The organism is Achromobacter deleyi (assembly GCF_016127315.1).
Taxonomy (GTDB): domain Bacteria; phylum Pseudomonadota; class Gammaproteobacteria; order Burkholderiales; family Burkholderiaceae_B; genus Achromobacter; species Achromobacter insuavis_A.
Map to the genome: position 1 here is coordinate 5,357,987 of NZ_CP065997.1, position 57,051 is coordinate 5,415,037.

General features: G+C 70.3%; 47 protein-coding genes (2 of these 47 only partly in view). 18 read left to right on the plus strand and 29 right to left on the minus strand.

Going from position 1 to position 57,051, the window contains the following annotated elements; all coding sequences use genetic code 11:
• Window positions 1–69, minus strand: partial view of a hypothetical protein gene (locus I6I07_RS24110; protein ID WP_198484029.1) — the start only. It extends 81 nt beyond the left edge of the window; only the first 69 of its 150 coding nucleotides appear in the window; it begins with the start codon at window positions 67–69; the stop codon falls past the left edge of the window.
• Window positions 70–241: 172 nt separating this feature from the next.
• The gene (locus tag I6I07_RS24115; RefSeq protein ID WP_198484030.1) at window positions 242–559 is read right to left on the minus strand and encodes a hypothetical protein; all 318 of its coding nucleotides are present in this window, start codon (window positions 557–559) and stop codon (window positions 242–244) included.
• Here I6I07_RS24115 and I6I07_RS24120 point away from each other — a divergent pair.
• Together I6I07_RS24120 and I6I07_RS24125 are read left to right on the plus strand one after the other, a co-directional pair.
• Window positions 558–1,136 carry a TetR/AcrR family transcriptional regulator gene (locus I6I07_RS24120; protein WP_198484031.1) on the plus strand — a complete coding sequence of 193 codons (579 nt, stop codon included), beginning with the start codon at window positions 558–560 and terminating at the stop codon, window positions 1,134–1,136. The two genes, I6I07_RS24115 and I6I07_RS24120, sit on opposite strands and share 2 nt — an antisense overlap.
• Before the next feature lie 81 nt (window positions 1,137–1,217).
• Window positions 1,218–1,697 (plus strand): DUF1348 family protein, encoded by a 480-nt coding sequence (locus I6I07_RS24125; RefSeq protein ID WP_198484032.1) that lies wholly within the window; start codon window positions 1,218–1,220, stop codon window positions 1,695–1,697.
• Window positions 1,698–1,706: 9 nt separating this feature from the next.
• Here the strand turns inward: I6I07_RS24125 and I6I07_RS24130 are convergent, their stop codons facing one another.
• From I6I07_RS24130 to gspG, 19 genes are all read right to left on the minus strand, one after another.
• On the minus strand, window positions 1,707–2,159 hold the full coding sequence (locus I6I07_RS24130) for a type II secretion system protein N (protein WP_198484033.1): 453 nt from the start codon (window positions 2,157–2,159) through the stop codon (window positions 1,707–1,709).
• A 23-nt stretch (window positions 2,160–2,182) separates the two neighbouring features.
• Window positions 2,183–2,836: a PulJ/GspJ family protein gene (locus I6I07_RS24135; RefSeq protein WP_198484034.1), complete on the minus strand. Its 654-nt coding sequence runs from the start codon at window positions 2,834–2,836 to the stop codon at window positions 2,183–2,185.
• On the minus strand, window positions 2,833–3,243 hold the full coding sequence (gene gspI, locus I6I07_RS24140) for a type II secretion system minor pseudopilin GspI (RefSeq protein WP_198484035.1): 411 nt from the start codon (window positions 3,241–3,243) through the stop codon (window positions 2,833–2,835). The genes I6I07_RS24135 and gspI overlap by 4 nt, the downstream gene beginning before the upstream one ends.
• A gap of 1 nt (window position 3,244) precedes the next feature.
• Complete coding sequence (gene gspH, locus I6I07_RS24145) at window positions 3,245–3,778, minus strand: type II secretion system minor pseudopilin GspH (protein ID WP_198484036.1); 534 nt, start codon at window positions 3,776–3,778, stop codon at window positions 3,245–3,247.
• Window positions 3,775–4,359, minus strand: coding sequence for an RNA polymerase sigma factor (locus I6I07_RS24150; protein WP_198484037.1), 585 nt, complete (start codon window positions 4,357–4,359; stop codon window positions 3,775–3,777). Before I6I07_RS24150 ends, gspH begins: the two co-directional genes overlap by 4 nt.
• Entirely contained in the window at window positions 4,343–4,966 is a 624-nt protein-coding gene (locus tag I6I07_RS24155) for a hypothetical protein (protein WP_198484038.1), read from the minus strand. Before I6I07_RS24155 ends, I6I07_RS24150 begins: the two co-directional genes overlap by 17 nt.
• A 106-nt stretch (window positions 4,967–5,072) precedes the next feature.
• Window positions 5,073–5,660: a transposase gene (locus tag I6I07_RS24160; RefSeq protein ID WP_198484039.1), complete on the minus strand. Its 588-nt coding sequence runs from the start codon at window positions 5,658–5,660 to the stop codon at window positions 5,073–5,075.
• Between the two features lie 103 nt (window positions 5,661–5,763).
• Complete coding sequence (locus I6I07_RS24165) at window positions 5,764–6,750, minus strand: FecR family protein (protein WP_198484040.1); 987 nt, start codon at window positions 6,748–6,750, stop codon at window positions 5,764–5,766.
• A gap of 99 nt (window positions 6,751–6,849) precedes the next feature.
• Window positions 6,850–7,365, minus strand: coding sequence for an RNA polymerase sigma factor (locus I6I07_RS24170; protein ID WP_006394934.1), 516 nt, complete (start codon window positions 7,363–7,365; stop codon window positions 6,850–6,852).
• Between the two features lie 37 nt (window positions 7,366–7,402).
• Window positions 7,403–7,990, minus strand: coding sequence for a secretin and TonB N-terminal domain-containing protein (locus I6I07_RS24175; RefSeq protein ID WP_116522369.1), 588 nt, complete (start codon window positions 7,988–7,990; stop codon window positions 7,403–7,405).
• Window positions 7,991–8,361: 371 nt separating this feature from the next.
• On the minus strand, window positions 8,362–20,706 hold the full coding sequence (locus tag I6I07_RS24180) for a filamentous hemagglutinin family protein (protein WP_198484041.1): 12,345 nt from the start codon (window positions 20,704–20,706) through the stop codon (window positions 8,362–8,364).
• 200 nt (window positions 20,707–20,906) lie between these two features.
• On the minus strand, window positions 20,907–22,115 hold the full coding sequence (locus I6I07_RS24185) for a PstS family phosphate ABC transporter substrate-binding protein (RefSeq protein WP_232625720.1): 1,209 nt from the start codon (window positions 22,113–22,115) through the stop codon (window positions 20,907–20,909).
• A gap of 149 nt (window positions 22,116–22,264) precedes the next feature.
• Complete coding sequence (locus I6I07_RS24190) at window positions 22,265–23,506, minus strand: substrate-binding domain-containing protein (RefSeq protein WP_198484042.1); 1,242 nt, start codon at window positions 23,504–23,506, stop codon at window positions 22,265–22,267.
• A gap of 213 nt (window positions 23,507–23,719) precedes the next feature.
• Window positions 23,720–24,928: a type II secretion system inner membrane protein GspF gene (gspF, locus tag I6I07_RS24195; RefSeq protein ID WP_198484043.1), complete on the minus strand. Its 1,209-nt coding sequence runs from the start codon at window positions 24,926–24,928 to the stop codon at window positions 23,720–23,722.
• A gap of 9 nt (window positions 24,929–24,937) precedes the next feature.
• Entirely contained in the window at window positions 24,938–26,386 is a 1,449-nt protein-coding gene (gene gspE / locus I6I07_RS24200; protein WP_198484044.1) for a type II secretion system ATPase GspE, read from the minus strand.
• Between the two features lie 75 nt (window positions 26,387–26,461).
• Window positions 26,462–27,064, minus strand: coding sequence for a type II secretion system protein GspM (gene gspM / locus I6I07_RS24205; protein ID WP_198484045.1), 603 nt, complete (start codon window positions 27,062–27,064; stop codon window positions 26,462–26,464).
• Complete coding sequence (gene gspL, locus I6I07_RS24210; protein ID WP_198484046.1) at window positions 27,061–28,293, minus strand: type II secretion system protein GspL; 1,233 nt, start codon at window positions 28,291–28,293, stop codon at window positions 27,061–27,063. Before gspL ends, gspM begins: the two co-directional genes overlap by 4 nt.
• Window positions 28,293–29,207 (minus strand): type II secretion system minor pseudopilin GspK, encoded by a 915-nt coding sequence (gene gspK, locus I6I07_RS24215; RefSeq protein WP_198484047.1) that lies wholly within the window; start codon window positions 29,205–29,207, stop codon window positions 28,293–28,295. The genes gspL and gspK overlap by 1 nt, the downstream gene beginning before the upstream one ends.
• A gap of 13 nt (window positions 29,208–29,220) precedes the next feature.
• Window positions 29,221–29,682, minus strand: coding sequence for a type II secretion system major pseudopilin GspG (gspG, locus tag I6I07_RS24220; protein ID WP_104021496.1), 462 nt, complete (start codon window positions 29,680–29,682; stop codon window positions 29,221–29,223).
• 372 nt (window positions 29,683–30,054) lie between these two features.
• On the opposite strand from gspG, the gene I6I07_RS24225 reads away from it, so the two are divergent.
• Together I6I07_RS24225 and I6I07_RS24230 are read left to right on the plus strand one after the other, a co-directional pair.
• A complete protein-coding gene (locus I6I07_RS24225) occupies window positions 30,055–30,525 on the plus strand; it encodes a tripartite tricarboxylate transporter TctB family protein (protein WP_006394923.1) in 471 nt (156 codons plus the stop codon).
• Between the two features lie 3 nt (window positions 30,526–30,528).
• Window positions 30,529–32,058 carry a tripartite tricarboxylate transporter permease gene (locus I6I07_RS24230; RefSeq protein ID WP_198484048.1) on the plus strand — a complete coding sequence of 510 codons (1,530 nt, stop codon included), beginning with the start codon at window positions 30,529–30,531 and terminating at the stop codon, window positions 32,056–32,058.
• Between the two features lie 90 nt (window positions 32,059–32,148).
• Here the strand turns inward: I6I07_RS24230 and I6I07_RS24235 are convergent, their stop codons facing one another.
• Entirely contained in the window at window positions 32,149–32,481 is a 333-nt protein-coding gene (locus I6I07_RS24235; protein WP_198484049.1) for a SelT/SelW/SelH family protein, read from the minus strand.
• Window positions 32,482–32,582: 101 nt separating this feature from the next.
• Between I6I07_RS24235 and I6I07_RS24240 the strand changes: the two genes are divergently transcribed.
• Window positions 32,583–33,788: a multidrug effflux MFS transporter gene (locus I6I07_RS24240; RefSeq protein ID WP_198484050.1), complete on the plus strand. Its 1,206-nt coding sequence runs from the start codon at window positions 32,583–32,585 to the stop codon at window positions 33,786–33,788.
• A gap of 27 nt (window positions 33,789–33,815) precedes the next feature.
• Here the strand turns inward: I6I07_RS24240 and I6I07_RS24245 are convergent, their stop codons facing one another.
• A complete protein-coding gene (locus I6I07_RS24245) occupies window positions 33,816–34,289 on the minus strand; it encodes a DMT family transporter (protein WP_198484051.1) in 474 nt (157 codons plus the stop codon).
• 82 nt (window positions 34,290–34,371) lie between these two features.
• On the opposite strand from I6I07_RS24245, the gene I6I07_RS24250 reads away from it, so the two are divergent.
• Window positions 34,372–35,268: a LysR family transcriptional regulator gene (locus I6I07_RS24250; RefSeq protein ID WP_232625722.1), complete on the plus strand. Its 897-nt coding sequence runs from the start codon at window positions 34,372–34,374 to the stop codon at window positions 35,266–35,268.
• A 74-nt stretch (window positions 35,269–35,342) separates the two neighbouring features.
• Here I6I07_RS24250 and I6I07_RS24255 read toward each other — a convergent pair whose 3' ends face one another.
• A complete protein-coding gene (locus I6I07_RS24255) occupies window positions 35,343–36,329 on the minus strand; it encodes an aldo/keto reductase (protein WP_198484053.1) in 987 nt (328 codons plus the stop codon).
• Between the two features lie 88 nt (window positions 36,330–36,417).
• Here I6I07_RS24255 and I6I07_RS24260 point away from each other — a divergent pair, with 88 nt between their 5' ends.
• Window positions 36,418–37,341 (plus strand): LysR family transcriptional regulator, encoded by a 924-nt coding sequence (locus I6I07_RS24260; protein WP_198484054.1) that lies wholly within the window; start codon window positions 36,418–36,420, stop codon window positions 37,339–37,341.
• Between the two features lie 73 nt (window positions 37,342–37,414).
• Window positions 37,415–38,209: an enoyl-CoA hydratase gene (locus I6I07_RS24265; RefSeq protein ID WP_198484055.1), complete on the plus strand. Its 795-nt coding sequence runs from the start codon at window positions 37,415–37,417 to the stop codon at window positions 38,207–38,209.
• A 9-nt stretch (window positions 38,210–38,218) separates the two neighbouring features.
• Here I6I07_RS24265 and chrA read toward each other — a convergent pair whose 3' ends face one another.
• Complete coding sequence (gene chrA / locus I6I07_RS24270; protein ID WP_198484056.1) at window positions 38,219–39,478, minus strand: chromate efflux transporter; 1,260 nt, start codon at window positions 39,476–39,478, stop codon at window positions 38,219–38,221.
• A gap of 258 nt (window positions 39,479–39,736) precedes the next feature.
• Here chrA and I6I07_RS24275 point away from each other — a divergent pair, with 258 nt between their 5' ends.
• Window positions 39,737–41,050, plus strand: a complete 1,314-nt coding sequence (locus I6I07_RS24275; RefSeq protein ID WP_198484057.1) for an ATP-binding protein — start codon at window positions 39,737–39,739, stop codon at window positions 41,048–41,050.
• 57 nt (window positions 41,051–41,107) lie between these two features.
• On the opposite strand, the gene I6I07_RS24280 is transcribed toward I6I07_RS24275, so the two are convergent.
• Complete coding sequence (locus I6I07_RS24280) at window positions 41,108–42,673, minus strand: TerC family protein (protein ID WP_198484058.1); 1,566 nt, start codon at window positions 42,671–42,673, stop codon at window positions 41,108–41,110.
• 591 nt (window positions 42,674–43,264) lie between these two features.
• Here I6I07_RS24280 and I6I07_RS24285 point away from each other — a divergent pair.
• From I6I07_RS24285 to I6I07_RS24315, 7 genes are all read left to right on the plus strand, one after another.
• Window positions 43,265–44,002: a gluconate 2-dehydrogenase subunit 3 family protein gene (locus I6I07_RS24285; protein ID WP_198484059.1), complete on the plus strand. Its 738-nt coding sequence runs from the start codon at window positions 43,265–43,267 to the stop codon at window positions 44,000–44,002.
• The gene (locus I6I07_RS24290; protein ID WP_198484060.1) at window positions 43,995–45,767 is read left to right on the plus strand and encodes a GMC family oxidoreductase; all 1,773 of its coding nucleotides are present in this window, start codon (window positions 43,995–43,997) and stop codon (window positions 45,765–45,767) included. The genes I6I07_RS24285 and I6I07_RS24290 overlap by 8 nt, the downstream gene beginning before the upstream one ends.
• On the plus strand, window positions 45,764–46,666 hold the full coding sequence (locus I6I07_RS24295; protein WP_198484061.1) for a c-type cytochrome: 903 nt from the start codon (window positions 45,764–45,766) through the stop codon (window positions 46,664–46,666). Before I6I07_RS24290 ends, I6I07_RS24295 begins: the two co-directional genes overlap by 4 nt.
• A 464-nt stretch (window positions 46,667–47,130) precedes the next feature.
• Window positions 47,131–47,499, plus strand: a complete 369-nt coding sequence (locus tag I6I07_RS24300; protein WP_006394899.1) for a hypothetical protein — start codon at window positions 47,131–47,133, stop codon at window positions 47,497–47,499.
• A 212-nt stretch (window positions 47,500–47,711) separates the two neighbouring features.
• Window positions 47,712–48,425 carry an MgtC/SapB family protein gene (locus I6I07_RS24305; protein WP_198484062.1) on the plus strand — a complete coding sequence of 238 codons (714 nt, stop codon included), beginning with the start codon at window positions 47,712–47,714 and terminating at the stop codon, window positions 48,423–48,425.
• 99 nt (window positions 48,426–48,524) lie between these two features.
• Complete coding sequence (locus I6I07_RS24310; RefSeq protein ID WP_198484063.1) at window positions 48,525–48,929, plus strand: DUF2946 family protein; 405 nt, start codon at window positions 48,525–48,527, stop codon at window positions 48,927–48,929.
• A gap of 48 nt (window positions 48,930–48,977) precedes the next feature.
• Window positions 48,978–51,164 (plus strand): TonB-dependent receptor, encoded by a 2,187-nt coding sequence (locus I6I07_RS24315; RefSeq protein WP_198484064.1) that lies wholly within the window; start codon window positions 48,978–48,980, stop codon window positions 51,162–51,164.
• A 1-nt stretch (window position 51,165) separates the two neighbouring features.
• Here I6I07_RS24315 and I6I07_RS24320 read toward each other — a convergent pair whose 3' ends face one another.
• The 3 genes from I6I07_RS24320 to I6I07_RS24330 all read right to left on the minus strand — a co-directional run bounded on the left by I6I07_RS24320 (window position 51,166) and on the right by I6I07_RS24330 (window position 53,755).
• Window positions 51,166–52,266, minus strand: coding sequence for a DUF748 domain-containing protein (locus tag I6I07_RS24320; RefSeq protein ID WP_198484065.1), 1,101 nt, complete (start codon window positions 52,264–52,266; stop codon window positions 51,166–51,168).
• 245 nt (window positions 52,267–52,511) lie between these two features.
• Window positions 52,512–52,709, minus strand: a complete 198-nt coding sequence (locus tag I6I07_RS24325) for a hypothetical protein (protein WP_006394892.1) — start codon at window positions 52,707–52,709, stop codon at window positions 52,512–52,514.
• Between the two features lie 140 nt (window positions 52,710–52,849).
• Complete coding sequence (locus tag I6I07_RS24330) at window positions 52,850–53,755, minus strand: EAL domain-containing protein (RefSeq protein WP_054434965.1); 906 nt, start codon at window positions 53,753–53,755, stop codon at window positions 52,850–52,852.
• Window positions 53,756–54,123: 368 nt separating this feature from the next.
• Between I6I07_RS24330 and I6I07_RS24335 the strand changes: the two genes are divergently transcribed.
• Window positions 54,124–56,235 (plus strand): FUSC family protein, encoded by a 2,112-nt coding sequence (locus I6I07_RS24335; protein ID WP_198484066.1) that lies wholly within the window; start codon window positions 54,124–54,126, stop codon window positions 56,233–56,235.
• A 118-nt stretch (window positions 56,236–56,353) separates the two neighbouring features.
• Window positions 56,354–57,051, plus strand: partial view of a universal stress protein gene (locus I6I07_RS24340; protein ID WP_198484067.1) — the 5' portion only. It continues 139 nt past the right edge of the window; the window shows 698 of its 837 coding nt (coding positions 1–698); its start codon is at window positions 56,354–56,356; its stop codon lies beyond the right edge, outside the window.

The window sequence follows — 57,051 nt, forward strand, 5'->3', positions numbered from 1 at the left end:
CGAGCCTGGCGCCTTCCAGTTCAGCGGCGGAACTTCAAAGCGCGGTTTCTTGGCGATCAGTTGGGACATGTGCGTACTCTCCTGTGTGCGAGGTCGGCCTGCCCTGCGCAGGGAACGACTCGGATATCCAGCGCGCCCGGGATGCTCTGGTGGCAATGCGAGGGAGGCATCAGGAACGGGCGCCAGGGCATGGCCCTGGGGGTCGTCGACGAGGTAAAAGCCGGCGGCGAAGCGCGGCGCTTCAACGGACACCGCCTGGGGGAAGGCCAAAACCTGGATCGATTTTGGCTTGGCGGGTATCTGGAATAATTGCCGGATCTTTGTGCGACGATTCAATCATTTTAGTATTAATTAACAGATAAAGCAAGCATCTTGAGTTTTGCTTATGTATCTGAATGGTGCGGCGATCCTGCCTGCGGCGCCGGGGCGGGAGCCCGCAGGAATATGCGCCGACCGCGCGCGCCGTTTTCGTGGCAATCGCTTCACGAACCCGCTTGACCGCTGAGAACGATCGTTCTACGATGACTTCAACTTGAATAGAACGATCATTCTCAGCCATGCCCGACACGCCTGACCTCCATGCCGACGACGCCCGCCAACGCCTGCTGCAGGCGACCGAACGGCTGGTCTACGCCGGCGGCATCCACGCCACCGGCATGGATCTCATCGTCAAGACCTCCGGCGTGGCGCGCAAGCGCGTGTACCAGTACTACCCGAACAAGGACGCGCTGGTGGCTGCGGCGCTGCGGGCCCGCGACGAACGCTGGATGCGCTGGTTCATCGACGCCACGTCGCGGGCGGCCACGCCGCGGGCGCGGCTGCTGTCCATGTTCGACGCCTTGCGCGAATGGTTCGCCAGCGAGGACTTTCGCGGCTGCGCCTTCCTGAACGCCGCCGGCGAGATCGGCGACGAGGCCAGCCCGGTGCTGGCCGTGGCGCGCGAACACAAGGCGCGGCTGCTCGATCACATCCGCGCGCGGGTGCGGGATGCCGATCTGCCCGAGCCCGACGAGGCCGCCGCGCAGTTGCTGGTGCTGGTCGACGGCGCCATCGCCGTGGCGCTGGTCTCGCGCGATCCGTCCATCGCCAACAGCGCGCGCCGCGCCGCCGCCACGCTGCTGGGCCCCGGGGACTGAGGCCATGGCGCCACTTGCCCCCTGCGCCCGGCCACGCCCTCGGCTTTCCCGTTTTTCCCACCCGCCTGTGAGGCACGCGCGATGACATCGACCCCCACCCCCCGCCCTCCTCTTCCTCCCTTCACCCACGACAGCGCGGTGCAAAAGGTGCGCCTGGCCGAAGACGGCTGGAACAGCCGCGACCCCGACAAGGTGGCGCTGGCCTACAGCCTGGATACGCGCTGGCGCAATCGCGCCGAGTTCGTCAATAGCCGCGAGGAAGCGCGCGCCTTCCTGGCCCGCAAATGGGCCAAGGAACTGGACTACCGCCTCATCAAGGAACTGTGGGTCCACGACGGCAACCGCATCGCGGTGCGCTATGCCTATGAGTGGCACGACGATTCCGGCAACTGGTTCCGTTCGTACGGCAACGAGAACTGGGAGTTCGGCGAAGACGGCCTGATGACGCGCCGCTACGCCTGCATCAACGACCTGCCGATCCGCGAGGCCGACCGCAAGTTCCGCTGGCCGCTGGGCCGGCGCCCCGACGACCATCCGGGGCTGTCCGAGCTCGGCCTCTGACCGGCGGCGCTACGGCACCCGCTTGATGCCTTCGCCGTCATCGCCGGCCTGCGTCGGCAGCGGCAGCCGGACCTCGCGGCCGCCGTGCTCGACGATCAGCGCCTGCGCGTCGATGCCGACCAGGCGCGCCGAACGGGTCAGCTTGTCACCCAAGGCGTAGGCCTGCGGCGGGCCGCCGTTGACCGACAGCACGGCCGCGCCGCGGCCGCCGCCGGCCAGCACGCCCGCCACCCGCACATCGAGCCTGGCCGGGCCGGGCGCCAGCCACGCGGCGACCTCGGCCGCGCCGTTGTCGCCCGGGGCGGGCGCGGCCGCCGGCGCGGCGGGCGGGCGCGACAGCGATTCGGTCAGGCGCAGGCCCCACCAGGCCAGTCCCGCGATCAGGGCCGCGGCGCCCGCCAGGCTGGCCAGGCGCGGCCAGGACGTGGCGGCGGTCGAGTCGATGCGGAAATTCAGCGCCATGGCGGCAGGCTCCAGGTCATAGGTCAATGCAGCAGCAGCACGCGGCGGTAGCGCAGCGGCGTCTGCCCCAGCACGCCGCGCGAGATCACCAGTTCCAGCGCCGTGGCCGGCTGTTCGCCCCGCCCCGGCAGCGCCACCCAGCCGCGTCCGGGCGCCCAGGCCCGCACGCTGAAGTCCAGCAATTCGTCCAGCACCGGCGTGCCGGCGTCCACCGCGGGCATGGGCAGCGGCATGGCGTCCGTCGGCCGTCCCGCCGTGCGCAGCAGGCGGCCGCCCTTGCGTTCCCAGATCACCCGCTGGCGCGCCTCGGGCTGCCCGGGCGCGCCGCGCACGATGTCGATGCGCGGCGCCGGCGTCTTCATGCCGCTGACCTGGATCGCGTCGGGCAGCAGCTGCGGCACGATGGCCACCGGCTCCGCCTCCTCGGCCCCGGGCGCCGCCGGCGCCTCGGCCGCGGACGGCTCGGCCAGCACCACGCTGCGCGCGGCGACATCGCGCTCGAACTGGTCGAAGGCGCGCTGCAGCGCCAGCGCCTCGTCGGTGTGCTGGTCGAGCTTGCGGCTGGTCAGCGCCACGCTGTCGATGGCGCGCCAGGAGATCAGGCTGATGATGGCCATGATCATGATGGCGATGATCACCTCGATCAGCGTGAACCCGGCCTGGCGTCGCGGCGTCATGGAGAGCGGTTCTCGACGATGCCGGACAGCGTCGCCAGGCGCGGCGTCGGGCGCTGGTCGAGATAGACCTCGACGGTGACCGTGCGCGCGCCCTCGCGGGCGTCGGTGTAGCGGCTGTCGCACACCAGGGCCAGCGGCCCCTGCGGGCAGGCGGCCTTGTCGCCGCTGGCGGTCAGCGCGGGAGGCGCCAGCTGCAGCTCGATCAGCCGGTTCTGCGCCGACAGCAGCGCCAGCGCCCGCTCGCGCAGCACGCCGTTGTTGGTCGTCAGCATGCCGGTGGTGCGCATGACGGCAGCCAGCGCCACGCTGACGATGGCCAGCGCGATGAGGATCTCCAGCAACGTGAAGCCGGCCGCGCGCGCCGGGCGGCGCGGCGGCGGGCGGGTCGGTTTGCGCGTGAGCCGCACGTCAGCGCACCAGGAAGCGGCCGCTGGCATCGCGCTGCACGTCGATCTGGCCCGCCGCGTTGGACAGCGTCAGCCGCCAGGGCGCGCCGAACCACTCGGCCGTCAGCAGCACCGGGCCGGCCGGCGAGACCCGCACCGGTCCGGCCTGCCAGGGGCGCGGCCGCAACGCCGGATCCCGCGCGAAGTCCTCGACCCTCGTCGCGTCCAGCAGCGGCACCGCGCCATCCAGCGCCCAGGCGCCGCGCACGAAACGGTAGCCCTGCGCGTCGGCCTGCCAGGCGATGCTGCGGCCGTCGCCGCGCGCTTCGCCCTGCGCGGCGGCGAAACTCTCGGCCAGCCGCTTCGCGTCGTCGCGCAACTGGCGCGCCGGGTCGGTGCGGATGCTCAACCCCAGCGCGGCCGTGGCGATGCCCACGATCACCAGGACCACCATCAGTTCGATCAGCGTGAAGCCGCGTTCAAGGGCCGCGCAGCGGCCGGCCCGGGCATGCGGCGCCCGCGGCGATGACGCAACAGCTGCGGCGCGCCGTGTCATGCCTGCAGCCGCGCCGCCTGGGTCTCGACGTGGCGGCAGGCGTCGCGCAGCTGACGCCGGACGATGCGTCCGGACACGCCGTAGCGGGCCGCCGCCTCGCTCTGCAGCATGCCTTCGATGCGCACGCCGATGAAGATCTCGCGCTGCTGTCGCGGCAGCGCCTCGATGACGCGCAGCACGCCGCGCATCGAGGAGCGCGCCTGCGCGATCCGCTGCGGCCCCGGCGCCGTATCCTCGATGTCGTCCCAGATCACTTCCGCCGCGCCCGGCAGCCGTTCCGCGCGCAGCCGGTCGATGGCGATGTTGCAGGCCATGCGGAACACATAGGCGCCGGGATTGAGGACGGCGGGCGCCGGCGCCGCGCCGCCCTCGGCCACCCGCAGCCAGGCGTCGTGCAGGCTGTCCGCGGCCAGGTCGGGGCAACCGAGATGGCCGCGCAGCGCCTGCATCAGGCGCCCATAGTTCGCCGCGACGAATTCGCCCAGGCAGAGCGCACGCGGACGCGCCGCCTGCGCGCCGCCCGCGGCGAACTCGTCGCGCCGCCGTCGCGCCGGCGGCGCCGGTTCAAGACACAGGGACATGGCGGCTCTCCGTGGCGGCCCGGCCGCCGGGCGCAAGCGGGCGCCGTCCGGTGCCGGCCGGACGCTGGGCAACCCGCTTGCGCATTGCCCAATTGGCCGGCGTCAGCAGGCCGTCGTCCAGCGCCTGGCGCAACAGCTCGGCAACGCCGGCGTGGCCCGCGACCGCGTCGAGCTCGTCGTCGAAGGTCGGCGCGCACTCGCAGCCGTTGCCCTCCGACAGGCCGGCGAACCAGCGGAACAACAGGTTGTAGGCGATCTGTTCATGGAAGTACGTCTTGCTGCCGGCGGGATAAAGCAGCTGCAGGATGTGGGTGCGGCACAGGATCGCCGCATCCAGCGTCAGCCCGCATTCCAGGCTGGCCTGGCGCAGCAGCGCGGCGTGCGCCCGCAGCGTGTCGTCGATGTGCTCGCGCAAGGCCACCAGCGGATGGCGCGGCGGCACGTAGCGGGTCAGCTGGATCTGGCCGATCCAGGTTTCGTGCGACACGACCCAGACCCAGGGAGAACCGTAGCGAGATACCGATACGGGTTGCTGCCTGGCGCAATCGAGCACCTTCGACAGTTTGCGGTCCAGCTCGAGCATGCCTACGTTGACGGTCGCCGACATCACGCGCTCCTGGGGCCTGTTGGGCCCATGTCCGGTTTGGCCGCGCTGCGTATGGCGCGGCCTGTACCCCTAAGACGACTCGGCGCGGCGGAACCCGCCAGGTTTTTTATTCAGGACGGATCGCCCGCGCGCGCCACGCCTGCAGCAGCGGGCGGTTCAACGCGATGCCGGTGGCCTGCTCGATCGGCGTGACCGGCGCCCCGTCCAGCGACTGCGCCAGGATGTCGATCATGTCGGCGCTGGCCAGCACCCGTTCCAGCGCCTGGCCGAATTCCTGCGGGCTCCAGATTTCCTGGTCCAGCGACAGGCCAACGAACCAGCGGAACAGCAGGTTGCAGGAAATCTGTTCGTGCAGGCCGGCCTCGGTCTCGACGCCGTAGAGCAGCTGGATCGCCAGCGCCCGCAGCAGCGGCTGCGCCTCGATGCGCAGCATGGCGCGGATCGCGGCCGCATGCAGCCGCGGCTGGCTGGCGGCCACGGCCCGGTCCACATGATCGCGCAGCGCCGCCAGCGGATGGCCGGCCGGATTGAACTCGACCCGGCGGGTGTTGCGGGACCAGACCTCGTGCGACACGATCCAGACCCAGGGCGAGCCGTAGCGATGCACCGACACGGGATGCTCCCACGCCGAATCCACCACGGCCGACAGATTCTCCTTCAACTCTCGAATACCGATATTCGGTTTACGCGACACGACTGCTCCCCATCGCGCGGACGCGGCATGCGCCGTCGATGGCGGTCATGCGCGGCCTGCCCTTATAGGACGAGATGGGCAGGCCAAACCCGCCACGCGGCGCTCAGCCCAGCAGCACCACGTTGCCCGGCAGGCGCGTGGCGGTCAGGCCGAAGGCCTTCTCGATCTGCACCAGCACCTTGTCGGTATCGCGGATCTCGAAGCGGCCACTGAGGGCGCTGGCGCCGCGCGCGCTGTCCAGCAGCACCACGCGGCCGCGGCGGTAGCGGTTGATCTCGGCCACCACCTCGGCCAGCGGCGTCTGCCGGAACACCAGCGAGCCCTGGCGCCAGGCCGAAGTCTCGGCCGGGTCGATGCGCTGCACCTGGCCCAGTCCCTGCCCATCGTAGAACAGGCGCTCGTTGGGCCCGAGCAAGGTGGCGCCGCCGCCCAGCGCCACGCGCACCGAGCCGGCGATGCAGGTGACGCAGACCGTGCCGCCCAGGTTGCGCAATTCGAAGCGCGCGCCGCGGGCCTCGGCGCGGCCCTGCCCGGCCACCACCGTGACCGCGGTCGGCGAGGCCTGGCCGTCGAACGCGGCTTCGCCGGCGATCAGCTCGACCCGCACCGCGCCCGGCTGCTCCGAACGCAGCGCGATGCTGGTCTGGGTGTTCATGTCCACCTGCACGCGCTCGCCCAGCCCGAACTGGCGCCGGTCGCCGGTGTCGGTGCGGTAGTCGGCCGACCATTCGTCCCAGGCCGGCCACAGGCGGAACGGCGGCGCCACCACGGCGGCCACCGCCGCCGCGGCCGCGCCGCTCAGGCCGGCGCCCAGGAACGCGCGCCGGCCCCAGCCGGCTCCGCGCGACGCCGCCGCCGCCGACCGGCCACGCTGGCGCAGCACGGCCTGGCCGGCCGGCCCCATCTGCTGCCACAGCTGCCGCTGGGCGGCGAACGCCTGGGCGTGGCGGTCGCTGGCGGCGCACCACTGCTTGAGCGCATCGGCTTCGCGCAACGTCGCCTGCCCGGACGCGATCAGGCGGATCCAGGCGCGGGCCTGGCGTTCGATGTCCGCCTGTCTGCGATCGGCGGGCTGGGTTGCGGTATTCATTGCATGCTCTCTCGATGCCGCCGCGCCGCCACTGCGGGCGTTGGCGCGCGGTTTTTCCCCTTGACATCCATAGGACGACTCTCGCAGCCGGAACCCGCCTTATGGTGACAATAATTTACGTGTGCGCCGGGCACAGTACTCGTGGGCGTTGCGCAGCTCGCGCTCGACGGTGCGCAGCGAGACGCCCATGCGCTCGGCGATGTCGTTCTGGGGCAGGCCTTCGAGCCGCACCGCCAGCAGGATGTCGCGCTGGCGCGCGGGCAGCTCGCCCATGGCGCGGGTCAGCGCGTCGAGCTCCGCGCGTCCGGCGGCGATCTGCTCCGGGCCCGGCGCCGGGTCGGCGATGGCGAGCAGCACCTCGGCCTCGGCGACGGTCAGGCGCCGGTTCTCGACCCGCTGCTGGTCCACCGCCACGTTCACGGCCATGCGCATCAGGTAGGAACCCGGGCTGTCGACCGGACCGAGTTCTTCCTTGGCCTCCAGCCGCAGCCAGGTGTCCTGCAAGGCGTCGCTGGCCAGGTCCGGACACCCCAGGCGCCGCGTCAGGCGCGCCTTCAGGTCGTCGTAGCGTTGCAGCATGAAGTCGCGCAGGACCGACAGGCTGGTGGGCATCATGGATCCGTGTCAGTGCGGAAAGGACCGGCGCACGGCGTCAGTACGCCGGGCAACCCTGATCGTGTTGCGCCGATTCCGGCACGATCAGCATTACGAAGGGTTGCTCCAGGTCGGCCGGCGGCGCCTTGTCGAGCACGGTCTGGTCCAGCGCCAGCACGATCTCGCCGTCCTTGTCCGTGTCGCCGGTCGAATCCAGCACCCGCGCATGTTCCACCCGGCCCATCGGCGAGACCTCGAAACTGACCGCGGCGCGGTAGCCGCCGGCGCGGGTAGCCGGATTGCGGCACAGCGCGTCGCGCACGCCGGCCTGGACCACGCCGTAATAGCTCCGGTAGAACGCGCCGCGGTTGGCGCCGGCGCGGCGGCCGGACGAGGCGCCGGCTTCCCTGCGCGGGGCGGGCCGCAGGATGACGGCGTTGGCGGCCGTGTATTCCACCTCCAGCCCCGAACCTTCGATCAGCATGCGCAAAGCCGCCTCCGGCGTATAGATTCCCTTGACCGCGGCCGAACGCCGCCCCACCGCCAACGCGGCGCGATACACCACCGAACTGCCGGTGACGTTGCTGTACTGCTCGAGTGCCGATTGCAGCGGCTGCGCCGGCAGGTCGAAGTCGAAGACGCGCATGACCGGTTCCTGCGCGCCGGCCTGGCGCCAGCACAGGACCGCGCACAACCCCCACACGATCCACCAGCCTGTCCAACCCCGCCGGCGGCCTTGCGCCCGCGCCCCGCCCGCCCTGATTGGCTCCAGATGCATGCCCAGCCCTTGTCGCGCTCCCGCGGCTGAAGGGGAGCCGCAACACGTCGTGCTAATCGGTGAATGGGCAATGTAGGTCGCGCTTGTGACTGCCGCATGACAGCCAATCGTCAGGTTTTGGGGCCATTGCAGGCCCGTTGCCACGGGGCCGCGCCAGGCGCGCGCGACCCGGCCCGCGGCGCCGTCCTTCGACGGGCCGCGGGCCGGGGATGGGCGGCGGCAAGGGCCGCCGAAGGGCTCTAGCCGCCCGACAGGCCGCGCTGCTCCGGTTCGGTCAGGCGGGCCTTCTGGGTCGCGTCCAGCTCGCCATTGCCGAGCATCTGGAAGATGCTGCGCGGGTCGTAACCCTGCGGCTGCGGCGCGCCGCCGGGGCGCGGATTGCCGCCGGCCGGCGCGACGCCGGCTCCGGCGCCCGCCACCGGTTCGGTGCCGTAGCCCAGGATCTGCACGTTGATGATGGACGGCAGATTGCGGCGCGCGGCGTTCTGCTGCTGCCGCGTGGTGTCCTGCGCGCTCTGGGTCGCGCCGGCCGCCGCCGCGCTGGCGCTGGTCAGCGCCGCGACGTTCACCGCCGCCAGCACCGGCACCCCGGTGGCCTTGCCCTGCCCCACCACGTTGGCCGCGTTCACCACCTGCAGCGCCGCCAGGTTGACGTTGCCCGAGTAGCGGATGCCGGCCTCGCCCGCGTCGATGGTACCCAGCGGCGCCACCAGGTCGACGTCACCCGGCCGCACTTCCGGGATCGGGTCCAGGGTCGCGATGCCCGCGCCGGTGCTGGGCACGGTCGGCGACAGCGTCACGTTGCCGACATCGTCGTACAGGCGCCGCTGCGGCGTGTACACCACCGTGCTCTTGGAGCCGCGACCGCTGTTGATGTCGCCCTCGGCAGACCAGCCCAGGATGTTGCCGCCGAAGGTGGTCATGACCCGGCTCTGGCCCAGCAGGATGCTGCCCTTGGCGTACATCTGGATGTCGCCCGCGCCCTGGGTGATGATGCCGGCCGTGGACGGCGGCGGCAGGCCCTCGACGCCGAAGACCATCTTGCCGCCCGGCGCCAGCAGGTGGATCGCGCCGCCGAACAGGGTCTGGATGCCCGACCCGCCGAACAGGGTGATATCGCCCTGGTAGTGGATCGGCCGCCCCTGCGCATCGGTGGCCGGGTACAGCTCGGCGATGGCCTGGCGGCCGCGCGCATAGCTGCCGGCGCGCGGACCGGCGGTGTCGTTGTACTCGCGCCCGCCCGCGGTCAGCTCGGCGTAGTAGACCTGGCGCAGGAACACGCGCTGCTGCTCGGCCGGCAGCGCATCGAAGTAGGCGCGGGCCTGGTCCGCCGGCCCCGCGTAGCCATGCTGCTGGCGCAGCCAGTCGGCCAGTTCGCCTTCGTAGGTCTTGACCGCCTTGCCGGGCTGGCCGGCCAGCGGCTGGCCCGCGTCGGCGCGGTTGGCGGGGTCGAGATAGCGCCGGGCGAAGGCCGCATAGTCGCCCTCGCCGCCGGCGCTGGCGACGATGCCGGCGCCGCCCTTGCCGGTGGCCTGCCTGCCGTCGAGCATGCCCAGGCTGGTCAGGCGGCCCTTGTCTTCCTGCGTGAGGTTGCGGCCGGCGCTGACTTCCAGCCAGCCGGGACCGGCCACGTCGACGTTGGCGTAGAGGATGTCGCGGCCGGCGACGATGCGCGAGACGTCGTTGGGCTGCTGGTTCAGGATCAGGGCCTTGAGGTTGACGATGTCGCCGCCGGCCTGGATGCTGACGGGACGGGCGGCGTGGTATTCGGCGCCGGCGGTGGTCGTTATCGTGCTGCCGGTGAACAGGCCCACGATGTCGCCACCGGCGTAGAAGCGCGCGATACCCGCATTGGACTGGGCGGGACGTCCCGCCGCCGTATTGAAGCCAAAGGCGAACACGCCGCCTTCCGCGCCGATGGCGTTTCCTGTCGTGACCGCGCCACCGTCCCAGGTCGCAAAATAAGCGGGCCGCTGCGGCGTGGGGACCGAGGCAGGATCCGCGCCGGATATGCTGGTGCGATAGCCCCCGCCGTACAGGCCGCCCTTGGCAAGCAGCTCGACGCTGCCGCGGTTGCCTGGCGCAAATACCCATTCCGACGTGGCGCTGCCGGGGCTGGCGTGATAGTAGATACTGCCGGAAGCCGCCACCGCGCTGAACCGCGACGGATAGGCGAACATATTGGAGTAAGCGCTTGCCGTGTATTGGGTCGAATCCTTGCTCGCGCTGTCGTCGAAATGCGCCGCGGCAAAGGGCGTCACCGCCCCGCCGGCCGCGAACAGGTTCAGTGCCGTCCGTTCGGTCCACAGCGAGAACCAGTTATTGGCGCCGCCAGGCTGGGCAACGCCGTCCTTGATGAACGAGGTTGCGGAAAACTGGTACATCCTGCCGGCATCGCCCATCCCGCCCAATACCGCATCGCCCCGCGCGCCAAGCTGGACCGTGGCATCCCCCGCCACGACCACCAATCCGCCGGACGGGGCCGCCAATGTCGGGCGCAATGGATTCACGCCACGCGAGTCCGAGGGATCGGCCAGGCCATAGATCGGATCCACCCGCCCGATACTGCCCGCGTTGACGGAAATGGACCCGCGCAGATTGGTCAGGACGCCGTTCAGATCCGACGGCGCTCCCGTGATGGTCGGTACGCCTCCGCTTCCGCTGGCGGTCTTGAGCGGGTTCAGGGCACCGCCGACGTGCAGGCTCAAGTCGCCCCCGCCGGTGGAAACCAGCCGGCCATCGGGCGTGACGCGTCCCGTGCTGCCCACCGTCAGCGCCAGCCCCTGGCTGGTCGCATTCGACGTATTGCGTGTTTTCAGCGGATTGAGCACGCCGGCGTTGCCGCCCACGTTCACGGAAAGATTGCCGCCGCCCAGCGTGCCGAAGCCGGTGAATCCCTCGACCGAAATGCCGTCCACCGGCAACCCCAGATCCTGCAGTTCGGTGTAGAACGGCGTCGGCAGATAGGTACCGAAATTGATCCACCAGGCGGTTTGCAGGCCAATCTCCTTGCCGCCCTGCCGCCACAGCCAGTAGCCGGGATAGCTGCCAGGCGCCGCGGACGCCCCGCGCGCGTCCAGGCCATTGGTCGAGGCGGGGATGCCGCGGATCGCGCCGCGCATGTCGCCCTGCACGTTGACCAGCACGTTGCCGCCGCGCTCGGGATACCAGGCGGCATACTGGTCGCCCGTCACCAGCGGCTCATAGCTGGCCGCCCCCACGCCGAGCACGGAGCCTTGACCTTCGAGCTGGTTGCGCCTCTCGACCTCGGATCGCGGCAGGTTGTAGGCATCACGGCCCAGCGCATCCAGGACAGGATTGCCCTGCGCGTCGCGGACCGTGTCCGACGGCGTGCCCGCGGTGTAGATGCCATAGTAGGAACCCTGCTGGAAATTGCCGCCAGCCAGGATATCCAGGTCGCCTCGCCCGGTGCGGATGACGCTGAAAATCGGCGTTTCACCCAGCAGCATGCCGCCCAGGTCGATGATGCCCAGATCAATGCCGAGGTCCTTCAGGTAGTGCGGATCCGACAGCTTCAGGTTGCCGCGACCGCCCAGCCCGGAGGCCGGCAGTAGCGCCCGCGTGTCCGCCGAATCCAGGTCTGCCCCGCCGGCCAGGCGCAGGCTCCACGACGAGGCGCCTGCCTTGAGCATGGGCGCGACCGCCCAGATACGTCCCTGCACGCCATCGTCATTCAGGTCCCGCAGATCAACGGTGGTACTCCTGAAGCGCAGGTCGGTGCCGCCCGGCAGATACGCGCCGGCGGCCAGCGACAGATCCCCGGACAGGGTCAGCAGGGAACTGAAGATCGATAGCGGCGTCCCCTTCGGCACGGTGAAGGGCCGCACCGGAATCGCCTGGTTCAGGACCAGGCCTGCCCCCAACCGCGCGCCCGCAGTCAATGCCAGATCCGCCCGCAGCACGCTGCCCTTGGCATAGAGCGTGCCATCCGCGGCACGGACATCGGCTTCCAGCACCGTGCCAGCCGCCAGGGTCAGCGGCTGGGAAAGCTCGACCTGCGCGGGCAGGCGTGAATTCGCCTTGATCGTGTTGGCATTGATCGGCAAGTCGTAGTTCAGGGATTCGTTTTCCGTGATCGGGAACGTCGTGCCGCCAGACGTACCGCCACGCAACCTCACCGCGCGCGGCAGAATCAGGCTTTGTCCCGCCAGGTCCACGCCGTTGGCCTCGTCCGGGTTGCGGCGGCCGATCAGGCGCCACGCGCGGGCATCGTCATCGGTGGCCAGCGGCGGCGCGAAACCATCGGTGATGCTGCCGTAGATATTCAGGTCCCCCTTGGCCCGCACCAGCAGTACGCCCGCCTCGCCAAACCCGCGCCGGGCCGGGTCGTTGCGGTCGGCGTTGGGGCCATAGCGGTAATTCGACAGGTCCAGGTCACCTTCGATCCGCAGATCGCCGTCGGCGCCGCGGCTGACGATCTCCACGCCCGGACGCAACGCGTACCCCTGCAACCGCGCGCGCAGTCCGGCATTGGCCAGCGCCGCGTTCATGTAGGCCACGCTGTCGGCGTCCAGCTGATCCAGGTAGGCCTGGGTGATGACCTGGGGCGTGCGGCCGGTGACGTCCGGCGCCGACGCCAGGGGCGCGTCGTCATAGCGCCGGAAGGCGTTGACGGAGACCCGTTCGGCGCCCAGCACGCGCGGCGTGCCGAGAATATCCAGCCCCACGTCATTGCCGCCCACCCGCGGCGCATTCAGATCCAGGGTGCCGCGCGAACGGCCGTCGTTCATTCCTGGCACGCTCCCTGAGGCCACGCCGGTACCCGCGCGCAGATCCACCGCCGCATTGGAACCAAGCACCAGCCGGCCCTGGCCGGCCGTCAGCTCGACCACCGCGCGGTTGGGACTGTCGATGATGTCGCCGCGGCTGTCCACCCGCAGCAGGGCGCCATGCGCATCCAGCAAGCCGTTGACGATCAGGTCGCGCATGGCCGACAGGCGGATGCTGCCGACCTGCGCGCCGCTGGCGTCGATCAGGCCGTTCACCGTCAGGCTGCCGCCATCGACCGCGATGTCGATGCGCCGCGCCTTGACCTCGCTGCCGATCACCAGGTCGCCGCGCTTGAGCTGGAAGGCGCGCGATCCGGTGATGCCGCCCTCGTTGAGCCGCTGGTTCAATCCGGCGAAATCCGCGATGGCCTGGGCCCGCAGCGCGATGCCGCCCGCGTCGAAGGGCACGATGGTGCCGCCCGCATCGTAGTCGCCGCTGGCCTGGCCCTTGATGACGCCGCGCAGATCGATCAGGCCCGCGCCTGCATCCAGGGCGGTGGCCGTGAGCCTGCCGGCCTGGTTGTAGCGCGCGGACAGATCGATGACAGAGCCCGCGGCCTGCAGGATGTCCCCCTTGCGGCTCTCCAGCTCCACATCGCCGCCCCAGCCATAGCGGGTCTGGTCCATCAGGGTCACGGCACGGCCGGCCAGATCGAGGCGCGCGCCGCCAGCCAGCGTCAGGCCGTGCTCGGCCTGCACCGTCAGCTTGCCACTGGGCAGCACAATGGCGCTGTCGAGCTCTACCCGGCTACCCTGCAGCGTCAGCGTCGCACCCCAGGGCACCGTGGCATCGTCGGCCGCGGCGCCCGTGCCGGCAAGCCGCAGCAGATCGCCGGCCGTCAACCGCGTGACCGAGCCATCCTCGCCCGTCACCAGGGGCGTACGCAGCACGAGCGTGCCGCCCTGGTACTGGAATTTTCCATCGACGAAGTTGCCGCGCGCCTGATAGACCTCCAGGCTGCCTTCGCCGCCCGCGGTGATGCGCTCGGCCGCCTCCATGTTCACCGTGGCGAATCCCAGCGCCTGGCGTCGCATCTGCTGATGCGGGACCTGGAGCGTGCCATTGGCATCGCCCAGCACGATCCGGCGCGCGTTCAAGGTCAGGATGCCGGATCCGGTGCCGGCGCCGCCGGTCGCGATGGCGCCAGGCTCCGCATTGGCGACGCCATTCCATACCAGTGTGTCGGTGGACAGCGTCGCGACATCCGTGGCCGACCCATAGCCGTAGATCGCGGGGGTATTCAAGACCAATTGCGCCAGACTGGATTTGCCGGTGGCCGCATCCAGCGTGCTCAGGTTGACGCTGCCGTAGAAATTGATCGAATCGCGCAACGAGAAAATCACCCGTTCCAACGCCGGCGCGCCGTTGTCGGCATCGCCGTCCAACAGCCGCCGCAGCAAATCCTGCGACAAGCGCAGCCCCGTCGGCAGGACGCCGCGCGTCCGGGCGTCGGCCAGGGCCGCCTCCGACCCCGCGTTCAGGCTGTTGGCGGCCACCACCAGATTGCGTGTGCCATAGCGCAGCGCATCATGCAGCACCAGGTTGTTGCTGCCGAAAACGATGGTGCCCTCCGAATACAGTTGCGTCTCGCCGCTGCAGGCCCCCGCCGGGCAGGCGCCGAGTTCGATCCTGCCCGCCTGGGCGCCGACGCCATTGGAGAAATCGAGCCAACCGTTGGACACGGCCAGGATGTTGTTGCCGCCCACGCTGCCATACTGGTAACCCTGGCGCGCGTCGTACGGCGCGGCGCCTGCGCCCAACGTATTGATGGAAGCGCCTTGCTCGAGCAGGATCGACTTCGATGGCGACGCGATCAGCAGGACCTCCGGCGCCCGCAAGCGCGCGCCGCCCCGCAGGATGATGTCGCTGCCGCCGGCCACCGTGCCCAGCCGCCGGTCCGCGCCCGTCACCGGCTGGTATGACCAGCCTCCCAGGGACAGGCGGTCGGCGCCCACCGCGTTCAGGTCCGCGGCCCGTAGCGACAGGCCGGCATGGCCGGCCGTCGGCGCCGCGTTGACGATCTCGATGGCGGATCCATCAGAGCGCACCACCAATTGACCGCCGTAGCCGCCTTCGCCGCGGCCGAAGCGCGCCTGCCCCTCGAACAGCAAGGCCGGCTCGGCCCCGGGCGCGGGAACGCCGCGGTAGAACAGTTCCAACGCCGCGGCGTCGGCGGGAAGCATCGGCCGCGGCTGGCCGCTGCGCGCCGCCTCGGCCAGCACGAACGCCCGGTAGTCCATTTCGTTGTACTGCGCGTGCCGCCGCAGCACATCGCCCGGCGTGACCAGCGCCTGCCTGGGCATGGCATCCGTCGTACCGGTATTGGAAAGACCGCGCGTGGCCGCGACCGACCAGGACCCGCCCCGGGTCATCGTGGCGCCGCCCCCCTGGGCGCCCTGCCCCAGCTCGACGCGGAAGGCGCCGGGCAGCAGCGCATAGTAGGACGGCAGCAAGGTGTACGTGCCGGCCGCCAGCCCGGGAATGCCGGCGCCGATCGTGATGGTCTCGCCAATGCGCGGACGCGAGCCCGCGTAGTTCGCGGCATCGTCGCGCGGCGCCACCGGCGCATAGCCATCCGCCAGACCCGGCATGATCGCGTAGACCGGCCGGTCGGCCAACGCCGGCAGGTCGAATTTTCCGGTCGCCGCATCGAAACGCGGCAACGGATGGAACAGCGGATCGGTCGAGCCTCCCCGCCCGCTGACGAACGCCGCGCCGGCCAACGTGCCGCCGCCGGACAGATCGATGACGGCGCCCGCATCCACCGCGACCGCGCCCCCCAGCAAAGAGATGCCGCGCGCCAGCTTGAAGATGTCCATGCCGCCGACGCCCAGGGCTTCCACCGCCAGGCCCTGGTACAGGTAGCTCAGGCCATCCACGGTACCGCCATAGGGCACGGTCAGCCCCGCGGCGCTGACCGATGTCAGGCTGCCCGGCAGCAACCTGATCCGCCGGCTGGCGTCATCGATCCCGATGCCCATGACGATGCGGCCGAGCGGCGCATAGACATTGCCGCCCTGCTCGATGTTGGAAGCGGTCAGGGTCAAGGTGCCCAGGACGGATAGGGGAACAGCGCCCGCCTGCGGGCCGGCCACGCCCTCGATCCGGATGCCCCGGTTGACGTCATAGGGCAAGCGGACGCCCCGCCACCCTGCCGCCACCAACCCTTTGGCCCCCGTGGCGGGGTAGACGCGCTGCCCCGCCAGCACCACGTCGCCCGGGGAGAGAACGGCGCTGGAATCCGGCTGACCGCTCATGGGCATTTCGGAGCCCGGATGCGCCGGCAGGAACCGCACGTCGCCCTGGCTGCGCAAGGCCAGGCGGTCGTAGCCCCGGCGCTCGACGGCCTGCTGGACGCCGCCTCCCAGCTGCACGGCGCCGGACATGCCGATGCTGACCCGGTTGCGGATGTCGATATGCTGCGCCTCGACCTGCAGCAAGGCCGCCGCCGGCAACGCGGACGGCTGCCAGGCGTTGAGCGTGGCGTCGACCTGCTGCGCGATGCTGGCCGACAGGTTGGTCCGGCCGCTCAGCAACACATAAGGCGCGATCAGGCGGACGCTGGCGCCCGCCTGGGTGTTGCCCAGGGCGCCCTGGTACAGGCTGATCGATTGCCGCGCCTGCAGCGTCACGTCGCCGTCGAAAGTCAACAGGTCGCGGGCGTACAGCGACACGTCGCCGAAACCGCCGGCGACGATCTGGTCCGCGCCGATCCGGCCCAGGCCGTAGGTCAGCGCGGCCGTCGCCGCATTGGCATCGGCCGGCAGCAGGCTTGCGCCCGCCGTCTGCGAAATGAGCAGTTCGCGCGGGCGGATCAGCGCCGGCGCGGTGCCGGTGGCATAAAGCGGCGTTTCGAGCTTGAGCGACAGCGCGCCGCCGGCCGCGTTGGCGCTGCCGGCCGCGGCCCGCATCGCGCCGTCCAGGTAGAGCCCGGCCATCGCGCTCAGTGCGATTTCCCCGCCCCGGCCGCCGACCAGCCGCGCGCCGGCGCCGGCGCCGTCGTCCTGCGGGATGTCGACCGTCATGGCCGTTCCCGACGCGTCCAGCGTCGCGCCAGGGCGGATCACTACGAATTCGCCATCGACGGCAATGCGGCCGCCGTCGAGCTGCTTGCCGTAACGGCGGCCCCTGGCATCGACCGCGGTCGCGGCGATACCGACCACGTCCAGGCGCGCGCCCGACTCGATCCACACGGAATTGGGCAGGCCGCCCAACTGCGCGACATTGCCTTGGTCATCCGCCCCACGCGCCACCACGATCTGGCCGCCTGGCGCGCGCAGCGTGCCCTGGATGCGCATCAAGCCGCGCGACTGCAGGCGGATCGTTTGGCCCGGATCCACCTGCACCAGCGCGTCTTTGCCGATGTCGAGCGTGCCGGCCGGCAATGGCGTCGCGGGCACGAACGACGACAGCGACAGGCTGGCGCCCAGGCGTTGGGTCATGCGGCCCGTCGCCGCGTTTTCCTGGAACAACGGCGGCGTCCACAACGCCAGGACGTCGTCGAACGTGGCCGCCTGTGGGTCCGGCCTGTCGGAGGCCAGTCGATAGACCGGCATGGAGACGTCCAGCCGCATGCCGTCGGCCACCTTCAAGCCCTGGTCGCCATTGATGTCGTAGCGCGCGAAGCCGCGCCGGAACAGGTCACCGCGCAGGACCACGCCGCCGGGCCCGGCATCGGCGTCGGCGTGGTCGCTCAGCAGCGCCCGGCTGGCGGAAATACGCAGGCTGCCGCCGCCCGCCACGCCATAGCCGCGCACGTCGCCATCCAGGGTCACCCCGACCGGTCCCGGGCCGGCCACCCTGCCGTTCAGGCTGACCATTTCGAGCGCCACGTCGCCGCCCTTGCCGCCAATCAGCTTGCCCTTGACGTCCAGTACCGCGCCCGACCGCGCATCCAGCAGGCTGCCGGCCGCCAGCGCCACCGCGCCGGTGCCGCGCAGCGAAATCTGGCCGCCATTGCGCCACACCAGCGCATCGGCGTCCTCCGGCGTGCGCCGCAGGTTGGCCCACAGGCCGCTTACGTCGATCGTGACGCCCGGCGCGACTTCCACCCGCGCGGAGGTATTGGCGGCCGGCGCCAGGAAGGTCTCGCGCTCGACGCTGGTCAGTACATTGCCGGCAGCGACCCGGCCGCCACGCGCCGTCAGATTGCCCTGGATGGAAACGGTCGGCGCATAGAGCTCGATCGAACCACCGGCCGCCACCTGCAAATTCTGCCGAACCGTGACGTCGGACGCGGCGATGGCGGTGATCTGGCCGAGATCCAGCGCGCCCGCGTCCAGCCACACGGCGTCCCGGCGCGCGACCGGCAGAGGGTCGTCGAGCCCCAGCCTGGCCGCCAGCGGCGGCACATCATCGGCAAACAGGACCTGTTTGGCCGCCCCGGCCAGGTCATAGCCCCAGTTGGTGGCGCCGCCGTTGGTGATCTGCCGGGGCACGTAGCGACCGACGATCAATTGCCCGGCCTGCGCCCGCGCCAGCTGCGATTGCTGATAGCCGGTCTGCTGGCGCAAGCCCGCTTCCACCGCCTGGCGCGCCTGCGTCTGGCGCTCGCCCTCGAACGCGACGCCGACGATGGCGCCTTCCACCACCGCGGCTTTCGTGCCGACGACCAGCCGGCCGGCATCGCGGCCGGCGGTGTAGCCGTCCTCGTAGCGCTCTCGCGGCGCCAGCAGCGCGTTGTAGAAATAGCGCGTCGCGTTCTGGCCCCAACGTCCATGAGTGTCTTCGTAACCGCGGTACAGCCCCTTGTAGAGCAGATCGCCCGGCGCGCGGGAGACCTCGTACAGCCGGCCGTCGTCGCCCCGCACCCAGCTTTGTTTGATATACCCGCCCGCCACGTCGAGCGTGCCGCCGGAAATATTGATGAGCGACCCCTGGCGGGTCACCAGTTCGCCGCCCTCCACCGTCACCGTGCCGCCCACCGCGGCCCATTCGCCGATGCCATGCCGGCTCGTGCCCAGATAGCCGCCCACCTCCAGCAAGCCGCCAGCGGTGTACCAACGCTCGCGCTCATAGCCATTGACGCCCTTGGCCACCTGCACCAACGCGCGCCGATCCACCCAGATATCGCTGTTGTTCAGGAGCTTGCCTTCCCGATTGACCGGCGCGTCGCGCAGCTCGTTGCCTTGGACGTTGACCTTCAGGTTGTTGGACTCCATCGTCACCTTGACCCCGACCGCGCCCGCCACATCCAGCAGCGCGCCGTCGTTCAACAAGGTGCGGCGATTCGCCATGATGGAGATCTGGCCGCCGGTGGCCAGGGCCAACGCGCCATCCTGCGCTTCGATCGTGCCGCCGCTGGTCAGTTCGATACGCGACTGGTCGCGGCGATCGGGCAGGCTGGAAAGGTGATCGAACGCCTGGCCCGTTGCCCGGTACGCGTCCGCCTCGTCCAAGACCGGACGCACCAGGGCGTCGCGCTGGGTATCCAGCGCGGTCGCGCCGTCGTCCTGCAGCAGGATCGTGGTGGTGGAATCCTTGCCCAGCAGAATCGTGCCACTGGCGTCACTGGCGGAATTGAGCAAGTGCACCGTGCCGCGCGTGGTCACCGAGGTGCTGGACACCGCCACGCCCAGCTGGCGCACGTCGTGCCCGGTCAGCGTGATGTCACCCAGCGGCGACTGAATCAGGCCGGTGTTGGCCACCACGCCTGCCTGGCTCCCCGCATTGCGGCGCGCCGACACTTCGTTGCCGCGCGTGGTGGAAATGGTGTTGATGTCGGATCCCAGACCGCGCCGGATGATGAACGTGTCACCCGCCGCCAGCACGGTCTGGCCGTTCGGCGTCGATATCTGGCCCGCATTGTGAACGTCGCGCCCCAGCAGCAGGACATAGCCGCCGCCTTGCGTCACGCTGTCGGGCGCGGCGGTCTGGATGCGGGCGCCCGCTTCCACGCGCACGCCGGCGCTGGCATTGGTGGCTTGCGCCCCATTGCCCAGGCCGGTCAGGTCGTTGCCGAAACTGGGGGTATAGCGCTCGTTCGCGCCGTCGCCGGTCTTGGCGCTGTACAGGCCCTTGCGGAACTGGTCGTCGCTCATGCCCACCGCGGCGGCCACCAGGTTGCGCGTGTTGACCTGGCTGCTGCCGGAGAAGACGATACCGTTGCGATTGATCAGCATGACGGTACCCGGCGCCTCGATCTGCCCCTGTATCTGGCTGGGACGCGCGCGCGGATCGTTGACCCGGTTCAGCACCGACCACGACGCGCCCTGTTGCTGGAAGGACACCGTGGTGTTGCGTCCGACGTTGAACGTTTCCCAGTTCAGGATAGCCTTGTCCGCGGTCTGTTCGACGGTGACGACGGTGCGGCCACCACGCACCGACTGCGAATCGGCCGTCAAGGCACGCGCGTTGACCCAGCCGGCCGTCAGCGGATTGGCATCGACCTTCAGGCCGCCCTCACCCATCCCATCCGGTATGGTGATCCCCTGGTTCATCGCTGCCTGGCGTGCCGCGGCCTGCGCGGCCTGCTGCGCGGCGATGGCAGTGGCGCTGCGGTTCAGATTGGCCAGCGAACGCTGAAGCTGTTCATTGGCGCGCTGCTGGTCGCGCAGCGTCGACGGAATGCCCGCCAGCCCGCCGCCCGGCAGGCGTCCGGTGGCGGCGGTCTGCGCTTGCGTGGCCCGCTTGTCGGAGAACCAGCCTGGCCCGAAGGCCGGACCGGCGGCCAGCGCCGGAGTGGCTGACAAGGCCAGCACCAGGGCGTGCGTGGCTGGCGACAGCCGGAATGCGGGAATTCCCCGTTGTTTGCCCTTGCCGCCTCGGGATGCGCTGCCTGTGTGCTGGTTCATGCGGGTTCTCTGATCCTGGGTGTCTGCGCCGCTGCTGGCGGCTGTCGCTTTGGTTGCCGGCGCCGCGTCACCGCGCGTGATCGCGGCGTGTGCGAACGCGCGCGGCGAATCACCGCGGCTGTGGGCAATGATGTGTCCGCCAGATGACAGCGGCGGGAAAAAAGGTGTGGAGTGGCGTAACAGTGCCGTTCTCAGGCGGGTCAACCCCGTCCGGCGATGTCGCCGCAGACGGTGGCGTTGCCGATATTCAACCTGGCGGCGGTCCCCGCCGGCGCCACGAACGTCGCCAGCAACCTGGCCCGCAGCATGGCCGGCAATGGCACCAGCTGATGATTGGCGACGCGCGCGGTGTCGTTGTAGAGGCGCGTCAGGAACAGCCGCATGGCGGCTGCCGCCGCTGGATCGCTGTAGCACTGGCTCAAGACGATATTGGTCGAGCCCACGATCGGATAGCCCGTGCGCGGATCCGGCTGGATGCGCACCCAATTGGACGGATTGGCGGCATTGTTCGCGGACGCCCAGAAGGGGGACGCGGGGTTGCGCTCGATCACCTGGCCGCCAGGCCAGACCGGCGCACCGTCGGATTCCATTGCGGCCACGACATTGGCAGGCGTCGGCGAATAGGCCACGCCGTCGTTGCCATTGACCAGCCAGGCCTGTTTCAGGCCGCCGGAATACGTGGCATCCGGTCCAATGTAGGTGATGGCCGACACGTGGCCCGCCATGGCGACCGCGGCCCCGCTGTCGCCCTGCACCGCGACGAAATGGGCCGGCAGGTCGCCCGGGGCGAACTCATCCGGGAATACCTCCTTGCCGCTGAACGCCTTCGGCGCATTGACGCGGCAGGCCTCCCGCAGGTGCCGCGTCAGCAGTTGCGAAGTGCCGCTGCCATCGGCCCGGTACACCAGCTTGAAGGCGTCCAGCGACGCCGGAACCGTCACGCCCAACTGGCTCCAGCGATCGATCGCGCCGCCAAAGATGGCGCAGAGCTGGTCGCGGGTCAGGGTCACAGGCTGCGTCGGTCCCTTGTAGGCGATCGTGATCGGCACATAGGCGGCGGGTAACTGGATCAATGGGCCATGGCTGGCCGGAGATCCCTGCCTGCCCCACCCGTCGACCAGGTAAGCGGCGATCTGCGCCTGCGTCAATGGCAGTTCGCTGCCTGCCCAGTGAACCGCGCCGGTCCGATTGAAGGCACCCGGGTCATTCAGCAGGAAGGCGCGCAACCCGGCCGCGCTGCCGGCGCCCGCGTAGGGCTGCAGCCCGCCACCTGGCAGGTCGGCCATGGCGTCCTGGTACAGCGGCGCGGGCAAGGTGGCGCCGCCAGAGACGAGGTTCTGCGCCAGCGCGGTGCCGCACGGCAGGACGAAGGCCAACATCAGGAAAAGCCGAAGGCATGCGCGCATCATTGACTCCGGTGAGACCGATTGAACCGCTGGACACTCGTCAGCCGCGGCCAGCGTAGTTGCCGCGAACAAGAAAAAAGGGGGGCCACCGACAAACATCAGTCGCCCCCCTGTCCTGCGGTCACTATCTGTTCAACTGAACGACCTGGAAATCAACCACGGCCGGCGTAGCTGCCGCAGATGGTGGCGTTGTTGATGTTCAGGTTGGCGGTCGTGCCGTTGACGAACGCGGCCAGCACGCGAGCGCGGTTGGTGGTGGTCAACGGAACCAGCTTGTGCTGGTCGATCTTGCCGGGGGTGGCGCCACCGACCACCGAGTTCGCCGCCGAGTAGTGCGAGGTCAGGAAGCTCTTGATGGCGTTGGCCACGGCCGAGTCCGTGTAGCACTGGCTGATGACGAAGTTGGTGTAGCCGACGATCGGGTAGCCGGTGGACGGATCGACCGACGAACGCACCCAGTTGAACGGGTTGGCCTGGTTGTTCGTATTGGACCAGTTCGTGCCCGAGGGATTGCGTTCGATGACGCCGTTGGCCGGCGGCAGGGCCGCGGTGCTGCCCAGCGCGGTGCTGACGTTTTCCGAGTCCGGCGCGAAGCCGCCGGCGGCTTCGTCGTTGCGGTTGACCAGCGCAGCCTGCTTGAGCGCGACCGTGAAGGCGGGGTCCGGGCTCAGGTAGGTGATCGCCGAATCCTGGGCGTTGATGGCCGTGGCCACGCCGCCGCTGCCGGTGGCGGCGATGAAGTTGGCCGGCGGCGTGTTGCTCGGGAATTCCTGGGCGAACGTGCTCTTGCCCTGGAACGCGACGTTCGAGTCGGCGCCGCACACGGCTTGCAGGTGGCGGGTCAGCAGTTCGCTGGTGCCGCTGCTTTCCGAGCGGTAGATCACCTTGAAGGCGTCCGGGGCCGAACCCGACGACACGCCGACATCGCTCCACTTGGTGAACTTGCCCGACAGCACGCCGCACAGCTGCGCCTTGGTCAGGGTGATGTCGGCCGAGGGGCCCTTGTACGAGATCGTGACCGGCGTGCCCACCGACGGGATCTGGATCAGCGGACCGTGGCCGGTCGGCGTGCCCAGCTTGCCCAGGCCGGTCGTCAGGTAGTCGTTGATCTGCACTTGGGTCAGGATCGAATCGCTGCCGATCCAGTGGACCACGCCGGTGCTGTCGAAGCCGACGGCGCTGTTGGTCAGGAACGCGGTCTTGCCCGCGCCGCTGCCCTTGCCGACGTAGGCCTTGAAGGTCGACGCCGGGAAGCTGTTGATTTCGTCCTGGTACAGCGGCTGGGGCAGCGTCGCGCCGCCGGACACCACGACCTGTTGCGCCAGGGCAGCGCCCGACAGGGACAGCATGCCGACCGCCGACAGCGCGGCGACCAGGGAATTGCGATTGAACATGTCTTGCTCCTTGCACTCGTTTAGGAGAGAACTGCTTGTGGAGAAAAGAACGGATGAACCCGAGAACGCATCCGGCGGCACTCTGCAAAGACCTGCCTGACGCGTTGAAGACATGTTGATCAAGCGAGGTGACAGCGACGGGAAAAAAGGTGTGGAGTGAGGTAAGAATGTGCGGAGATGTGCGGAGTTCTCGGCGTTATCCGCACACCGCCCTCACCCCACCATCTGGTTGATTTCCATGATCGGCAGCATCACCGCCAGCACGATGGTCAGCACCACGCCGCCCATGATCAGGATCATCAACGGCTCCAGCATCGCGGTCATGGCCATGGCGCGCCGCTCGATGTCGGCCGACAGGGTCTGCGCGGCGCGGTCGAGCATGCGCGACAGCGTGCCGGTCTTCTCGCCGCTGGCCACCAGGTGGCACAGCAGCGGCGGGAAGACCTTCTGCTGGCGCAGCGCCGCGCCCAGTCCGGAGCCGCCCTCGATGCGCTCGGTGGCGTCCAGCACGGCGCGCCGCAGGCACTCGTTGGCCAGGGTCTGGCGCGCCGCATCCAGCGCGCGCAGCAGCGGCACGCCGGCGTCCGCCAGGATCGCCAGCGTGGCGGCGAAGCGCGCGGTGTTCACGCCCAGCGCGAAGCGGCCGATCATGGGCAGCCGCAGGATGCGCGCGTGCCAGGCCAGCCGCGCCGCCTCGGCGCGCTGCGACAGCCGCCACAGGCCGAACAGCAGCGCCGCCGCCAGCGCGTTCAGGCCGCCCCAGGTACGCACGTAGTCGCTCGCGGCCAGCATGGCGCGGGTGATCCACGGCAGTTCCTGGCGCGCCTGCGAGAACGCGCTGACCACCTGTGGCACCACGTAGGCCAGCAGGAAGACGACGATGCAGATCGACACCACGCCGACGATGGCGGGATAGATGAAGGCGGTCAGCACCTTGGCCCGCAAGGCATTGCGCTCCTCGATGTAGTCGGCCAGCCGTTCCATGATGCGCGCCAGGTCGCCGGAGTCTTCGCCGGCCTTGATGAGCGCGCGATAGATCGGAGGGAAGTCGCGTGGCCGCGCGTTCAGCGCATCGGAGAAGCGCTGGCCGCTGCGCACGTCGGCGCGCACGCCCGAGAAGGTGTCGGCGATGTGCTTCTTCTCGGCCTGTTCGACCGTGGCCGACAGCGCGCCTTCCAGGGGCAGGCCGGCGGCCAGCAGGCTGGCGAGCTGGCGCGTGGCCCAGGCCAGGTCGCTGTCGGACAGCTTGGCGGCGAACAGCTCGATCGAGCCGGCGCCGCGGCTGGCCGTCAGGCGCAGCGCCAGCGCGGTCAGGCCCTGGGCCCGCAGTTGCGCGCGCGCGGCGCGGGCGGTGTCGGCGTTCAGTACGCCGCGCTGGATCCTGCCGTGCGCGTCGGCCGCCTCGAAACGAAAATCCGGCATGGTCCGCCCCTACCCGTCCCGCGTGACGCGGATGATTTCCTCGCGCGAGGTCTGGCCGCCGAGCACCCAGCGCTCGCCGTCCTCGCGCATCAGTTTCATGCCGGCGCGCTGCGCGGCCACGCGCAGCTGCTGCTCGCCGGCGCCTTCGTGGATCAGGCCGCGCTGCGCGTCGTCGACGATGTACAGCTCGTGGATGCCGGTGCGGCCGCGGTAGCCGGTATGGTTGCAGGCCGGGCAGCCGACCGCCTCGAACAGGCCCGGCTCCTGCGACGACGGCCGGCGGCAGTCCGGACACAGCCGCCGCACCAGACGCTGCGCCAGCACCCCCAGCAGCGACGAGGCCAGCAGGAAGCGCTCCACGCCCATGTCGGTGAGCCGCGTCAGCGCCGACACCGCATCATTGGTGTGCAGCGTGGCCAGCACCAGGTGGCCGGTCAGCGAGGCCTGCACCGCGATCTGCGCGGTCTCCAGGTCGCGGATCTCGCCGATCATGATGACGTCCGGGTCCTGCCGCAGGATGGCGCGCAGCGCCACCGCGAAGCTCATGTCGATCTTGGCGTTGACCTGGATCTGGCTGATGCCCGGCAGGTCGTACTCCACCGGATCCTCGACCGTCAGCACGTTCGAGGTGGCGGCGTCGATCTGCCCCAGCGCGGCGTACAGCGTGGTGGTCTTGCCGCTGCCGGTGGGGCCGGTCACCAGCACGATGCCGTGCGGCTGGTGCACCAGCCGGTCCAGCTCGTGCAGCACGCCGGGCGCCATGCCCAGCTTTTCCAGCCGCAGGCGGCCGGCTTCCTTGTCCAGCAGGCGCAGCACGGCGCGTTCGCCGTGGCCGGTGGGAACCGTCGAGACGCGGATGTCGATTGGCCGGCCGCCGACCCGCAACGCGATGCGGCCGTCCTGCGGCAGGCGCTTCTCGGCGATGTCCAGATGCGCCATGATCTTGATGCGCGAGATCAGCGCGCCGTGCAGCGCCTTGCGCGGGCTGACCACGTCGCGCAATCCGCCGTCGACGCGGTAGCGCACCACCGAATGGGTTTCGTAGGGCTCGATGTGGATGTCGCTGGCGCCGTCGCGCGCGGCCTGGGTGAAGAGCGCATTGATCATGCGGATCACCGGCGCGTCGTCCTGCGCGTCCAGCAGGTCGGTGATCTCGGGCATTTCGTGCAGCAGCCGGTCCAGGTCGACCTCGTTCTCGGCCGCGCCCACCACCGAGGCCGCGTCGCCGGCATCGGCGTAGGCCGCGGCCAGCAGGCCGTCGAGTTCGGCGTCGGCGGCGCGGCGCAGCGGCAGCGGGCCATAGCGGCGTCGCGCCTCGGTCACGGCCCAGGCCGGGGTCTGGTCGGTGATGACCAGTTCGCCCACGCCGCCGCCATGCCAGTGCAGCAGCGCGCGGTGCTGGCGCGCCCAGGCATAGGGCAGCTTGTGCGGCGGGCGGCTGTCGTCGCGGGCGTTCATGGCGACAGCACCTGATCGACGCGGTGGGGGGGAATACGCTCGGGCATGCGGCGCAAGCGGGACGGCGTCACGGGCTTACCTCTCGTTGCGGGAAATGGGGCTCAACAGCACGACGCCCGCCAGGCCTTCGCCCGGCGCCACCGCGGGGTCGCCGGCCTCGGCCTGGTCCTGGCGCTGCAAGGCGACACGCGTCAACGCCAGCGGGAACGGCGCCGGCCCGGCCAGCAGCCACGCGGCCAGCGGCGCCGCCGGCGCCCGGTGGAACACGATGCGCCAGGCGCCGGCCGCGCGCTCGTCGGCGCCGAGTTCGTAGCGGCCCGCCAGTCCGGCCGCGTCCAGCCAGCGGCCCAGCGTCTCGGCGGAAACCACGGCCTGGCGCGCCGCCGGCGCCGGACCCGCCTGGCGCAGGATCGCTTCCAGGTCGCGCGCGCTCGCCTCCAGGCGCCGCAATTCCTCCGCGCCGCGATCCGCGCGCGCCAGGGACGGTTCGATCACCGCCAGCCAGCAGCCCGCCGCCGCGACCACCGCGGCGCACAGCGCCAGCAGCCGCCGTTCGTTAGCGGCCAACCCGGCCCAGGCGGCGCGGGCCCGCGCCTGCCAGGCCTGCTGGCGCGCGCGCCAGCGGCTACGCCAGAGCGCGGGCAGGCCGAGCGGCCGGGGCGGCGGCGCCAGCGTCATGAGCGCCCCGCCGGTTGGCCGCCGGCGGCCGGCGGCGCGCGCCGCAGGCGCCAGCCGGCTTCGGTCGCCTGCACCTCGACGCCCGCCTGGCGCGCCGCCTGCATCCAGGCCGGCGCGGCCGCTGCCTTGGCGCCCTCGCCCGCCTCGGCCACTTTGGGCCGGGCGGTGGCCGGCATGTCCAGCTCCAGCGTGCCGCCTTCGTAGCGCCAGGCCTGCATCTCGCCCGCGGCAAACGCCATGTGTTCGCGCGCGGCGCGCAGCAGGAAGCCGAGTTCGGCCCAATCGTCACCCCCGCCGGCCTGGCGCGCGGCGAGCAGCCGGCGCGCCTGTCCGACCGGATCGACCAGCGTGCCGACCGCCGGAAAGGCCTCGCGCACCCGCTGCGCCAACTGCTCGCGTGCCGCCTGCGCGGCATGCTCCAGCCGTCCGGCGTGCAGCGCCAGGCCCGCCATCCACACGGCCGCGGCGGCCGCGCCCAGCAGGGCCGCGCGGCGCCAGCCCGACTCGCCGCCCCGGCTGGCGGCGGCCGCCGCTGGAATCGACCAGGGAATCTCCGCCATCACGCCGCAGGCCGATTCGGGCAGCGCCACGTCCGCGGCCTCGCGTCGCCATCCGGCCGGCGCGGCGCCGATCCAGCGGCACGACCCGGCCGCGCAGGCGGCGGCGTCCGGCCCCAAGGTCTGCGCGAGGCTGGCCGTTGCGCCGTCCGCCTGCGTATCGAGCGCGTACAGGCTGCCCTGCCCGCCCGGCTGTCGCGCCACCACATAGCCGTCCAGGACGCACAGCGTCCAGCCATCCACCGTCTCGGGCAGCCACAGCGGCGTGGGCGCGAACCCCGCCGGCCGCAGGCCGCAGGCGACGATCAACGCCTGCACGCGGTCGGCGGCCTCGGCGTCGAACCAGGCCACGCCCACGCGGCCATCGGCGCCACGCGCCCCGTGGCCGATGCGCAGCGTGTCCGGATCGCCCAGCGCCAGCGGTTCGATCGCGCCTTCCACCGCCACGCGCAGGCGTGCGCGGGCCAGCGGCGGCAGCGGCACCGCCGTCAGCGTCAGGTCTTCGGGATGCGGAAACGCGGTGGCGCGGGCGCCCGGCCAGCGGCGCCCCAGTTCCGCCAGGCCCGCCGGCGGCAGGCGGCGCCAGGCGGCCTTCTCGGCGAGCGCCACGGGCAACGGCGTGTCGGCGGTCAGGGACCGCAGCGGCGGCAGCAGCACGCGGATCGCGGCCATCACGCGCCTTCCCGCGACCAGATGATCTGCGAAACGCCGTCGCCGCTGCGGGTCAGCAGCGCCTTCAAGGGCAGGATCACGCCGCCCAGGCGCGCGGCGCCGTCGAGACGGAACCAGCCGCTGGCGACCGCCACGCGCGGCGCCTCGGCCCGCGGCGCGGGCGTGGCGGAGGCGCCGCCGCCGTTGTCCGCGGCGCCCTCGGCCGTGCTCAGGCGGTTGGCGAAGTCGCCGTTGTTGACGAACCAGAGCCCGGCGTCGCGCTGCGCCACCATGGCCTTGGCCTGGTCCAGCGACATGCCGGGCACGTGCGCGGCGATCACCTCGGCGCTGGCGGTGTTGACGTTGACCAGCGTCACGCGTGGCAGCACCGTCACGTGGCGCCGCAGGCGCGCCAGCACCGCGCCGTCCACCCCGGGCACGCCGGCCAGTTCCTCCAGGCTGCGCGGCAGCGGCGCCAGCCGGCCATGCGGATCGGCACCCGGCTGCGCCGCCAGGATCCGCTCGGCGATCGCCTGGCCCACTTCCGGCGCCACGCCCACCAGCGCGCACAGGCGCAGCAGCTCGGCCACGCCGTCCTGGTACAGGCGGCCCTCGAACACCAGGTTGCGCAGGTTGAACTTGCCCTGCTCGTCCTCCAGCCGGCCGACGAAGGCGGCGTCGCGGCCGGGACGCTGCAGGCGCGTATCGACGATGGGCGCGGCCCAGGCGCCGTCGGGGCGCGTGGTCGCCTGCCGCTGGCCGTCCTCGCGCAGCCGCTGGCGCGCCACGCCGAGCCCGGCCTCAAGCAGGGCCTGGGCCTGGGCGCGGGTCTGGGCCGCCTGCACGGTGCGCAGGAACGTGTCCTGGCGCTGCAGCAGCGAGGCGACGATCATCGTCACCGCGGCCACCACCAGCAACGCGCTGATCACCGCCATGCCGCGCTGCCGCTCACAGCTGCCAGGAACCGATGTCGGCATTGCCGCCGTCCCCATCCGGCTTGCCGTCCGCGCCCAGCGAGAACACGTCGATCTCGCCGCGCGTGCCCGGATTCAGGTACTGGTACGGATGGCCCCAGGGATCGTTGGGCAGGCGGTCCAGGTAGGCGCGCCAGGCGTTCGAGGCGCCCGGCCCCGAGGCCGGCCGTTCCACCAGGGCGCGCAGGCCCTGCTCGGTGCTGGGATAGCTGCCGGTGTCGAGCCGGTACAGCTTGAGCGCCTGCATCAGCGCGCTGATGTCCTGGCGCGCCGCCACGGCGCGGGCCTGGTCGGGCCGGTCCAGCAGCCGCGGCACGATCAGCGCGGCCAGGATGCCCATGATCACGATCACCACCATGATCTCGATCAGCGTGAAGCCACGCTGCCGGCGCCCGGGCGGGTGCTGCCTATCCGTCGTTAACCGGCCTGCTTTCATCGCGCTTGGACTCCGAAGGCAATCACACAGGGGAGCCGAAGACGACGATGCCGGCGGCAGAGCGCCGGCATCGCCTTTCGGGTCCGCACAGTGTGGCCAGCCCGGATTGCACGCATTTGACCCGTTGTGTGGAGCTTTGAAAGCCTCGCTGGCCGCGTTCGCGCCGCCGCGAAGTTGTTTGCAGTGTTAACAGCTCCTAGGGATTTCCCGCGTTTTTTCCAAGCGCTCCGCCTTGCGTGGAATTTTTTTCCATTTCATGAAAGGTATTCGGAAGTTTGAATTCTTAGACTCCCGCATTCATTGGAATGTCAGCTTTCGTTCAGACGAAAGTCAGGACGATTGAAAGCCACAACAAAGGGAGGAATGAATCCAATGCAATCAAGACGCAGCGTCATCAAGCGCGAGGCGTGGGCCGCGGGCACGATGATCGTGCTCGGCCTGGGCGCCATCGCGCAGGCATCCACGTACACCCTGGGCAGCCTGGCCCGCATGGGCCCCGGCCTGTTTCCCGCCATTCTCGGCGTGCTGCTGGTCCTGCTGGGACTGATCATCGCGCGCATGGCCTACTCGCCCATGGTCACCGAAGAGGACGCCGAAGAGATCCCGCCGCCCGAGTGGCGCGGCTGGGGCTGCATCATCGGCGGCCTCATGACCTTCATCCTGCTGGGCAAGTACGGCGGCCTGGTGCCCGCCACCTTCGCGCTGGTCTTCATCTCGGCCATGGGCGACCGCCAGCACACGCCGCGCAGCGCCGCGCTGCTGGCCGTGGGCGTGACCATTCTCGGCGTGGCCGTTTTCTCGTGGGCGCTGCAATTGCAGTTTCCGCTGTTCCGCTGGGGCTGATCGATGGAAATCCTCAATAACCTGATGCACGGGTTCTCGGTCGCCTTCGCGCTCGACAACCTGCTGTGGGCCGTGTTCGGCGTGTTCATGGGCAACCTGATCGGCGTGCTGCCGGGCATGGGCGTGCTGGCCGCCATCTCGATCCTGCTGCCGCTGACCTACACCATGACCCCGACCGCGGCGCTGGTGATGCTGTCCGGCATCTACTACGGCTCGCAATACGGCGGCGGCATCACCTCGATCATGCTGAACCTGCCGGGCACCGCCTCGCACGCGGTGGCCTGCCTGGACGGCAATCCGCTGGCGCGCAACGGCAAGGCCGGCTCGGCGCTGTTCATGCTGATGTTCTCGTCGTTCTGCGGCGCGTCCGTCGGCATCCTGGCGATGATCCTGTTCTCGCCGCTGCTGGTCGACGTGGCCTTCAAGTTCGGCCCGGCCGAATACTTCTCGATGATGATGCTGGGCCTGCTGGCCGGCGCCACGCTGGCCAAGGGCTCGGCGATCAAGGGCGTGGCGATGGTGGTGGTCGGCCTGCTGCTGGGCGTGATCGGCACCGACGTCAACACCGGCACCATGCGCTTTCACTTCGGCATCCTCGAGCTGAGCGACGGCCTGCAGATCGTGGCGCTGGCGATGGGCCTGTTCGGCGTGGCCGACTTCCTCAAGAACATCAACCAGATCGGCGGCGACGCCAAGGTCACCAGCACCAAGGTCAGCATGAAGTCGATGCGGCCCGAGGCCGGCGACATCAAGCAGTCGCGCGGCGCCCTGGTGCGCGGCACCGCCATCGGCGCGGCCTTCGGCATCCTGCCGGGCACGGGTCCGACCATCGCCTCGTTCATCTCGTACGCGGTGGAAAAGAAAGTGGCGCGCGAACCGCGCCGCTTCGGCCGCGGCGCCATCGAGGGCATCGCCGGCCCCGAGGCCGCCACCAGCGCCTCGACCCAGACCAGCTTCATCCCCACCATGAGCCTGGGCATCCCGGGCGACCCGGTGATGGCGTTGATGCTGGGCGCGCTGATCATCCACGGCATCCAGCCCGGTCCGCAGATGATGGTCGAGCACGCCGACATGTTCTGGGGGCTGATCGCCAGCTTCTGGGTCGGCAACGTGCTGCTGTTGCTGCTGAACCTGCCGCTGATCGGCATGTGGGTGCGCCTGTTGACCGTGCCGTTCCGCTATCTGTTCCCGGCGGCGCTGTTCTTTGTCTGCGTCGGCGTCTACAGCACCAACAACAACCTGTTCGACGTGGGCATGGTGACGTTGTTCGGCGCCGCGGGCTACGCGCTGATCCGGTTGCGCTTCGAACCGGCGCCGCTGCTGCTGGGCTTCGTGCTCGGGCCGATGGTGGAAGAGAACTTCCGCCGCGCCCTGCTGCTGTCGCGCGGCGACCTGGCGATCTTCGTGACGCGCCCGATCAGCCTGGGCTTCGTGCTGGCGTGCGTGCTGCTGATCGCGCTGCTGCTGGTCTCGGCCGTGAGGCAGAAGCACAAGGCGCAGGCGGCCCTGGAGCAAGCCCGCACGGCGGCCTGACGGGCGTCGACGGCATAACGGACAGCCGCCCTCGGGCGGCTGTTTTTCATGGATCGGAAGACCCGCCGGACGCGGGCCGACAACGCGCCGCTAGGCCTCGGGCGGCGCGGCCGGCCCCACGACGTGGCCGTCGATATGGCCCAGCGGCCGGCCCGGATCGAGCCGGTCGCGCACCCGCTGCTTGAGCACCTTGGCTTCCGGAAAACCGCCGTCGCGCTTGCGGTCCCACACCAGCTCGCCGTCGCAGGTGATCTGGAAGATGCCGCCGGTGCCGGGCTGCAGCGCCACTTCGCCCAGGTCGGTGGAAAAGGTGGACAGCAGTTCCTGCGCCATCCAGCCGGCGCGCAGCAGCCATTGGCACTGCGTGCAGTAGAGAATGACGATGCGGGGACGATGGGCGGGGGGCTGGGCGGCGGTTTGCATGGCGCGAATCATTCTACGCCAGCCCGATGCCGGCGGCGCGGATCGCCAGTCGTGGATAATGTCAGGTTTTCCCGGGCGCGCGGTGCGCCCTGAGTCCGCCAATGAAGTCTGCATTACCCGCCCGAAGCCAACGCTGGCTGATCGGCCTCCTGATGGGCCTGGTCACGCTCACGCCGATGGGCATCGACATCTACCTGCCCTCCCTGCCCGCCATGGCCGTCGGCTTCGGCCAATCGATCAGCGCGCTGCAGGCCAGCATCACCCTCTTTATCTTCTCGGTCGGCGTCGGCCAGATCCTGATCGGCCCGCTGGCCGACCGCTATGGCCGCCGGCCGGTGGCGCTCGGCGGCGCGCTGGCCTACCTGCTGGGCTCGGCGCTGGGCGCGGCCGCGACCTCGCTGGAACTGTTCTACACCGCGCGCGTGATCCAGGGCCTGGGCGCCTGCTCGGCCTCGCTGGTGGCGTTCGCGGCGGTGCGCGACCGCTTCAGCCCGGCGGTCGGGGCGCGCGTCTACAGCTATCTGAACGGCGCGTTGTGCACGGTGCCGGCGCTGGCGCCGATGCTGGGCGGCGCGCTGGCGGTGCATGCCGGCTGGCGCAGCACCTTCGTCTTCATGGTGCTGTTCGCGCTGGCGCTGGCGGCATTGCTGGCGTGGCGTTTCGCCGAGACCCGCGAGGCGGCGCCGGCGCGCGGCACGCGCCTGTACAGCCTGCGCCGCTACGCGCCAATCGCCGCCAGCGGCCGGTTCCTGTATTTCGCCATCTTCGGCATGGCCGGCATGGCCATGATCCTGGTGTTCGTGTCGGCCGCGCCGGTGGTGCTGGTGCAGCAGCTGGGCTATTCGGAGCTGGGGTTTTCCGCCTGGTTCGGCGGCAACGCCGCCATCAACATCGCGGCGTTCTTCCTGGCGCCGGTGTTCATCGCGCGCTTCGGCCGCTACGCCATGCTGCGGGTCGGCATGATGGCCCTGCTGCTGGCCGCGCTGATGCACCTGGCCGCCTGGCGCTGGGCGCCCGCGGCCGCGTGGATCTTCATGCTGCCGGTGGCGGTGCTGACGGTCGGCTTTTCGCTGGCACTGGGCTCGGCGCTGAGCCTGGCGCTGGAACCCTTCGCCGACCGCGCCGGCACCGCCGCCGCGGTCTACGGGCTATTCCAGATGAGCGGCTCGGCCGTCATCGCCACCGCCCTGCTGGACCAGGGCGTGGCGCCGCAGGCCGCCATGGGCCTGATCGGCGTGGTGATCGTCGGGCCGTTGCTGTGCCTGTCGCGCGCCATGGCGCGGCGCGTCGCCGCATCCTCGCGCTAGGCCCCGGCCCGCGCCGCATTGCGGGGGTCAGGCCGCCGCGCGCGGCGTGTTCGACAAGTGCATCAGCAGCGCGCCGCCGGCGATCAACGCCGCGCCCGCCAGGCGGCCGGGGTTGAGCGCGCTGCCCACGAACCCCACCAGCGCATAGCGATCCAGCATCAGCGCCGCCAGCATCTGGCCGGCGATCACCGCCGCCAGGAAGGCGCCCGCGCCCAGGCGTGGCGCCAGGATCAGCGCCGCCGTGATGTAGAACACGCCGGCCAGGCCGCCGGTCCAGCCCCACCACGGCAATTGGCCGATCTCGGCGAAGCTCGGCGCCGGCACCCGCAGGAACGCCATCACCGCCATGGCCGCGACGGCGCTGATCGCCAGCGAGGCCATGGTGGCCCACAGCGGGTGTCCCAGGTGGCGGCCCAGGGCGGCGTTGGCGCCGGCCTGGATCGGCACCAGCGCGCCCGCCAGCACGGCGGCGGGAATGGCGTAGAAGGTCGTGTTGTTCAAGGCTTGCTCCGATTCAAGAGGGATTGGCGTTATTCTCTTATTCGCAAAACATTGAATCCAATTCGATATTTATCTATTGAATATGCAGCCAGTGAATAATCTACGGGCCATCGACCTGAACCTGCTGGTGGTGCTGGACGCCTTGCTGCACGAGCGCAACCTGACCCGCGCGGCCGCCCGCCTGCCGATGAGCCAGCCCGCCATGAGCCACGCGCTGGCCCGCCTGCGGGCGCTGCTGGGCGACCCGCTGTTCCATCGCACCCGCGGCGGCCTGCGGCCCACGCCGCACGCCCTGGCGCTGGAAGCGCCGCTGCGCGATGTGCTGGCGCAAGTGCGGCGACTGCTGGCCGGCGCGGTATTCGAGCCCGCGGCCAGCCGACGCGCGTTCCGCCTGGCCATGTCCGACTATGGCGCGAGCGTGCTGCTGCCGCCGCTGATGCGGCGCCTGCGGCGCGACGCGCCCGGCATCGACCTGGAAATCAGCTATGCCAGCCGCAGCGGCATGATCGCGGGCGTGGCCGACGGCCAGCTCGACCTGGCGCTGGCGGTGTTCGGCGAGACCCCCGCCGAGATCCAGCGCGCGGTGCTGTTCGAAGAAAGTTTCGTCTGCGTCGCCGACGCCACCGCGGGCCTGCCGTCGACATTGGAGGATTACCTGGCGCGGCCGCACGTGCTGGTGGCCGCCAGCCAGGACCAGCGCGCGGCGGAAGTGGACGCGGCGCTGGCCCGTATCGGCCAGTCGCGCCGCGTGGCGCTGCGGCTGCCGCATTGGACGGCGGCGCCGGCCGTGCTGGCCGGCACAGACCTGGTGCTGACGGTGGCGCGGCGCGCGGTGGAACCGCCGGCCGCCGGCCTGACGGTCGGGCCGGTGCCGTTTGCCATCGCGCCGCTGGCGTTCGAGATGATCTGGCACCAGCGTGCCGACGCGGACGCCGGCCTGGGCTGGCTGCGCGCGCTGCTCGGCCAACTGGCGGGCTGAGGCGCGCCGATTGCCCATCCGAGGGCTTGGGCTTCGGCGCCGCGGGTCGTTGCGGCGGGCGCCGGATGCGCCGTCTATTCCCGTGCGCGCGGCGCCATGAACTCGGGGCCGACCGGATCGAGGATGTTCTTTTGCAGCAGATCGTCGATGTCGGCCATGTCGGCATCGCTCAGGTGCCAGCCGCAGGCCTCGTCGACGCCGTCCAGCTGCTCCGGACGACGCGCGCCCCACAACGCGATGGTCGGGCCGCTGTCCAGCACCCAGCGGATGGCCAGGGCCAGCACCGGCTTGTCGTAGCGGATCCGCGCCATGGCCTCCAGTTCCTTGGTGGCGCGCACGTATTGGTCGAAACGCGGCCGGCCGAACTTCGGATCCGAGGCGCGCAGGTCGTCGGCGCCAAACGTGGTGTCCACCGTCATGCGCCCCGACAGCAGGCCGCGGCACAAGGCGCCGTAGGCCAGCACGGCCAGCCCATGCTCGCGGGCATACGGCAGCACGTCGTGCTCGATGGCGCGCTCGAACAGGTTGTACGGCGGCTGCACCGATGCCAGCGGCAGCACCGCGCGGAACGCGTCCATCTGCCCGGGCGAATAATTGCTCACGCCCACCGCCAGGATCTTGCCTTCGCGCTGCAGCGCTTCCAGGGTGCGCGCGGTATCCTCGATCGGCACCAGCGGATCGGGCCAGTGGATCTGGTACAGGTCGATGCGGTCGGTGCGCAGGCGGCGCAGCGAATCCTCCACCTCGCGCCGCAGCCGCTGCGGGCTGGAATTGCGCCGCACGCCCTCGCCGGCCCATTCCAGGCCGCCCTTGGTGGCGATGACCGCCCGGTCGCGCATGCCCGCCAGGGCCTGCCCCACCATTTCCTCGGAATGGCCGAAGCCATACACCGGCGCGGTGTCGATCAGGTTGATGCCGCGCTCGACCGCGCCGCGCAGCGTGGCGATCGAGGCCGAATCATCGGCGCCGCCCCACATCCAACCGCCGATCGCCCACGTGCCCAGGCCGATTCTCGACACAGGCGTGGGGATACCTTCAATACGCATGGTCTCGACCAGCATGACTTCTCCTACACAAAAATTTCGATGAGTGTAGGTCAGGTATTATTGAATTGGATTCAACGATTTATTCATCTTCGCCCCGCTTTTCATGCCCTCCTACAGCCGCCACGACCTGGCCGATCTCAGCGCCTTCGCGGCCATCTGCCGGCGCGGCAGCTTCCGCCTGGCGGCCACCGAACTGGGTGTGTCGACCTCGGCCCTGAGCCACGCGCTGCGCAACCTGGAAGACCGCCTGGGCGTCAAGCTGCTCAACCGCACCACCCGCTCGGTCGCGCCGACCGAGGCCGGCAGCCGCCTGGCGGCGCAGCTGGACCAGAGCTTCGGCGAGATCGGCGAGGCCCTGTCGGAGCTGGACCGCTACCGCAGCGCGCCGCTCGGCGGCCTGCGCATCAACGTGCCGCGCGATGCCTCGCGGCTGCTGCTCAGCCCGGTGCTGGCGCGCTACCTCGAAGACTGTCCCGGCGTGAAGATCGAGGTCGTGGTCGACAACAATATGGTCGACATCGTCAAGGCGGGCTTTGACGCCGGCATCCGCTTCGGCGACACCGTGCCGCAGGACATGGTCTGCACGCCGCTGACGCCGCCGCTGCGCTGGGTGGTGGTGGGCGCGCCCGCCTACCTCGGCCGCCATGGCACGCCGAAGACGCCCGAGGACCTGCTGCGCCACGCCTGCATCCGCCTGCGTCTGGGCGACCAGACCCTGTACCGCTGGGAACTCGGGCAACCGCCGCACGCGCACGCCATCGACGTGCCCGGCGCGCTGATCGTCAACGAAACCGACATGGCGCTGGATGCCGCGCTGGACGGCATCGGCCTGGCCTATTGCCTGGAGCGCTACGCCGAGCCGCACCTGCGCGCCGGGCGCCTGCGGCGCGTGCTGGACGACTGGGCGCCGGCGGGCGCGCCTCTGGTCATGTACTACCCCAGCCGGCGGCAACTGGCGCCCGCGCTCAGCCGCCTGATCGAGGCGATCCGCGGCGCCAACGGGCTGCCCGGCACGATCGACGGCTAAATCGCGGCCGCCGGCGGGCCGCATCGGACGCCAGCCTGCTATCGTGCAAGCTCCCTTGCCTACCGGAGACGCCATGCCCGCCGATGCCACGACCCAGGATCCGCTGCTGTTGCACACGATGCAGGATGGCATCGCGACGTTGCGCCTGAACCGGCCCGCGCAATTCAACGCCTTGTCCGAAGGCTTGCTGGACGCGCTGCGCACGCGCATCGACGCGCTGGCGCGCGAACCCGGCCTGCGCTGCGTGATCCTGGAATCGGCCGGCCGCGCGTTCTGCGCCGGCCACGACCTGCGCGAAATGCGCAGCCAGCCCGCGTTCGATTACTACCTGGCGCTGTTCCGCAAGTGCGGCGGCGTGATGCAGGGCCTGCAGGCGCTGCCGGTGCCGGTCATCGCCAAGGTCCGCGGCGTGGCCACCGCGGCGGGCTGCCAACTGGTGGCCAGCTGCGACCTGGCCGTGGCCGCGGACAGCGCGCGCTTCGCCGTCTCCGGCATCAATGCCGGCCTGTTCTGCTCCACGCCGGCGGTGGCGTTGAGCCGCAACGTGTCGACCAAGCGCGCCTTCGAAATGCTGGTGACCGCGCGCTTCATCGATGCGGCGCAGGCGTGCGACTGGGGGCTGCTGAACGATGTCGCGCCGGAGGCGGAGCTGGATGCGCGGGTACGGGCGCTGGCCGACGTGATCGTGTCCAAGAGCCCCACCGCGATCCGCTACGGCAAGCGCATGTTCTATGCGCAGCGCCAGATGGCGCAGGCCGAGGCCTACGAATACGCCGCCGAAGTCATGGCGCGCAACATGATGGAAGAGGACGCGGCCGAAGGCATCGACGCCTTCCTGCAAAAGCGCGCGCCGAGCTGGCGCCCCTGAACCGCGGCGCTACGCCAGCCAGCCCAGCGCCCAGCCGCCCGCGGCGGCGGCCAACACCACCCACAGCGGCGACCAGCGCGCATACACCAGCAGGCCGAACAGGCCCAGCGCCAACGCGAAATCCGCCTTGGTGAGGATCGCGCTGGTCCAGACCGGGTCGTACAGCGCCGCCAGCAGGATACCCACCACCGCCGCATTGACGCCCGCGACCATGTTGCGCACGCCGGGCCGGCGCCGCAGGCTTTCCCAGAACGGCAAGGCCGCGGCCACCAGCAGCGCGCCGGGCAGGAACACGGCCACCAGCATGGCCAGGCCACCGGCCCAGCCGGGCAACGGACCGGACGACGCCGCGCCCAGGAAAGCGGCAAACGTGAATAGCGGCCCCGGCAGCGCCTGCGCCACGCCATAGCCCGCCAGGAAATCCGCGTTCGACACCATGCCGCCGCCGACCGCGGCCGTCTCCAGCAACGGCAGCACCACGTGTCCGCCGCCGAACACCAGCGCGCCCGCCCGATAGAACCCGGCCAATTGCGTCGCCAGCGGCGCGCCCGACAGCGAGGCCCACAGCGGCAACGCCGCCAGCAATAGCGCGAACAGCGCCAGGCAGAGATAACCGGCGGCGCGCGACACGCTCTGCGACCGGTTGGCCAGCAGCGGCCGAGGTGGCACCTGCAGCAACGCGGCGCCGGCCACCGCGCCCAGCACGATGGCGCCGACCTGTCCCAGCGTGGTCGGCAGCGCCACCGTGATCAGCGCCGCGACGATGGCCAAGCCGGCACGCGGCGCGTCCGGACAGAGCGAGCGGCCCATGCCCCACACCGCCTGCGCGATCACGGCCACCGCCGCCACCTTCAACCCATGCACCAGCGGCAGGCTGGCCAGGCCGCCGAAACGCGCCAGCCCCAGGCCCAGCAGGATCATCACCAGCGCGGACGGCAGCGTGAACGCGAGCCAGGCCGCCAGCATGCCCGTCCACCCCGCCCGCTTCAGGCCCAGCGCCATGCCGACCTGGCTGCTGGCGGGGCCCGGCAGGAACTGGCACAAGGCCACCAGATCGGAAAACGCATAATCGTCGAGCCAGCGGCGGCGGTCGACGAATTCCTCGCGGAAATAGGCCAGGTGCGCCACCGGACCGCCGAACGCGGTCAGGCCCAGCCGCAGGAATGCCAGGAACACTTCCAGACAGGATCCGCGTCCAGCCGGCAGGGCCTCGCTGGCCACCGCTTTGCTGGCGACGCGTTCATCGTGGAAAGGAGGCTGCGGCGGCATTGGACTTGGCACTCTGAAACGGTTGGCGCCGGCCAGTCGCGCGGCGCCGTGATTCAAGCTTATAGCCGGGCGGCGTGGCAGTTTCAATCATTCAGGCGGCCGGGCGCCACCAGATTACTGCATGACTATTCACAATTTCCATACAAAATCCGTTGGATGACCGGAACGCGGTTATGTATGATTCAGCGGCCCGCCGCGATGGCCGGACATCATCCAGGGCGGCAGATGTGCGGCTCTCGCGCCCACAGGAATACCAGCATGCTCAAATTCACGATCCGCATTTTCGTGGTCGCCGCCATTGCCTATATCGCCGCGTCGCAACTGGTGAACCGCAGCCTGGGTTATCTGCTCGACTCGATCAGCGCCGACCTGTCCTACCAGGCCGTGCGCGGCCAGATGTACGCGCTGCACAAAGAGCTCGACCCGATCGAACCGGAATCGCGCGCCGCCTTCATCCGCGATTCCCTGCGCCCGCACTATGGCCTGGAATTGCAGCTGGTGACGCCGGAACGGATCGAGGCCACCGACCAGGAAAAGCAGGATCTGGCCACCCGCGGCTTCATCATGCGCGACGAATACAACACCTATCTCGCTCCCCTGCCCGGCGAACCGCGGCAATGGCTGGAGATGCGCCTGCCGGGCGAGCCGACGCTGGAGAAATGGATCACCTGGGGCGCCTGGCTGGCGCTCAGCATGGTGCTGGCGGCGGTGCTGCTGCTGTTGTGGGCGCTGCCGGTGTGGCGCGACCTCGATGCCTTGCGCAACGCCACGCTGCGCATGGGCCAGGGCGACCTGGGCGTGCGCGCGCGGCTGTCGCATTTCTCCGGCATCCGCCACGTCGGCGAGAGTTTCAACCAGATGGCCGAACGCATTTCGGCGCTGGTGGAAAACCAGCGCAGCCTGACCAACGCCGTCTCGCACGAATTGCGCACGCCGCTGGCCCGGCTGTCGTTCGAGGTCGACATGCTCGGCCAGGAAAAATTCCAGGCGCGGCGCGAGCAAATCCTGCACGACATGCGCACCGATATCCACGAGCTCGAAACCATGGTCGACGAACTGCTGGTATACGCGCGGCTGGAACGCCCCGCCGACGACGTCGTCAAGCAGGAAACCGTGGACGTGCGCGACTGGCTCGGCGAAGCGCTGGCGCAGGTGGCGCACCAGGCCGACGCGCGCGGCGTGCATTGCCACGTGCGCGACGGCCTGCCGGCGCATGTGCAGCTGCATCCGCGCTACATGAGCCGGGCCCTGCTCAACCTGGTGCAGAACGCCGTACGCTATGCCAGCGCGCGCATCGAGATCTCGCTGACCAGCTGCCCGGCGGGCGGCTACGAATTGATCGTCGACGACGACGGCCCCGGCGTCGCGCCCGCCGACCGCGAGCGCATTTTCGAACCCTTCATCCGGCTCGACGAAAGCCGCGACCGCGGCACCGGCGGCGCCGGCCTGGGCCTGGCCATCGTCAAGCGCGTGGCCGCCAGCCACAAGGGCAGCATCGAGGTGCGCGAAAGCCCGCTGGGCGGCGCGCGCTTCATATTGCGATGGATGTCCACGCCTCTCGCGGCGGACTGATTCGCATGGCGCATGGCGCAGGGCGGGAGCGCACAGCGCCCCTCTGCCGCCACTCGATCACGCCTCGCCAGCCGCCAGGCGGGCGTGGATCTGGTCGATGCGCAGTCCATCGCGGCGGGTGATCTCGAAGCGCCAGTCGCGCCACACGATCACATCGCCGGTGTCGGGAATGCGGCCTTCGGCGCGCAGCAGCCGGCCCGCCAGCGTCGCGTCGCCAGCGTCATCGGCCAGGTCCGCCACCTCCAGCACCCGCGCCGCCTCGGCCAGGGCCAGGCGCCCGTCGAGCAGCCACGAGCCGTCGGACAGTTGCAGCGCCTCGGGCGGCGCCTCGCTGTCCTCCGGCAGCTCGCCGGCCACCGCGGTCAGCACGTCCATCGGCGTCACCAGCCCTTCGCACACGCCGTGTTCGTCGACCACGATCAGCATGTGGTCGCGCGAGGCGCGCAGTTCTTCCAGCACCTTCAGCACCGGCGTGGTCTCCATCACGTAGCGTGGCTCGCGCGCCAGTTCGACCAGGTCGATCGGGCCGGGATTCTGCAGCAGCGGCAGCAGGTCCTTGAAGTGCAGCACCCCCAGCACGTTGGCCGGATCGCCAGCGCACAGCGGCAGGCGCGAGTGGCCCGAGGCGAACTTGCGCACGATCACGTCGGGCGTATCGGCCACGTCCAGCCAGACCATGTCGCCGCGCGCCACCATGATGGCGCGCACGTCGTGCCCGCCTATCGCCAGCACCCGTTCGATCATGGAGCTTTCCTCCGGCGCGAAGGCCGGCTCCTCGCCGGCGCCGTCCACCAGCGCCACCACATCGTCGGCCTGCTGCGAGGCCTGGCCGCTGCGACCGGCGCGCAACAGCCGCAGCACGGCCTGCGCGGTGCGCTGGCGGCGGCCCAGGGCATGCGTGCCCTTGGCCCGATTGCGGCGCGCCAGCTGGTTGCACAGCTCGATCAGGATCGAGAAACCGATCGCGGCGTACAGGTAGCCCTTGGGCACGTGGAAGCCCAGGCCTTCGGCCACCAGGCTGAAGCCGATCATCAGCAGCAGGCCCAGGCACAGGATCACCACCGTCGGGTGACGCGCCACGAAGCCCATCAGCGGGCGGCTGGCCAGCATCATCACGGCCATGGCGACCACCACCGCGATCATCATGATGCTCAGGTCCTGCACCATGCCGACCGCCGTGATCACCGAGTCCAGCGAAAACACCGCGTCCAGCACCACGATCTGCAGGATCACCTGCCAGAACACGGCGTGCTGCACCTTCTGCCCGCTATCGTGGCCGCTGCTGCCCTCGACGCGCTCGTGCAGTTCCATGGTGCCCTTGAACAGCAGGAACAGGCCGCCCAGGATCAGGATCAGGTCGCGCCCCGATATCTCGGCGCCCAGCACCGTGAACAGCGGCGCGGTCAGCGTCACCACCCAGGCAATGCTGGCCAGCAGGCCCAGCCGCATCAGCATGGCCAGCGTCAGGCCGATCATGCGGGCGCGGTTGCGCTGCGCCGGCGGCAGCTTGTCGGCCAGGATGGCGATGAACACCAGGTTGTCGATACCCAGCACGATTTCAAGAATGACCAGCGTCGCCAGGCCAAGCCAGGCGGTCGGGTCGGACATCCAGTCGAAGATCATCAACGTTCCACAAGAAGAATCAGGATCGAGTGCGCGCGGGCGCCCGGCAAAGCCGGCGCCATCGCCAGGGACGGACTCGGACAGAATAGATCAGGCGCGCGGGTCCGGGTGGGACGCGCGGGCGGTGTCGGACGGATCGGCGGCGGCGGCGCGCGGCCGCCTATGCGAGGCGTGGGCGCTGCCGCGAGATCGTGAGGAACCGGCCGGGAACGGCCGAATGCCGGAAGTCGGCAGGGAGGGGAAAGCGGGCGCCGCCATGTGAGCGGCGCCGTACTAGGAGGCGGGTCGTCGGTCATAGATGGCGAAACCGTCCTCGCTTGCCGGGCAAGCGCAGGCCGCGTGTTCCGCCGTGCTCTCATTCTTTCAGGAACCTGAATATTAGCTGAAATGCGGCAGCGAGAAAAATCCGGGTTGGCCCGCATCGGGGAGTTGTCGCGGCACCCGGATCGGTGACACACTCAGCGCACGAACACATATGCTGTCGCGGGATCCCTTTCACTCGGGAGCCGAATGCTCCGGAGGTCGTCGCCTCGCGGACCGCGCGCCGGGGGCCAGCCTCGCCGGACGCCGGCTCCGCCGCTGGAGCGATGAATGAAAGACCAACCTGTTTCCGCACGGCGCGGGCTGCTCAAGGCCCTGGCCGTGGGCGTGCCCGGCGCCGTCTGGGCGCCCCACGCCGCCGCCGCGCCCGAGGCCACGCCGGCCCCCGCCGCCGCCCCTCCCAACCGCACGCTCAAGTTCTTCAACGCCCAGGAAGCCCTGGCGATGGACGCCATCGCCGCGCGCCTGATCCCGGCCGACGAGCTCGGCCCGGGCGCCAAGGAAGCCGGCGTAACCCAGTTCGTCGACGGCCAGCTGGCGGGCGCCTGGGGCGCGGGCGAGCAGTTCTACCGCCAGGGGCCGTTCGAGGCCGGCACGCCCGAACAGGGCTACCAGCTGTCATTCACGCCCGCCGAGATGTTCCGGCGCGGCCTGGCGGCGCTGGACGCCGCCGCCCACAAGCAGGACGGCAAGCCCTACGCCGAACTGGACGCCCGGCGCCAGGACGCCTGGCTGCACGACATGCAGGCCGGCAAGCCGGACTTTTCACCGCTGCCGTCGGCCGTGTTCTTCCAGGCCCTGCTGGACGCCACCATCGAGGGTTTCTTCTCCGACCCGCTGTATGGCGGCAACATCGACATGGTGGGCTGGAAGCTGGTCGGCTTTCCCGGCGCCTATGCCTCGTTCTCCGACGACATCGAGCGCCACGGCGTGATCTGGGCCGGCCGGCCCGTGTCCATCGCCAATGCGCGCGTGCACACGATGAAACCGGGAGACGGCCATGGCTAAGACGCTTCCCGCGGTGGATGTGGCGATCGTCGGCGGCGGCTGGACCGGCGCCATCATCGGCAAGGAGCTGGCTGCGGCCGGCCAGCGCGTGGTGGTGCTGGAACGCGGCGAGGCGCGCTGGCCCTCGCCCGACTTCCAGGGCCCCTACGTCCACGACGAACTGAAATACACGCGGCGCCACGAACTGCACCAGAACGCGGCCACCGAGACCTTCACCTTCCGCAACAACACCGACCAGAAGGCGTTGCCGATGCGGCGCTGGCAGTTCGCCTATCCCGGCACCCACCTGGGCGGCGCCGGCAACCACTGGTCGGGCGCGTACTACCGCTTCGACCCCACCGATTTCCGCCTGCGCAGCCACTACACCGAACGCTATGGCGCCAAGATCTTCGACCCCGAGCTGACCTGCCAGGACTGGCCGCTGACCTACGACGAGCTGGAACCGTACTTCGACCGCTACGACTACCTGATCGGCGCGTCCGGCCAGGCCGGCAACCTCAAGGGCCAGAAGCAGGAAGGCGGCAACCCGTTCGAGCCCTGGCGCTCGCGGCCCTACCCCAACCCGCCGATGAAGGTGCCGTATGCGCCGGCCCTGTTCGGCGAGGCCGCCCGCAAGCTTGGCTACCATCCCTACGTGCAGCCATCCGCGCTCTGTACCCGGCCCTACGTGAACAGCGAAGGCCTGCACATGAGCGCCTGTGTGTACTGCGGCTTCTGTTCCAACTTCGGCTGCGAGCACTTCGCCAAGGCCTCGCCGCAGGTCTGTATCCTGCCGGTGGCGATGAAGCTGCCGACCTTCGAGATCCGCACCGGCGCCCACGTGCTGCGGGTCGAGCTGACGCCGGACAAAAAGCGCGCGCGCGGCGTGACCTACGTGGACGCGGCCGGCACCGAGATCTTCCAGCCGGCCGAGATCGTGGTGCTGTGCGCCTTCGGCATCAACAACGTGCGCCTGCTGCTGCTGTCCGGCATCGGCCAGCCCTACGATCCGGTGACCGACAAGGGCGTGGTGGGCCGCAACTACACGCACCAGACCACCTCCGGCGTGAACCTGTTCTTCGACGAGTCCGTGAACATCAATCCGTTCATGGGCGCCGGCGCCGTGGCCGTCACCATGGACGACTTCAGCGCCGACAACTTCGACCACGGCCCGCATGGCTTCGTGGGCGGTGGCTACCTGCAGATCCAGGTGGTCAGCGGCGCGCCGATCGGCTTCCATCCCACGCCCAAGGGCACGCCGGGCTGGGGCGCCGACTGGAAAAAGGCCGTCAAGCGCTACTACAACCACGCCGCCAACATCACCATCACCGGATCGGCCCAGCCCTGGCGCGGCGGCTATCTCAGCCTGGACCCCACCTACAAGGACGCCTGGGGCCTGCCGCTGCTACGCGTGACCTATGACTTTCCCGACAACGACATCCGCATGTCGGCGTTCCTGACCGAGCGTGGCGACGAGATCGGCCGCGCCATGAAGGGCGTGACGCAGACCGAGCCGGGGCCGCGCAAGCGGCCATTCTCGGCCACGGTGTACCAGTCGACCCACCTGACCGGCGGCGCGGCCATGGGCAACGATCCCGCCACCAGCGTGGTCAACCGCTACGGCCAGTCGTGGGACGTGCCCAATGTCTTCGTCACGGGCGCGGCGCTGTTTCCCCAGAACTCGGGCTACAACCCCACGGGCACGGTGGGCGCCACCGCCTACTGGATCGTCGAGAAAATCAAGGCGGACTACCTGCGTTCGCCGGGACGGCTGGTGTCATCATGATGGAACATCGCAACGGCATCCTCACCGCGGTGGCGCTGATGGTGGGCGTGCCCGCCATCACCCTGATCGCCACCCTGCACCAGATATTCGGCACCGGCGGCGACGGCCCGATCCGCGCCTCGGCGGTGCAGGCTCCGCCCGCGCCCGCACCCGCCAAGCCCGCGGCGCCCAGCGCACCGGCGGCGGCGCCCGCAGCGCCCGCGACGCCCGGCACACCGGCGACAACCCCGCCCACCGCCACCCCGGCCCCTTCGGCCGCCGCCCCAGTGCCCGGACGCAGCGCGCTGGACTTCAGCGCCTCGCGCCCGGCCTGGGAAGGCTACCTGCGCGGCGCCGATCCCGAGCAGGGCAAGCAGCTGGCCGCCGCCGGCAAGCCGGCGGCCGGGGTGCAGGCCTGTGTCGCCTGCCACGGCCAGGCCGGCATCACGCCCACCGGCGGCATCTTCCCCAACCTGGCCGGCCTGACGCCCGAGTACATCGCCAAGCAGCTGGCGGACTTCCGCCAGGGCACGCGCAAGCAGCCGCTGATGAATACCATCGCGCAAGCCCTGAGCGAGCAGGAAATCGGCCAGCTGGCGGCCTACTACGGCAGCCTGGCGGGGCCGCCGCTGCACGTGGGCGAGGCCGGCGGCGAGGCGGCGCGCAAGCTCGACCAGGCGGGCGACGGCAGCCGCGCCCTGCCCGCCTGCGCCAACTGCCACGGCCTGCGCGGCATGGGCGAAGGGCCGCTGCTGCCCCGGCTGGCGGGCCAGTCCAAGGAGTATTTCGCCGACCAGATCAACGCCTTTCGCAACGGTTCGCGGCAGAACGACGACGTCGGCGTGATGCGCGCCTTCGCGCAGCGGCTGACCGACAGCGAGATCGAGGCGCTGGGCCAGTACTACGCCGGCGCCCGCTGATCCGGCCACGGCCAGGGACGGCATCACCCTGGCCGTGGCGCGGTCTTCCTTCCGCCTCTCTTGCGCCCGACCTGTCTTTCGACCGGCCTCCCGGCACGCCCCGGCTGGGTCCCCACCGGGGCATATGAATATTCATTGAGTCGGATTTTTTACTTGGTGTTTTCCCTAATCCCTTCTTATAATTGCCGCACCATCAACCACCCCGAGATCATTGTGGACAACGACGGATGTAGTCGATACACGACTGCTTGCGCCGCTTGACGCAGGATCCGCAGAGTTTTCTGCCGAGTCCTGCGTAAAGCCAGGACACGGCTATTGGCCCGACAGCCCTCGCGCTGCCCCGGCCCAGGCCTTCCCGATACCGACTTACCGACGCGATACGCGGGCTTTGTTGCGCCCGCGCCGCGCCCGGCGAGCGGCGCATGCATGTGGACCTTCCACCGTACTCCCGCCAGGAGACGATCATGCGCATCAAGAAATTCCTCCCCTTCCTGGATGGCGCCGCCGCCGTGCGCGGCGCTGGCGTGGCCGCGGCCGCCCCGGCCGCCACCCCGACCTACCAGTTCACCATCGTCAGCCTCGCCGACACCCTGAACGCGCTGCGCAAGCAGCTGTACTACGAACTGCAGGCCCTGAACCTGCGCGTCGTGAACGTGCGCATCTCGCGCCAGGACGCCGACCAGCTGGCCAGCACCACGGTCACGCTGCAGTGCCCGCCGCAGCTGCGCGGCCCGCTCAGCGCCATCGCCCTGCGCCTGGGGCAGAGCCCCGACGTGCGCCGCGTGCACTGGGAAAACGAAGGCGGCGCCCGCATCGCCGTGCTGCCGGCCTGAGTCGCGGAAAGGAGACTGTCATGAAAGACCCGTACAAATGCCTCCTCGTCGCCCGGGTGGCGGCCCTGCTGCTGCTCTGGCTGCTGGCTTTCATCCTGACCGCCGCGTCCGTCTGGCAGATGCCCTGAGGCCGGCGCGGCGCCACGACCGCCCGGGGCCGGCAAAGTCCCCGGGGCCGGTCCGACCCACATGCTGAACACGAGAACAACAACATGAAGAACTTCGAGAACATCCAGCTGCTCACGCTGGCCAACACCCTGATCAGCCTGGCGGTGGCCTTCGTGCTCGGCTCCATCGTCGGCTTCGAGCGCCAGTACCGCCAGCGCACCGCCGGCCTGCGCACCAACGCGCTGGTGGCGGTGGGCGCGGCCATTTTCGTCGACATGGCGTTCCGCGTCGGCGGCCCCGACGGCGGCGCGCGCGTGATCTCCTACGTGGTGTCCGGCGTCGGCTTCCTGGGCGCCGGCGCCATCATGCGCGAAGGCGGCAGCATCCGCGGCCTGAACACGGCGGCCACGCTGTGGGGCTCGGCCGCGATCGGCGCCTGCGCCGGCGCCTCGCTGATCCTGGAGGCGCTTGCCGCCACCGTGTTCGTGCTCGCCGCCAATACGCTGCTGCGGCCACTGGTCTCCTACGTCAACCGCCAGCCGGTCGACGCGCAGACCACCGAAGTCACGACCGTGATCCACATCATCGCCCACGTCGACCAGCGCCAGGCCGCCATGACCGTGCTGGAAGACGTGCTCGAGGACGAGCAACTGCCGCTGTCCGAACTGAAGATCGACCAGTTCGGCGAGAACGAGGTCGAGATCGAGGCGGCGCTGAGCGAAGCCTCGGTGGACGAACTGGACCTGGACCGCGTCACCGCGCGCATCGCCGCCGCGCCGGGCATCCGCACCGCCTTCTGGGCCGCGCGCACGGTCTAGCGGCGCGGCGCGGCCCGCGCGGTGCGGCGATGAGTCGCAGCCCATGGGCCGCCCCGCCCGCCACGCCACCGCCAAAACCTTCTAGAATGGGCGCCGATCATGCGCCGCCCGTTCCTGCCCCTCGCCCGCAACGCCGCCTGCCTCTGGCTGGTGCTGGTGTTGTTCGCGCTCAAGGCGCTGGTGCCGCCGGGCTTCATGCCCGCGACCCAGCAGGCCGGCACACTGATCCAATTGTGCTCCGCCGCCGGCACCATCTGGGTGGCCGGCCCGTCCAAGCACAGCGACGCGCCCGACGAACGCCACGCGGCCCAGGCCGCCACCTGCCCCATGGGCGCGATGCTGGCGACGGTGGCGCTGCCATCGGCGCCCGCGCCCCTGCTTGCCGCCGGCACGGTGATGACGCATCCGCTGGCGGCGCGCGCGCCGCCCGCGATCCACGAAGGTTCCCCGCCCGGCCCGCCGCTCGGTGCCCGCGCCCCACCCCTGCTCCCGCTGGCCAGCTGATCGTTCCGCCGCGCGTCGCGCGGCTTGCTTCGCCTACCGGGAATTTCCATGGTTTCTCTTTCCACCAGGACGCATCGCGTCCTGCAACGGCGCGTGGCCGTCTGGACCGCGCTCGCCTTCACGCCGGCGCTGCATGCGCAATCTGCGCCGTCCACCCCCGCCGCCGCCACGACCGCCGCGCCGGCCGCGGCGCGCGGCGTCGCCACCCTGCCCGCCATCGCGGTCTCGGGCGACACGCCCCTGGCCACCCTGCTGGAACAGGCCAGCACCGGCACCCTGCTGGGCCTGCGGCCGTTCGACACGCCGGCCAGCATCGACGTCATCAGCAACGAGCAGCTGCGCGCGCGCGGCGCGGTCAACGTCACCGACGCCATCACCCAGGCGGCCGGCATCAGCGCCATGCGCCACCCGGGCAACGGCGGCTCGTCGCTGTCGTCGCGCGGTTTCACCGATTCGAACTCGGTGGCCCAGCTGTTCGACGGCGTGCGCCAGTTCGGCGGCGTCGGCCAGACCTTCCTCTATGACCCCTGGGCGGTCGACCGCATCGAGGTGCTGCGCGGCCCCGCCTCGGTGCTGTATGGCGAAGGCGCCATCGGCGGCGTGGTCAACGTGATTCCGAAGAAACCCACTCGCGGCCCGATCGAGAACGAGATCCAGACCACCGTCGGCACCCACGACACCCAGCGGCTGGGCTTCGGCAGCGGCGGCGCGCTGGACGACAAGTGGTCGTACCGGCTCGACATCAGCGGCAGCCACAGCGATTCGGGCATCAGCCTGGGCGACGCGCGCGACCTGGCGGTGACCGCCGCGCTGCGCCTGGACGTGTCGCCCGAGCTGAACTTCACGCTGACCCAGGCCTATGCCTGGCAGGAGCCGACGCGCTACTTCGGCACGCCGCTGATCGACGGCAAGATCGACTATGACCTGCGGCGCCAGAACTACAACGTGGCCGACAGCAAGATCATCTACCGCGACAGCCGCACCGACCTGAAGATGGAATGGTCGCCGAACCCGGCCACGCTGGTGCGCAGCCGCGTGTACTACATCGGCAGCGACCGCGACTACCGCGACGCCGAGAACTACACCTGGCAACCCGCCACCGGCCTGATCCAGCGCAGCGCCTACACCGACATCCGCCACGACCAGCAACAGGTCGGCAACGTCACCGACGCGTCCTTCGACGGCCACCTGTTCGGCCTGGCCAACAAGGTCGCGGTGGGCTTCGAACTGAACCACGCCACCTTCAAGCACACCAACAATTCGCCGTATTCCGGCACCTCGCTGGTGGACCCGTACGACGTCGATCATGGCCGCTTCATCAACGTCGCCGGCACTACGCCGCGCTATCGCAACAGCGCCGACCAATACGCGCTGTTCGCCGAGAACCGCCTGATGCTGACCAGCCGCTGGTCGGTGCTGGCCGGCCTGCGATACGACCACATCGACCTGAAGCGGCGCGACCTGGTGGCCGACCAGACCGCGTTCGACACCACCTTCAACAATGTCGGCTGGCGCATCGGCACCGTCTACGACCTGCTGCCCACGCTGTCCGTCTACGGCCAGTACGCCGAGGCCGCCGACCCGATCGGCAGCCTGTTGCTGCTGTCGCCGGCCAACAAGGACTTCAAGCTATCCAAGGGCCGCCAGGTCGAGGTCGGCGTGAAGCAGACCTTCTGGGATGACAAGGGCCAATGGACGCTGGCGGCGTATCACATCCGCAAGGACAACCTGGTGACGCGCGATCCCAACGATCCGACGCTGCGCATCCAGGTCGGCGAGCAGTCGTCGCGCGGCCTGGAAGCCACGCTGGGCGTGGAACTGACGCCAGCCTGGCGCGTCGACCTGAACGCGGCCGTGCTGCGGGCGCGCTACGACGACTTCAGCGAATCGGCCAATGGCGTGGCGGTATCGCGCGCCGGCAACGTCCCCACCGATGTGCCGGAGCGCGTGGCCAACGCCTGGGTCAGCTGGAAGTTCGCGCCGCAATGGACCGCCAGCGCCGGGGTTCGGTACGTCGGCCGCCGCTTCGCCGATGCCGCCAACCGGCTGGAAATGGCGGGCTACACCACCACCAATCTGGCCCTGCAATGGGAGCCGCGGCGCGACCTGACGCTGGCGTTGCGGGCGTTCAACGTGTTCGACCGCCAGTACGCCGAGACCGCCTACTACAACCAGACGCAGTGGCTGCTGGGCGAAGGCCGGCGGGTCGAGCTGAGCGCGAACTACCGCTTCTGACTCACTGGGTGAACAGGTCGGAGATCGCGTCGCCCAGGTCCTTCACCGCGCCGGCCACGCCGCCGGCCGCGCCCTCGGCCCCCACGCCGATGGCGCGGCCGAAGCCGCGCGCGATCTGGGCCGCGAAGCCGCGCGAGGCCGAGAACTTCGGATTGTCGAGGCTGCCGGCCAGCTTGAATTCCATGCGCAGCGTGCCCTTGCGGTCTTCCAGCGCGGCCAGCACCGCCTTGCGCGGCAGCGAGAACAGCGAGCCGTCGCCGCTGAACTTCAGGTCGTGCAGCGCCACCACGCCCGATGCGTTCAGCTGCCGCTTGGCGATGGTGGTGCGCATGTCCAGGTCCATCGCGCCGCCGGCCAGCGATCCGGCGCCGTTCTCCGCAAGATACGGCGCGGCATAGCGGATATCCATGTTGCGCACCGCGACCGTCATGTCGGCGTCGCTGCCGCCCACCTCCAGCGAGCCGCGCGCCTGAACCGTGGCCGCGCCGCTGCGGTTGTCCCGCACCGAGCCCTTGAATTCCATCTGGCTTTGCTGGCCATCGGCCGGCAACACCAGCGGATGCAGGCGCGCCGACACGTTCTCGAACGGGATGCGGTGCGGCGGCTTGGCGATCACCGAGTCGATGAAGTCCAGCCGGCCGCCGTCCAGGATGATGTCGTCGGCCCGGATCGGCCCCTTATCGCGGGCCCGGCCGCCGTCGCCATCGGCCTCGCGCAAGGCCGCCTGCAGGGCCGGAGAGATCTGCATGTCGCCGTCGGCGGTGCGCAGCACCGCGAAATCGAATCCCTCGACGGTGATCTTGCGAAACACCAGCTCGCGCCGCAGCAACGAGCCCCAGTCCGGTTCGGCCACCACGCGTTGCGCGCTGGCGGGCGCCACGCCTTGGGCGCCCGTGATCCTCACGTCCGTCAGCACCACCGCGTCGAACCCCAGCCGCACGTCTGCCACCTGGGCCCGCGGCCCCAGCAGGCCGGCGATGTGGCGCTCGATGACGCGCATGCCGATCCACGCCGCGGCCCCCAGCAGTAGCACCGCGAGCACCACGGTGATCAGGAGCTTCTGTGCGAACGAAAGGCGCGGCTTGGCAGTGGCGGTGGCCATGAATGGTCCTGTTGGCGAGGCGCGGGACGCGGCCGCGTCCCGGCGGGTCTTCGGGCGGCCCTGCCTGGCACCTTAGCGACCCGCGCGCCATGGCGCAAGGCATGTGGCGGCACCGGTGCGTGGCAACCAGGCCCGCACGCGACGACGCCCGCGCCGGGTTTCCCCGCGCGGGCGTCGTCGCCACTCACCCTGTGCCTGCCGGCGCGGCGGCCGGATCGCGGGCTTGCTACGGGCCCGTCAACGCATCAGCGCTGCGTCTGCGACCGCTGGCCGGACTGACCCGGCTGCTGCGCCGGATTGCGGTCCTTGTCCATCTGCTGGCCGCCCTGGCCGGGCTGTTGCTGGCCCGGTTGGTTGCGGTCCTTCGGATTTTCCTGCGATTGCTGCTTTTGCGGCTGCTGTTGCTGGCCGGGTTGCTGGCCGGGCTGATTCGGGTTTGCCATGACAAATCTCCTAGTAGGCGGAACCACTTCCGCCAGGGATTCCCTAGCAACTGCCGTGCCCGCCCGGGCGTGGCGCGCGCGCCACCCCGCCGCATGATGCGGCACCGGTAATTTCAGGACCCGGGAAGTAAAAAGCGCGGCTATTGCGTGGTGACGTGCGCCGGCAGGCCGGTCTCGGCGTCTTGCGGATCGAAGGCGTCGAGCCAGGCCGAGGCATAGCTGGCGGGCGCCGCCAGCGGTTCGCCGCGGTCGCGCTGGACGCGCAGCCGCATCATCAGGTCATCCAGCGGCATCGGCCGGCCCAGCGCGTAGCCCTGGCCATAGCGGCAGCCCGCGGCCCGCAACGCCGGCACGTCGGCCACGTTCTCGACCCCTTCGGCCACCACCCGCCACCCCATCCGGGTGGCCAGCTCGGCGGCCGTGCGCAGCACCTCGAAGGCGACCGCGCTGCGGCGCATGCGCGTCACGAAGTACTGGTCGATCTTGACCTCGGACAGAGGAATCGCCGACAGCAGTTTCAACGAGGCGTGGCCGGTGCCGAAATCGTCCAGGCTGACCTCGCAGCCGGCCTGTTCCAGGCGCTCCAGCGTGGCGCGCAAGGATTCCAGCTCCTTGATGGGCTGGTCTTCGGTCAGCTCGACGCGCAGCAGCGACGCCGGCAGTTCGGCCACGTGGATGCGCTCGAGCAGGAACTCGACCGCGCGCTCGTCGGACAGGGTGGAGGCCGGTGCGTTGATGGCGATGGGAATCGCCATGCCGGTGCGCCGCATGCTCTGCAGCATGTCGATGACGCGCTGCGCCACCCGCTCGAACAGGATCCTGTCCAGCCCGAGCCGGTTGACGGTGGGAATGAATTCAGCCGGCATGACCACGCCCAGCTGCGGATGCTGCCAGCGCGCCAGCGCCTCGGCCGATACGATGCGGCCGGTCAACAGGTCGACCTGCGGTTGCAGGAGCACCCGCAGTCCTTCTTTGCCGGTAATCATGGCGGCGACTTCGTCGTCGCTCACCACCGAGCTTGTGGAAGCCTCGTGAGTTGGCGTCATGTTCGCTCCTTAAGCACCCCGGAGTACGGCCTGCGCTGTCCGGGCGCAGAGCGGGGCACATTGGACATGAGTATTCACAGTCGGCCTGCAGGAATATCTTGCTACCTTGCTTCTTACTGCCTTGTGTACTACCCAGCGTATTCGATCGCCAATGTTTTTTTATGCGATTTTGCGCATTTACTCCAGAGTATTTTGCACCGCTGCGGCGCCAAAGTCACACATGTGTAACCAGTGGTATTCAGGCCATTCAGATTCATGAAAACCGCAATATTTGGACGCTCCGATGAATCACTGCTCTTTGTCCTTGTCGACATGGTAGCGTTGCGACTTTTCCGCCGTTACGGCCTCTTTTTCCACCCCGTTTTCGCGTGACTACCCTGCTCTCCCGCTGGCGCGTTTCCCTGCGCCACGTCCTCTGGCTGGACGCCCTGCAAGCCGCCGCCATCAGCGCCGCGCCCGTCATCCTGGCCGTGCTGGCGCACGAGCCGCGCCTGGGCTGGACCGCCATCGCCGCCTTCTGGGCCTGCTTCGGCGACCCGGGCGGCCCGCTGCGCCAACGCGCCGCCTCGATGCTGGCGCTGGGCCTGATCGGCGCGCTGTTCTGCTTCCTGGCCAGCGCCAGCGCGCACACCCTGTGGTGGCTGCTGCCGCTCACGTTCGTCTGCTGCACCTTCGGCGGCCTGCTGCGCGTGCTGGGTCCGGCGGCGGCCATTGTCGGCACGCTGCTGTCGGCGGGCTTCGTGGTGGCGGCCGAACTGCCCGCGCCGACGCTGGCGGCCAGCCTCTCGTACACCCTGTTCTTCGTGGCCGGCGCGCTCTGGGCCATCCTGATGACGGCGCTGGTCTGGCGCCGCCGCCCCTGGAAGGACGCGACCCACGCGGTGGCGCATTGCTATCGCGGCCTGGCCGATTTCGCCGACGCGCTGGCGCGCATGTATTCGGGCCTGGCGCCCGCCGCCGGGCCGCAGGCCTGGAGCGCCGTCACCCGTCCCCAGCGCAGCGGCATGCGCGCGGCGCTCGAGGCGGCCCGCGTGCGCATCCGCGAGGTGCAGGATGCGCGGCCGTCGCGCCGGGCCCGCGCGCAGCAATTGTTCTATTTGCTCGATAGCGCCGAAGACAGCTTCATCGCCCTGGTGGCCGCGGCCGATCTGCTGGAATCGAATGCCCCGCGCTGGCTTGGCCGCGCGGCCGGCGCCAACCTGTCACACGCCTTTCATCGCTATGCCAGCGTCGCCAACGCCATCGCCAGCACCTCGGACGTCAGCGACGCCAGGCAGGCCGACTGCCTGCGCGAACGGCTGGCGCATTTCGGCGCCGGCCTGCACGAACTGCGCGGCGCCGCCATGGCCTACGCGCCCGACCTGGCGACCATGGTGCCGGTGCTGGACCGCCTGCAGCAGACAGCCCAGGCGATCATGCAGGCGCTGTTCGACCAGGATGGCGCGCCCGTCGCGCCGGCCCTGGCCGCGCGCGCCGATTCGCCGGTGCGGCAGGCCTGGCGCAGCCTGCGGCAGAACCTGCGGTTCGAATCGGATGCGTTCCGCCACGCCCTGCGCGTGGGCATCGGCGCCACCATCGCGGTGGCGCTGTCCAAGACCTTCGCGGTCAACCACGGCTACTGGATGTCATTGACGCTGGTGTTCATCCTGCAGCCCTATTTCGCCACGACCTGGCAGCGCACCGTCGAACGCGTGATCGGCAGCGTGGCCGGCGCCATCGGCGCCTCGCTGCTGGGCCTGCTGCTGAGCACGCCGCTGTCGGTGGCGCTGGCGGTGCTGCCGATCGCGCTGGGCACGTTCGCGGCCCGCACCATCCATTACGCGCTGTTCACTTTTTTCCTGACGTCGCAGTTCGTGCTGGTCAGCCACATCCAGCAACCCGACATCTACGAGCCAATGCTGGCGGCGCTGCGCGCCTTCAACAGCGTGCTGGGCGGCGTGCTGGCCCTGCTGGTGGGCTTCCTGGTGTGGCCGGAAAAGGAACCGCGCCAATTGGCCGGGGCCCTGAGCCGCGCGCTGGAACGCCATGCCGACTATGCGCGGGCCCTGACGGCCGACAAGAGCGGCGCGGCCCCCGCGGCCGACATCGTCGGCCTGCGCCGCCAGGCCTGCCTGGCCGCCGACAACGCCGAAGCGGCGCTGCAACGGCTGCAGCAGAATCCCGTGCACCGCGACCGCAAGGTGGACACCGCGGTCAACCTGCTGAACGCGATGCGCCGCGTCACCGCCGCCGGCACCGTGCTGGAGATCCAGCCGGCGCTGGCGCCCGACAGCGAGGCCGCGCCGGCCCTGCGCGATTACGGACTGGCGCTGGCGCACGCCCTGCATCCGCAGGAACCGGGCCCCGTGGTCGAGCTGCGCCAGTTGGCGGTGCCGGCCGCCGTCAATGCCGCCGCACCGGCACTGGCCGGACCGCTCGACCGCATCGCCCAGCAGGCGCGACAGGTGCGGCAATTACGCGACCGGGTGCAGCAGGCCTGACCGGCCCGCGGCCGCTTGCGGCAACCCCGCCAAACTGCGGGGCGCTTGACGCGCGTCAAGGGCGGAATGCCCGGAACGCGCAACGATGGAGGCCTACCGCGCTCAAAAGGAGGCCGCCATGTATCGCCGCATTTCCGTCCACCTGGACCACGGATTCGATTGCCCCCGCCGCACCCGCGTGGCGCTGGCCCTGGCCAGGCGCCACCAGGCCGAACTGGTCGGCATCTACGCCAGCTCGGCGCCGCCCCAGTACTACTACGGCGAGTCCGTGATGATGTCGAAGACGCTCAACGTGATGCGCGACCTGCAGGCGCAGAACCGCGGCGCGGTGCAGAACGCCTTCCTGGAAACCGTGGCCGCGGCCGACGTGCCGGCCGCGGTGCGCGCCGGCGCCAGCTCGCCCAGCGCCAGCATGGCGCGGCTGGGCCGCACCAGCGACCTGCTGGTGGTCAGCCAGCAGAACCGCGAGGACGTCGAGGCCGTGCACGAGAATGAATTCGTCGAACAGACCCTGTTGACCGCCGGCCGTCCGGTGCTGGTGGTGCCCTCCAGCGGCGATTTCCCGGTGGTCGGCGAACGCGTGCTGTACTGCTGGGACGGCAGCCGCGAAGCCGCCCGCGCGCTGGCGGACGCCGCGCCGCTGCTGCGCCTGGCCTCGCACCTGGTGGTGCTGACCATGGACGAAGGCGCCGCCACCCGCGACGACGAACCCGTGCCGTTCGAGGACCTGGCCACCTACTGCATCGCCCAGGGCATGCCGGCGCCGGACCACGTGCGCCGCGACATCAAGGGCGTCGGCGTCGGTAGCACCATCCT

What these genes read in the sequence shown, in the direction of transcription:
- I6I07_RS24120 (WP_198484031.1), top strand. Translation starts at nt 558, where the DNA reads ATGCCCGACACGCCTGACCTCCATGCCGACGACGCCCGCCAACGCCTG.
- I6I07_RS24115 (WP_198484030.1), bottom strand. Translation starts at nt 559, where the DNA reads ATGGCTGAGAATGATCGTTCTATTCAAGTTGAAGTCATCGTAGAACGA.
- I6I07_RS24125 (WP_198484032.1), top strand. Translation starts at nt 1,218, where the DNA reads ATGACATCGACCCCCACCCCCCGCCCTCCTCTTCCTCCCTTCACCCAC.
- I6I07_RS24130 (WP_198484033.1), bottom strand. Translation starts at nt 2,159, where the DNA reads ATGGCGCTGAATTTCCGCATCGACTCGACCGCCGCCACGTCCTGGCCG.
- I6I07_RS24135 (WP_198484034.1), bottom strand. Translation starts at nt 2,836, where the DNA reads ATGACGCCGCGACGCCAGGCCGGGTTCACGCTGATCGAGGTGATCATC.
- gspH (WP_198484036.1), bottom strand. Translation starts at nt 3,778, where the DNA reads ATGACACGGCGCGCCGCAGCTGTTGCGTCATCGCCGCGGGCGCCGCAT.
- I6I07_RS24150 (WP_198484037.1), bottom strand. Translation starts at nt 4,359, where the DNA reads ATGTCCCTGTGTCTTGAACCGGCGCCGCCGGCGCGACGGCGGCGCGAC.
- I6I07_RS24155 (WP_198484038.1), bottom strand. Translation starts at nt 4,966, where the DNA reads ATGTCGGCGACCGTCAACGTAGGCATGCTCGAGCTGGACCGCAAACTG.
- I6I07_RS24165 (WP_198484040.1), bottom strand. Translation starts at nt 6,750, where the DNA reads ATGAATACCGCAACCCAGCCCGCCGATCGCAGACAGGCGGACATCGAA.
- I6I07_RS24170 (WP_006394934.1), bottom strand. Translation starts at nt 7,365, where the DNA reads ATGATGCCCACCAGCCTGTCGGTCCTGCGCGACTTCATGCTGCAACGC.
- I6I07_RS24175 (WP_116522369.1), bottom strand. Translation starts at nt 7,990, where the DNA reads ATGCGCGTCTTCGACTTCGACCTGCCGGCGCAGCCGCTGCAATCGGCA.
- I6I07_RS24180 (WP_198484041.1), bottom strand. Translation starts at nt 20,706, where the DNA reads ATGAACCAGCACACAGGCAGCGCATCCCGAGGCGGCAAGGGCAAACAA.
- I6I07_RS24185 (WP_232625720.1), bottom strand. Translation starts at nt 22,115, where the DNA reads ATGATGCGCGCATGCCTTCGGCTTTTCCTGATGTTGGCCTTCGTCCTG.
- I6I07_RS24190 (WP_198484042.1), bottom strand. Translation starts at nt 23,506, where the DNA reads ATGTTCAATCGCAATTCCCTGGTCGCCGCGCTGTCGGCGGTCGGCATG.
- gspF (WP_198484043.1), bottom strand. Translation starts at nt 24,928, where the DNA reads ATGCCGGATTTTCGTTTCGAGGCGGCCGACGCGCACGGCAGGATCCAG.
- gspE (WP_198484044.1), bottom strand. Translation starts at nt 26,386, where the DNA reads ATGAACGCCCGCGACGACAGCCGCCCGCCGCACAAGCTGCCCTATGCC.
- gspM (WP_198484045.1), bottom strand. Translation starts at nt 27,064, where the DNA reads ATGACGCTGGCGCCGCCGCCCCGGCCGCTCGGCCTGCCCGCGCTCTGG.
- gspL (WP_198484046.1), bottom strand. Translation starts at nt 28,293, where the DNA reads ATGGCCGCGATCCGCGTGCTGCTGCCGCCGCTGCGGTCCCTGACCGCC.
- gspK (WP_198484047.1), bottom strand. Translation starts at nt 29,207, where the DNA reads ATGGCGGTGATCAGCGCGTTGCTGGTGGTGGCCGCGGTGACGATGATC.
- gspG (WP_104021496.1), bottom strand. Translation starts at nt 29,682, where the DNA reads ATGAAAGCAGGCCGGTTAACGACGGATAGGCAGCACCCGCCCGGGCGC.
- I6I07_RS24225 (WP_006394923.1), top strand. Translation starts at nt 30,055, where the DNA reads ATGCAATCAAGACGCAGCGTCATCAAGCGCGAGGCGTGGGCCGCGGGC.
- I6I07_RS24230 (WP_198484048.1), top strand. Translation starts at nt 30,529, where the DNA reads ATGGAAATCCTCAATAACCTGATGCACGGGTTCTCGGTCGCCTTCGCG.
- I6I07_RS24235 (WP_198484049.1), bottom strand. Translation starts at nt 32,481, where the DNA reads ATGCAAACCGCCGCCCAGCCCCCCGCCCATCGTCCCCGCATCGTCATT.
- I6I07_RS24240 (WP_198484050.1), top strand. Translation starts at nt 32,583, where the DNA reads ATGAAGTCTGCATTACCCGCCCGAAGCCAACGCTGGCTGATCGGCCTC.
- I6I07_RS24250 (WP_232625722.1), top strand. Translation starts at nt 34,372, where the DNA reads ATGCAGCCAGTGAATAATCTACGGGCCATCGACCTGAACCTGCTGGTG.
- I6I07_RS24255 (WP_198484053.1), bottom strand. Translation starts at nt 36,329, where the DNA reads ATGCTGGTCGAGACCATGCGTATTGAAGGTATCCCCACGCCTGTGTCG.
- I6I07_RS24260 (WP_198484054.1), top strand. Translation starts at nt 36,418, where the DNA reads ATGCCCTCCTACAGCCGCCACGACCTGGCCGATCTCAGCGCCTTCGCG.
- I6I07_RS24265 (WP_198484055.1), top strand. Translation starts at nt 37,415, where the DNA reads ATGCCCGCCGATGCCACGACCCAGGATCCGCTGCTGTTGCACACGATG.
- chrA (WP_198484056.1), bottom strand. Translation starts at nt 39,478, where the DNA reads ATGCCGCCGCAGCCTCCTTTCCACGATGAACGCGTCGCCAGCAAAGCG.
- I6I07_RS24275 (WP_198484057.1), top strand. Translation starts at nt 39,737, where the DNA reads ATGCTCAAATTCACGATCCGCATTTTCGTGGTCGCCGCCATTGCCTAT.
- I6I07_RS24280 (WP_198484058.1), bottom strand. Translation starts at nt 42,673, where the DNA reads ATGATCTTCGACTGGATGTCCGACCCGACCGCCTGGCTTGGCCTGGCG.
- I6I07_RS24285 (WP_198484059.1), top strand. Translation starts at nt 43,265, where the DNA reads ATGAAAGACCAACCTGTTTCCGCACGGCGCGGGCTGCTCAAGGCCCTG.
- I6I07_RS24290 (WP_198484060.1), top strand. Translation starts at nt 43,995, where the DNA reads ATGGCTAAGACGCTTCCCGCGGTGGATGTGGCGATCGTCGGCGGCGGC.
- I6I07_RS24295 (WP_198484061.1), top strand. Translation starts at nt 45,764, where the DNA reads ATGATGGAACATCGCAACGGCATCCTCACCGCGGTGGCGCTGATGGTG.
- I6I07_RS24300 (WP_006394899.1), top strand. Translation starts at nt 47,131, where the DNA reads ATGCGCATCAAGAAATTCCTCCCCTTCCTGGATGGCGCCGCCGCCGTG.
- I6I07_RS24305 (WP_198484062.1), top strand. Translation starts at nt 47,712, where the DNA reads ATGAAGAACTTCGAGAACATCCAGCTGCTCACGCTGGCCAACACCCTG.
- I6I07_RS24310 (WP_198484063.1), top strand. Translation starts at nt 48,525, where the DNA reads ATGCGCCGCCCGTTCCTGCCCCTCGCCCGCAACGCCGCCTGCCTCTGG.
- I6I07_RS24315 (WP_198484064.1), top strand. Translation starts at nt 48,978, where the DNA reads ATGGTTTCTCTTTCCACCAGGACGCATCGCGTCCTGCAACGGCGCGTG.
- I6I07_RS24320 (WP_198484065.1), bottom strand. Translation starts at nt 52,266, where the DNA reads ATGGCCACCGCCACTGCCAAGCCGCGCCTTTCGTTCGCACAGAAGCTC.
- I6I07_RS24325 (WP_006394892.1), bottom strand. Translation starts at nt 52,709, where the DNA reads ATGGCAAACCCGAATCAGCCCGGCCAGCAACCCGGCCAGCAACAGCAG.
- I6I07_RS24330 (WP_054434965.1), bottom strand. Translation starts at nt 53,755, where the DNA reads ATGACGCCAACTCACGAGGCTTCCACAAGCTCGGTGGTGAGCGACGAC.